Source organism: Actinomadura rugatobispora, from assembly GCF_042656285.1.
In the GTDB taxonomy this organism is placed as follows: domain Bacteria; phylum Actinomycetota; class Actinomycetes; order Streptosporangiales; family Streptosporangiaceae; genus Spirillospora; species Spirillospora rugatobispora.
Genome location: NZ_JBHSON010000011.1, coordinates 109,701 through 166,548, shown reverse-complemented (window position 1 = coordinate 166,548; position 56,848 = coordinate 109,701). Strand labels below are relative to the sequence as shown.

The window sequence follows — 56,848 nt, the reverse complement described above, 5'->3', positions numbered from 1 at the left end:
CAGGTAGGCCAGCGTGGCGTGGAAGCCGATCGGACGGTACAGCTGCGCGCAGGAGCGGAGCGCCGAGACGCGGCGGCGGAGGGGGAGGGCGGGGTCGCGGACCTTGCGGGCATACACGCTGAAACTCATGGCGATCGATGAACCGTCAACTGTCCGAAACGCCAGGAATGTCCGAGCTCATAGGGTGGATCACCTGCGCTGTTAACCCGCTGTCTATGGCACGGCGGGGCAATCTTCGCGGCAATAGAGGGCCGCGTTCATTCTCCGTTCACCTGGATCGGGGTGGCTGGTCACCTCCCGTGCCTAGGTTCGCTTTCGACGGTGACCCCCCTTACCTGGACAAACTACTCCAGCGCCCCGCTCGGGACACCCCTAACCGAACTTAGAGGAGACCTACCGGTGAAGAACGGTTCTCGGCTTGCCGCCCTCGGCGGTGTGGTCGTTGCGGGCGCGCTCGCCCTCAGTGCCTGCGGTAGCGACAGCAACCAGGGCACCAACGCGTCCGCCGTGCCCACCGGCGACATCGACTGCGCCAAGGCCACGGTGAACGCCGCCGGCTCCAGCGCGCAGAAGAACGCCATCGAGGAGTGGACCAAGGTCTACGCGCAGAAGTGCGCCGGCGCCAACCTGAACTACAACCCGAGCGGTTCGGGTGCCGGCATCGAGGCGTTCACCCAGGGCCAGGTGGCCTTCGCGGGCTCGGACTCGGCGCTCAAGCCCGACGAGGCCACCGCCGCCAAGCAGCGCTGCCAGGGCAGCAACGCCGTCAACCTGCCCATGGTCGTCGGCCCGGTCGCCGTGATCTACAACGTGCAGGGCGTCGACGGCCTCCAGCTGTCCCCCGAGACGATCGCGAACATCTTCAACGGCAAGATCAAGAACTGGAACGATCCGGCGATCGCCAAGGAGAACTCGGGCGCCCAGCTGCCCAACACCCCGATCAAGCCGGTCTACCGCTCCGACGAGTCCGGCACGACGGAGAACTTCACCAAGTACCTCAAGGCCACCGCCCCCAGCGCGTGGCCCCACGAGCCCGCCAAGAAGTGGGCCGCCACGGCCGGGCAGGGCGCCGCCAAGTCCGACGGCGTCACCGCCCAGGTGAAGAACGGCGCCGGGACCATCTCCTACGTCGAGATGTCCTACGCCGAGAACAACAAACTGCAGACCGCCAAGGTCAAGAACGGCGCCGGCGAGTACACCCAGCTGACCGCCGACAGCGCCTCCAAGGCCGTCGCGGGCGCCGAGGTCGTCGGCACCGGCAACGACGTCGCCCTGAAGATCGACTACACCACCAAGGAGGCCGGCGCCTACCCGATCGTCCTGGTGACCTACGAGATCGCCTGCGAGAAGGGGCTGCCGGCCGAGCAGGCCCAGTTCGTCAAGTCCTTCCTGACCTACACCGCCAGCGCGGACGGCCAGAAGGTCCTGACCGGCATCGGCTACGCCCCGCTGCCCGCCGCGGTCCTGACCAAGGTCCAGGGCTCCATCAAGGCGCTGTCCTGACGCACGATCCCGACCGCGAAAGCCCCGCCACCGAAGGCATCGGTGGCGGGGCCGACGTGGATTCCGCCGAAGCCGCAGCGATTCGAGGAGGCTCTCCCGTGACCACCGAGACCGGCGTCGAGACGGGCGCCGGCGCCAAACATCGCGCCACCGGCCGGCGCATGAGCACCGGCCGGGCCGGCGACAAGATCTTCGTCTCCGCCGCGCGCGGCTCCGGGATCATCGTCCTGGTGATCATGGCGGCGATCGCGGTGTTCCTCATCTGGAAGGCGATCCCGGCGCTGCGCGACAACGAGGCCAGCTTCCTGACCTCCGAGGCCTGGGACCCCAACGCCCAGCCGCCCCGGTTCGGGATCGCCCAGCTGGCGTTCGGGACCGTGGCCTCCTCGCTGCTGGCCATGCTGATCGCCACCCCCGTCGCGATCGGGATCGCGCTGTTCATCTCCTTCTACTCGCCGCGCCGCCTCGCCGCCGGGCTCGGCTACCTGGTCGACCTGCTGGCCGCCGTGCCCAGCATCGTGTACGGCCTGTGGGGCCTGATCTTCCTCTCCCAGCACATGGAGTCGGTCAGCTCCTTCCTCAACACCGTGCTCGGCTGGATCCCGCTGTTCGGCGGTGAGAGCCCCGGCAAGAACTCGATCTTCACCGCCGGCGTGGTGCTGGCGATCATGATCCTGCCGATCATCTCGTCCATCTCCCGCGAGGTGTTCCTCCAGGTCCCGCAGGCGCACATCGAGGCGTCCCTGGCCCTCGGCGCCACCCGCTGGGAGATGATCCGGATGTCGGTGCTGCCCTACGGCCGCTCCGGCATGATCGGCGCCTCCATGCTCGGCCTCGGCCGCGCCATGGGCGAGACCATCGCGGTCGCCATGGTGCTGACCTTCGTCCCCGGGATCAACTGGCACATCCTCGAGGACGGCGGCGCCACGTTCGCCGCCAACATCGCCAACAGCTTCGCCGAGGCGTCCCGCACCGGCCAGGGCGCGCTCATCGCCTCCGGCCTCGTCCTGTTCGTGATCACCCTGCTCGTCAACATGGCCGCGCGCGCCGTCGTCGCCCGCCGCAAGGAGTTCGTGTGACCGCCGTGTCGAAGGCCCCGTACAAGAAGGGCTCGCAGCTGACCTCGGTCTCCACCGGCCGCAAGGTCAAGGACCGGCTCGTGCAGGTCCTCGTGTACGGCGCGTTCGCGCTGGCCGTCATCCCGCTGCTGTCGGTGCTGTGGACCGTCATCAGCAACGGCCTCGCTCGCCTGGACGGCACGTTCTTCTCGTTCTCCATGAACGGGCTCAGCGGCCGCGACGCCGGCGGCGGCGCCTACCACGCGATCATCGGCACCCTCGAACAGGTCGCCATCACCAGCGTGATCGCCGTCCCGATCGCCGTGCTCACCGCCATCTACCTGGTCGAGTACGGCAACGGCAGCCGGCTGGCCCGCACCATCAGCTTCTTCGTCGACGTCATGACCGGCATCCCGTCCATCGTCGCCGGCCTGTTCGTCCTCGCGCTCTGGCTGCTCACCTTCGGGTTCGAGTTCTCCGGCTTCGCCGGCGCCCTCGCCCTGACCATCCTGATGATCCCCACGGTGGTCCGGGCCACCGAGGAGATGCTCAAGCTGGTGCCGAACGACCTGCGCGAGGCGTCCTACGCGCTGGGCGTCCCCCGCTGGCGGACGGTCTGCTTCGTGGTGCTGCCCACCGCGCTGACCGGCATCATCACCGGCGTCATGCTCGCCGTCGCCCGCGTCATGGGCGAGACCGCGCCGCTGCTGCTGACGATCTTCTTCACCAAGGCGATCAACACCAACCCGTTCGAGGGGCCGCAGGGCTCGCTGCCGACGTTCATCTGGGAGCAGGCCGCCGACCCCAACCAGAACTCCATCGACCGGGCCTGGGCCGGCGCCCTGGTGCTGATCCTGATCATCATGCTGCTGAACCTGGGCGCCCGCCTGATCGCCCGCCTGTACCGCCCCGCCGGCGGCCGCTGACCGACCCTCGACAAGGAGCATTCACCCCATGGCCAAGCGGATCGAAGTCTCCGGACTGCACGCCTACTACGGCGGCGTCCACGCCATCGAGGACATCTCGATGACGATCGAGCCGCGGTCGGTGACGGCGTTCATCGGCCCCTCCGGCTGCGGCAAGTCCACGTTCCTGCGCACCCTGAACCGGATGCACGAGGTCATCCCCGGCGCCCGCGTCGAGGGCAAGGTCATGCTGGACGACGAGGACCTCTACGCCCAGTCCGTCGACCCGGTCGCCGTGCGCCGCGTCGTCGGCATGGTCTTCCAGCGGCCCAACCCGTTCCCCACGATGTCCATCTACGACAACGTGGCCGCGGGCCTGAAGCTGAACGGCGTCCGCAAGAAGTCCCGCCTGGACGAGATCGTCGAGGAGTCCCTCCAGGGCGCCAACCTCTGGAACGAGGTCAAGGACCGCCTCTCCAAGCCCGGGGCCGGCCTGTCCGGCGGCCAGCAGCAGCGCCTCTGCATCGCCCGCGCCATCGCCGTCCAGCCCCAGGTCCTCCTGATGGACGAGCCCTGCTCCGCCCTCGACCCCATCTCCACCCTGGCGATCGAAGACCTCATCGCCAAGCTGAAGAGCCAGTACACCATCGTGATCGTCACCCACAACATGCAGCAGGCCGCCCGCGTCAGCGACCGCACCGCCTTCTTCAACATCGCCGGCACCGGCCAGCCCGGCAAGCTGATCGAGATCGACGACACCAGCAACATCTTCACCAACCCCGAACAGAAGGCCACCGAGGACTACATCACCGGCCGCTTCGGCTGAACGATCTGGGGGCTGTGTTCTCTCGGGAGCCAGCCCCCCAGCAAGGCTCCGCCCCGCACCACTCCGCTCGGGCCTCTGGCTGATTCGGTCCTCGCTTCGCTCGGGCTGCCCTCATTGGGGCTCTCGCCCCAAACCCCAAGGCAGGGGGCTCCGCCCCCCACACCCCCCGACCAGCTCCGGACCGACAAGCAACAGGCAATCCTCGATAAGGCTGATGGCCCGCCCCCGCACATCGGGCCTGACCCGCTTATGGAAGCGCTCGGGCTCTTACGCTCCTCTCGTGGCGGATCAGCGTGCGCGATGTCGCGCCCACCGTTCCCTCACGGTGACGTATTCCGGCACTTCGCCGCTTGGGCGTGGGTTGGCTTGGCTGTGCCGCCTCCACCGTTCGGCTGATACCTGTGCGTACAGGTCGATCGCGGCAGGGTCGGCGAGCCTCCAGGCGGGGACCTGGTCGGCCCACGCCTCGGCCTCCGCCGGGCTGTGCCCGGCATGGATCAGCCACGGGATGACCTGGCCGGCCTCGATCCAGGCGGCCCCGCGAGAAGCGAACGCCCAATCGACCACGTAAGGGCGGCCGGACCTGGTGATCAGGAGGTTGCGCGGGTTGAGGTCGGTGTGTAGGAGTGTGTCTCCGGCGAGCGCCGAGACGTCCTCAGCGAGGCCCTCCCAACGCCGCTCGACGCGCATCTCCACCACGTCCGGGCACGCCAGCATGTGCAGCTCCCGGATGAAGGCGGCGAGCGTGTTCAGATCCGGGGAGCCGGGCGCGTAGTTCGCGTGCCGACCGTCGACGTGCTCGAAGCCGAGCACGAGCCACCCCTCGGTCTCCACCGTCCAGTGGAGCCGGGGGGCGAACTCGCGGACGTGCGGATTGATCGCGGCCTCTCTGCGCAACGCACGGGCCTGACGGCCGGAGATCCTCGCGGCCTTGACGAACGCCAGCCCCGCCGCGCCGTTCACCACGGCGGCCAGCTCGGCGTTGGTTCCGGCCGTGACCGGCCGGACCTCCTGGACGAGACCATTCGGGCGGGCAGCAGCCCGCCCCGGCACCGGACTCCCAGAACTCCATGTCGAGGCGGTAACCGGTGGCCTTCAGGATCGGCACGGTCCGCTCCAGCGCGGCGCCGGACCGGATGTCCTCGTCCATTACCGGGACATGATGCAGGTAGTCGCCCGCGTGGTGCATGCCGAACTCGGTGTAGGGCTTGGTGCGCTTGAGGAAGGCGTGCCAGCCCTCGTCGACCGGCACCGAGGGGACGATCCTGATCCAGGCGCCGGGGTCTGCCTTCGCGGCCTTGACGAGGTCGGCGTGCGCCTTGAGGAACACCAGCGCCTGCCCCATCAGCCGCTCGGCGTAGACGCGGGTGACGTGGTTGTAGCGGATGATGTCCGCCACGAGAAGGTCGAACACCTCGGGCGGGACGAGGTCACGCGGGTCCTTGACAGCGGCCTGCGCGGCCTGATCGGTGTGGTCGGCTGTGATGGTCATGTTCACCTCCGGCGCGCTTTCGACGAACCTGGCACGGCCCCGGCGCGCGCCATCTACCGGAGCCGCAGTCTGTGGTTGCGGCCGATGTCCCTCCGGGGGGCCAAGGAACACCGGCCGCACTGCCCCGGGCGGTGGCGTTTCCCCGCCACCAACCCGGGTTCTGGGCCGTGCGACCGCCCTGAGTGCGTGGGGGTCTCCCGAAGGGGGCGTGGGAGCTGGGGCAGTCGCACGGCGTTGATGCGGGACGGGCCCGGCTGCCGCGCCGTTGAGGCCAGCCCGCCCCGCCGTCTGGGTAGGTGTGCCATGTGCACTTCGGGGACGCGAGGTGGTCGATCAGCCATCCCGGCCGCGTCTACGGACGGGGCGTCAGCATCGCAGTACGTCAGTAGGCAGGCCGAGCAGGCGCGCGATCCGTTGCGCGGTCCGATCGACATAGATGAGGGTGCCGACGGGCTTGTCCTTGTCAGGACCAGAGGCCCAGATGAACAGCTCGTCGCCGTCCTCCCAGCAGACCCGCCAAGGCCCCCGGCGCCGGCAGTCGACGGCGACGAACTCCGAGGGCTTCCTGACGCGGGCCACGCTTACCTGGGGGAATGCTTGGCGGAGTGCGCCGTGCAGGCTGTCGAGCGGTCCGAACTGCGCGTACCGCGTCAGGACGGACGGTTCGTTGAAGCGAGGCATGCTTCGCGCTCCAGGGATCGTCGAGAGTGTCAGCGACGGCCGCAGAGCGGGCCGCGCCGGACGAAGCCATGGCGGCCATAGGTCTGCGGCCCGGGGCCGCGGCGGGCCGACCAGGTCCGTCGATACCGGTCGCCAGAGGACTCGCAGGGTCGTCGGCTCGGCGGTCGTGGGCGAATCGGGGCGTGGTGAGAACGGCCTGCACCCGACGAGCCAGCTCGGCCGGATCGGGCGCCTCCACCAAGTGGTCACGGCCGAAGCCGTCACGGGTGAGTGCCCACCATTGCCCTGTGGAGCGTCCCCACCAGGCCACAACGCCCGGGAAGCAGCGGCGGAACTCGGCGACGATGCGGGAGACCTCCGCCGGCGGCGGAGCCATCGCGCTCACCGCGCGACCTCGCCCAGCGCACGGCGGGCAAGGTTGCCACGGATGATCAGGGCGGCGTCGACGATGTGGTCGGCCTCGGCGATCGGCTCGCCCCACGACGTCCACAGCCAGAGTCGGCCACCGTCCTCCGGCCGCGGACGGCAGGCGACCGTGTCGGCCGCGTTGGCCGAGCAGCACCCGGCGATCTCCGGGTTGACCACCTTCAAGCCGCGCTCGGTCAGCTCGGTCTTGAGGCCCTGGCCGCCCAGGAACGCGGCGAGCCGGGCGAGCGGCTCGGTGATGGATCTACCATCAGCCATAGGTCGGAGTCTCCTTCCGGCCGAGGCCCCGGGCCACCTGGTGCGGTAACACCAGGCCGGGGCCGCTTTGTCTCTGGCCAGGACGTGCGCCTGCATCGACCCACCGCGCCGACGCACGTTCTGTTGGAGCCAGTGAATCCGTGGCGGATGGCGGAGGACTAGGGGGACCATGGGGAGGAGGGGGAGGCTACGCAGCCTCCCCTTGACGGGTCCCGGCGAGAGGTGAATCGCGACATGTCCGCCGACAAGAAGGTCATCAGGAAGGCCATCGGCGCGCGTCTGCGGCGGCTGCGTGAGGAGCCGCAGAGCCTCACCGGCCGTGCGCGTTACTCGCGTGAGAAGTGGGCCATTCTGCTCCGCAACGCCGCAGGCCAGACCGCCGACGACCTGCCGGGTATCCAGAGCCTTGCGGACATGATCAAGCAGTGGGAGCGGGGCGACTCCGTTCCGGGCCCGATCTACCGGCCGCTGTACGCGAAGGTCACAGGCAAGACCGAGGCAGAATTGTTCTACACCGGCCCCGGCATCATTACTCAGCCCGCCCGAGACGACGCAGCCGAGGAAGCGGTCGAACTTGCCGCGTGGCTGGAGCAGTCCAATGTGGGCGATGGTGTCATCGGTTATCTGGAGACCGCGACCCGTCGGCTGACGTTCGATTATCCCCGTCGGCCGCCGCTGGACGTCCTGGGAGAAGCCCGCGGTCTCCAGGCCCGCGTGACGTACATCCTGCGCAACGGCCGCCAGCGCCTCGGTCAGACGCAGACGCTGCTCACTGTGTCGGCTGAGCTGTTCGCCCTGATCAACCTTCTGGCTGGCGACGTCGGGCGCTACGACCTTGCGGACGCCTACGGGTACGCGGCCTGGACGTGCGCTGACGAGGCCGACTCGGATCCGGTCCGTGCGCTGGTGCTGTGTGCGCAGTCCAAGACCGCTAGATGGGAAGGTCGCTATGGTGAGGCGGCCGAGTTCGCTCGTCGCGGATTCGACCTGGCGCCCATAGGAGCCCGTGGGCGGATCCTGCTGGCAGTCTCGGAGGCGACCGCTCTGCAATCCAGTGGCGATATCGGCTCGGCCTATGAGGCTCTACGGCGGGCCCAGGACGCTCGCGATGACCTGAACAACTTGGACGAAACGGCCGACGCCTGGAGTTGCCCGCGCGCCCGGCAGGAGACCTACGCACTCCAGGTGGGCCTCGGTGCCCGCGACCCCGACGCGATGCTCCACTCCGTTCAGGCCGCCGATGACGCATGGGCTGAAGGCGACCCCCGTGTGTACGGAACCTGGGCCCAGGTTCGCATTGGCGCCGCGCTGGCCTACGTCATGAAGGGTGAGCCGGAAGGCGCGGCCAAGGAACTGGCCCCGGTGTTTGACCTCGGCCGGGAGTTCCGTGTCGTCACCATCACCGGCCGCATGACCGAGGTTGCCCAGCGACTCGGTCACAACCGTTACAAGGGCGACCCTCGGGCCAGCTCCTTGCAAGAACGCATCCGCGCCTTCCAAACCGGTTCGCTTGAGCACACGGCCCTCACCACCCCGGAGGTCCCATGAGTCCATATCCGACCCGCATGTCCGACCACTGGTGGTGGCGTCCCGGCGTCCGGCCGGGTCGGCGCCTGCTGGTATGGCACATCCTGCTGCACGACCAGCCCGAGCCCCGCGAACTCGTACGCCAGTACCAGGACAAGCTCGCCGGACTGGACGGCCTGGACTTGATCCCGGAGGAGTGGCTGCACATGACCACGCAGATCATCGGGTTCGCCGACGAGATCAGCGTGGCCGAGGTCGACGCGATGCTCGAAGGGGCCGCGGAACGGCTTGGCGCCCTGGCCCCGATCGAGGTGGAGCTGGGCAAGCTGTGGTTCCACAGCGAGGCGATCATGCTCGGCATCCGGCCACCGCAGGCCCTTGACCCGGTGCGTGAGGCGGTCCGGGGTGCCGCAGCCGCATCGGTGCGCGTGCACCAGCTCGCCGACGAGCCCGACTGGACCCCGCACGTCTCCGTCGCCTACAGCCACGGAGACGGCCCGGCGAAACCCGTCATCGACGCGCTCGCGCTCCAACCCCAGGGCCGCCCCCTGCGGGTCGGTGAAGTTCATCTCGTCGAGCAGGTCCGCGACGGACGGCTCTACCGATGGGATCTCCGAGCAGCCGTTCCGCTGGGCAAGCGGGAGAACCCGGGCGGTCAGTGACCGAACGGTAAAGGGTCGTGAGCCGGTCGGTCCCGGTGTGGGTGGCCTTCAAGTGCTGAGGGCTTGTCTTCGGCTGGTCGTCCCGGGTTTCGGGGGTGTGGGGGGCGGAGCCCCCTGCCTTGGGTCTGGGGCGGGAGCCCCAGAGGGCGCAGCCCGAGCGAAGCGAGGACCGACTTTACCCAGGGACCCGAGCGTGGCGAGATGGCGAGGAACCGATTCACCCAGAGAAGGAGCGTGAACGATTCACCCGGAGACTCCTGTTAGAGCCCCGGCTGCGTCCAGGAGTGGGGCCTAGGACGGGACGGCGGCGGCCTCTTCTTGTTCGCCTGGGCGGTGGTCCGGGACGAAGCGGTAGCCGACGTTGCGGACGGTGCCGATGAGGGACTCGTACTCGGCGCCGAGTTTGGCCCGCAGGCGCCGGACGTGGACGTCGACCGTCCGGGTGCCGCCGAAGTAGTCGTAGCCCCAGACCTCCTGGAGCAGCTGGGCGCGGGTGAAGACGCGGCCGGGGTGCTGGGCCAGGTACTTGAGGAGCTCGAACTCCTTGAAGGTGAGGTCGAGGACGCGACCGCGCAGGCGGGCCGTGTAGGTGGCCTCGTCGATGGTGAGCTCGCCGCTGCGGATCTCGCCGGGGACCTCGTCGGCCTCGGCGACGGCGGCGGCGCGGCCGACGGCCAGGCGGAGGCGGGCCTCGACCTCGGCGGGGCCCGCGGTCTGGAGCAGCACGTCGTCCAGGCCCCATTCGGGGCTGAGGGCGGCGAGGCCGCCCTCAGTGACGATGCCGAGCAGCGGGCAGTCCAGGCCGGTGGTGCGCAGCAGCCGGCACAGGCTCTTGGCCTGGACCAGGTCGCGGCGGGCGTCGACGAGGACGACGTCGGCCGGTGGCGCGTCGATCAGCGCGGACGCCTCGGCGGGCGCGACGCGGACCGAGTGCAGCAGGAGGCCCAGCGCGGGCAGGACCTCATCGGAAGGTTCCAAAGCGTTGGTCAGCAGGAGCAAGCTGCTCAAGTGCCGCCTCCTCGCCAAAAAGACGTAAGGACCCAGGCGGTCCATCCTCGAGCCCGGCCAGGCGTACGGCTCGCGACGTGGTGCCATGCTGGGTCATCGGATGAACTCCACGGCCCCATCGCCCGGATCCCTCTTCGCAGAGCATATCCGAGGCGCGGATCGGGGCAATGGGGGTATGCGCCCGCTGCCGCCGGGTCAGGCAGATGAGACTCTGGGGTTATGGCTCAGGGAACGATCAGATACTGGGCGGCCGCGAAGGCCGCGGCGGGGGTTCACGAGGAGCCGTACGACGCCGTGACCCTGGCCGACGCGCTGGCCCGGGCGGCCCGTGTGGACGGGCGGGACGCCGATTTCGGGCGGGTGATCGGCCGTAGCTCGTTCCTGGTCGACGGCGTCCCGGTCGGGAAGCGGCCACACGAGGCCATCGAGTTGCCGGAGGGCGGTGTGGTGGAGGTGCTGCCGCCGTTCGCGGGTGGCTGATATCACATCTTTTCCGACATTTTTCCTGCCTATCTGGTTCTGTGGAGCGACTCGGCGGCCCCTCCGCTCGGACTAGGGTGTGGCCGTCCCGACGCCCGGAGGAGAGTCATGCGGAAAGTGCTGGTGGTCTTGCTGATCCTCGTGGTCGGGGGTGTCATCGCCGCGGACCGGCTCGGCGTCCGGTTCGCCCAGAACGAGATCGGCCGGCAGGTGGCGGCGCAGTACGACCTGCGGCAGCAGCCCGACGTGAAGATCCACGGCTTTCCCTTCCTCACCCAGGCGATCGGCGGCGAGTACGAGCGGATCGACGTGTCCATCGGCGACTGGAGCCAGTCGGGCATCACCGTCAAGGACGTCAAGGTCGAGATGCGCGGGGTGGGCGCTCCGCTGAGCGACGTCATGGCGGGCAACTCCAACAACGTGACGGTCCGCACCGCGACCGCCTCCGCCGTGGTGCCGTACGAGGTGCTCCAGCAGCGCGCCCCCAAGGAGGTCCGCAAGATCGGGCCCAAGGGCGACGACCTGCAGGTGGACATGGCCGGGGCGATCATGGGCTTCCCGGTGACGGGCAGCGCGGTCGTGTCGGTGAAGGCGACCCGCGGCGGCATCGTGATCACCCCGGTGTCGGCGGGCTCGGGTGCCGGGCAGATCCCGCTCCCGCTGCTCCGTGACCGCCTGGCCTGGACGGTTCCCATCACCAACCTGCCGGTGGGCTCCCGGATCAGCCAGATCCAGCCGACCCCCGAGGGGCTCCGCGTTAGCGCGACCGCCGACAACCTGAAGATGAGCAACCTGCGCGGCGTCTGACCCTCCGCCCTCCTTCTCCCACCTCCGCCTCCCGCCGGGCGCCGGAGCGTCCAGGCATGCCGCTTCCTCACCGCCGCACCTTCCGTGAACCGAAACGGGGGTCCGTTCCGATGAGGGGGTGTGAGCGAGGTGAACGGGCCGGGCGGCCGCGACGACGGCGAGCTGGTGAGAGCCGCCGCCGACGGTGACCGGCACGCCTTCGAGGAGCTGTACCGCCGGTACGCGCCCTTCCTGACGGCGCGGCTGCGCGGGCGGTGCGCCGATCACGCGGTCGTCGACGACATCGTCCAGGAGACCTTCCTGGCCGTGTGGCGCGGCACCGCCTCCTACCGGCACGACGGCGACGTCGCGGGCTGGCTGTGGCGGATCGGCTCGCGGCGCCTGATCGACGCGCTGCGCGGCGACGGGGCGCGCGGGCGCCTGCGCCAGGCGCTGGCACGGATGCGGCACCGGGACGAGCGGTCCGCCGAGGAGCACGTGCTGGCGCGCGTCGAGCACGGCGATCTGGCCGGTTCGCTGGAACGGCTGTCGCCCGAGCTGCGCGCCGTCCTGCAGGCGACCGTGATCGACGGGCTGACCACCAGAGAGGCCGCCGCCCTGCTCGGCGTGCCGCCCGGCACCGTCAAGACGCGGGCGATGCGCGCCCGCCGGCAACTGCGGCAGGAGCTGACATGACCGCACCGACACCGTGGCATGTGCCCGAGGAGGATCTGCGGGCGTACGCGGCCGGGACGCTGGAGCCGCCCCGGCTGTGGTCGGCGGACCGGCACCTGATGGCCTGCGGCGACTGCCGCGCGCAGCTGGGGGCCGCGTTCGACCCGGCGGCGCTCGACACGGGCTGGGCCCGGCTCCAGGACGAGATGGACGTCCCGCGTCCCGGCCCCGTGGAATCGCTGCTGCTCAAGGTCGGGGTGCCCGACCACACGGCGCGGTTGCTGGCGGCGACACCGGTGCTGCGCCGGTCCTGGCTGCTGGCGATGGTCACCGTGCTGGTGCTGTCGGCGCTGGTGGGGCGGACGGCGACGCCGCTGCTGCTGCTGGCGACGGCGCCGCTGCTGCCGCTGGCCGGGGTGGCGCTGTCGTTCGGGCCCGGGCTCGACCCGACGCACGAGATGGCGGTGGTGGCGCCGCTGCACACCTTCCGGCTGCTGATGGTGCGGACGGTGGCGGTGCTGGCGACCACGATCCCGGTGTCGCTGGCGGCGAGCCTGGCGGTGCCGTCGTTCGCGGTGGTCACGGCGGGCTGGCTGCTGCCCGCGCTGGCGCTGACGACGTTCGGGCTGGCGCTGATGCCATGGCTCGGGCCGATCGTCGCGCCCGGCGTGGTCGGGGGCGGCTGGGCGGCGGCGCTGGTGGCCGACCGGCTGCTCGTGGGGGGAGCGCTGTTCCCGTTCACCCCCGCCGGGCGGGTGGTCGCGGCGGTGGCGGTCGTGGCGGCGGCGTCGCTGCTGCTGGCGGTACGCGACCGGTTCGACCACGGCCGGCACCTCGCTCCGAACCCGTCCTTCCGATTCGCGGCCAGGAGGCTGTCGTGACCAGTCCAGATCCGTCGTCCGGTACCGGATCCGCCGTGGAGGCGGCCGGGCTGACCCTCTCCTATCGCGGCACGCGCGCGGTCGACGACGTGTCCCTCGACCTCGGCCGCGGCGTGATCGGGCTGCTCGGGCCGAACGGGGCCGGGAAGACCACGCTGCTGCGGATCCTCGCCACGGCGACACCGCCCGACAAGGGGTCGATGCGGGTGCTGGGGCATGACCCGCGCAGCGTGCGGGGGCGTACCGAGGCCCGGCGGGTGCTGGGCTACCTCCCGCAGAACCCCGGGTTCCACCCCGGTTTCACGGCGTTCGAGTTCGTCGACTACGTGGCGATCCTCAAGGAGATGACCGACCGGCGGGCCCGGCACGCCGAGGTGCGGCGCGTCCTGGACGGCGTCGGCCTGGCCGAGCTGCGCGGCAAGCGGATCCGGGCGCTGTCGGGCGGGATGCGGCAGCGGGTGGCGCTGGCGGCGGCGCTGGTGGGCGATCCGGGGTTCCTGGTGCTGGACGAGCCGACCGTGGGGCTGGACCCCGAGCAGCGGATGCGGTTCCGGGAACTGATCGCCGAGGCGGGCGCGGGACGGACCGTGCTGCTGTCCACGCACCAGACCGAGGACGTCGCGATGCTCTGCGGCCGGGTGATCGTCATGGACCGGGGCCGGATCCGCTTCGACGGAACCCCGGCCGAGCTGGCCGCCCTGGCCGAAGGCCGGGTGTGGTCGAGCACCGAGCGTTCACCGGGAGCCCTGGCCGGCTGGCGCACCGGAACAGGCGAGTTCCGCAACCTCGGCGACCCTCCAGCCCACGCGGCCCTGCTCACCCCGACCCTGGAGGACGGCTACCTCCTGGCCCTGGACGGACAGCCGGTCGCACCATGAACGACGCCTTGGAAGCCCCAGCACCGCACGCCCTCGCAAGGGCGCACGCGGAGCCGTCCCCCAAGGAGGACGCATGACAGTCCTGGAAAGGCCCGTGGAGACAGTGCCGGAGGTATCGCCCGTGCGGGCGACGCTGGCGCTCGCGCGGGTCGAGGCGCGGCTGCTACTGCGCCCGCTGGTGATCCTCGCCGTGCTCGGGCACGTGGTCATGACGCTGTGGCCCGGCGACGGGGAGACCTACCCGGTCCTGCACGAGGTGGACCGGGAGTCGCAGCTCGGACCCCTGCTGATCGGACTCATGGGCCTGCTGACGGTGAACGCGGCCGTCCTGCGCTCCCGCCGGCACGGCACCGAGGCGCACTTCGGCGTGCTGGTGCTGGCGCCCTGGTGGCGGACGGTCGCGCACGCGCTGTCGGTGGTGCCGCTGGCGCTGGTCACCGCGGTGGTCGTGGCCGCGCTGTTCGCCCGTGAGGCGGCGCGGCCGGGCGCGGTGGGGCACGGGTCGTTCGCCGAGCTGGCGACGGGACCCCTGATCGTGCTGTTCCTCGGCGCGGTCGGGGTGATGCTCGGCCGGTTGGCCCGGTCGGCGTTCGCGGGGCCGCTCGCGGTGGTCGTCGTCCTGGCGGCCACGTTCGTGCTGGTGGCCGACGAGGGCGGGCCGCGGTGGCTGGCGCCGCTGGTGGCCGACGAGGGGGAGCGGCCCCTGACCGCCGAGCTGGTGGGCAGACCGGCCGGCTGGCACGCGCTCTACCTGGTGGCCGCCGCGTTCCTCATGGTCATGGTGGCGGTGTGGGCGAGCGGCGGCCGTACGGCGGTGATCCGCGCGGTCGCGGCCGGCGCGCTGGCCGTCACCGTCGCCGCCGCGGTCATGCAGGGCCGCGGTCCGTCCACCGAACTGGCCGCCGCCAGGGAACGAGCCACCCGCGAGCCCGCCGCCGTTCAAGACTGCGTGCGGCACGGCCTCACCACCTACTGCGCCTTCGAGGAGTTCAAGCCCTGGACCGCCGAGTGGCGCAAGGTCGTGGACGGGGTGCGTGCACTGGCCGGACCGGCGGCGACGCGGGAGCTGACCGTGCGCCAGCGGGTGTACGCCGTGAAGGGCCCCTCGGCGATGGGCGAGCTGCCGCCCGCCCCCGACGGCGGCCACGAGGTGACCATCGGCACCGCCTGGGACGGCGAGCGGCGGCTCGAACTGGCCGCCGGCGTCGCCCGAGGCATGGTGGTGCGCTCGGAACGCCTCGGCCGCGTCCACTGCGACGCGCGCGGCGTCCTGATGTTCTGGCTGGCGATCAGAGGAATCCCGGACGGCGAGGCGCAGTACGCGACCGCCCGCAAGAACATGGGCGGTGGCGGCGGCATGATCCTCGCGCCGGTGAACCCGATCACGGTCCGAGACCGCGAGTACGCCGTCGTCCAGGCCCTCCTCAACAGGCCGACCCCCGAGATCGCCAAGCGGATCAACGCATCCTGGGACGAGCTGACCCGTCCAGGCACCTCCACAGACCGCGCGGCCTCGCTGCTGGGCGTGACCGCCCCCGTAGAGACCGCCGACGACCGCCTGTGGGCCTGCTCATGACGTCGAACACCACACCGGCGACCTCGATCAGAGTGCGGTTTCGCGAGTACACGCTCGCCCGCGCCCTGCCGACCAGGCCGTCCGCTGAGCCCGCCTGGCGGGTCGGGGCATTTTGGGACGGCTTAGCCCGTCCGGAGACCCTTATGGATCACGCGGCCTGGCTGCTGGGCGTGACCGCCCCGGCCGAGGCCGCCGACGACCGCCGGTGGGCCTGCTCATAACGTCGAACGCCACGTCGATCACGGCGTCCGACACCACGCCGGACGCCACACCGGCGACCTCGATCAGAGTGCGGTTTCGCGAGTACACGGTCGTCCGCGCCCTGCTGACCAGGCCGTCCGCTGAGCCCGCCTGGCGGGTCGAGGCGTTCTCTGGGACGGGCTGGTCGGTTCGGGGACCTTCACAGACCGCGTGGCCGTGCTGCTGGGTGTGACCGTCCTGGGCGCGATCGCTGACGATCGCATGTGGGTTTGCTCATGACCGCGAGTACTCCGCTGGCCGTGATGACGGACGCGGTGTTGCGCACCATGCGGGGCGTGGCGCCGGGCCGCTTGTGGAGCAGGACGTGGGACACCACGGCGGATGCGGCGAGAGGCGGTATCGGGCAGCGGGTGGGATGGGACGCAGGACGCGGGATTGGTGTGACGACGAATGCCGAGAGGACGGGCGGCACGTGGGCGGGGTGGTGGACGTGATGTCGGGTGCGAGGAGGAGCGGGGGATCGGGGATGGTGGTTCTGCGGGCGCTGGTGCGGCCGGTGGCGCGGTCGATGGTGTGGATGGCGCCGGCGGCAGGGGCCGGGCTCGGGCTCGTGTTGGTGGCGGTGCCGCTCGTCCTGTCGCTTGAGCTCGACGCGGGCACCGTCCTGTACCTGCTGCGGATGGCGGCGCTGTCCGGGGCGCTGGGCATGGCGTTCGTCCTGGACGACCCCGCCCGGCACACCACCGACGTCGTCCCGGTGCAGCGGCCGGTCCGGCAGGGGCTGCGGCTCGTGCTGGCGCTGCCGCCGCTCGCGGCGTGGTGGGCGGTGGTGTGCGCCCTGGCCGCGGCGGGGACGGAGGGCGGCGGACTGCCCGTCGGCGCCGCGACGCTGGAGGCCGCCGCGCTGGTCGCGGCGGCCCTCGCGATCGCGGCGGGGGCCGTGCGGTTCACGTCCGCGGCCTCGCCCGGCCTGGCGGCGGGCGGCGCGGTGCTGGCGATCGCGATCGCCTCCGCCGTGCTCCCGGGCGGCCTCGCCCTCACCGTCCCGCTCGGAGACGACCGCTGGGAGGAGGCCCACCGGCTGTGGGCGGCGGTGCTCACTCTCGGGCTGGCGGCCTGGACGGTCCTCGCTCAGGAGCCTGCCGGGCGCCGCAGTCGGGTGACCAGCTGAAAGAGCCTGGTGTGAACGAGGCCCGGCTGGAGAGATCGGGCGGTCTGGCTGGGAGGGGCCGTTGCGGGGAGGGTGGGGCGGCTTGACAAGATCTGCGGAAATGGCGGGGGCGTGAACCGGACGGGGAGTCCGTACGTGTGAGAGATGTGGGTCCGACCGCGGATGAAGGGTTGCTGCGCGCTCTCTACGACGAGCACGGTGGTCCCCTCCTCGGCTACGTCCTGCGCCTGACCGGTGGCGATCGCCCTCAGGCCGAGGATGTGGTCCAGGAGACGCTGCTGCGCGCCTGGCGGCATCCCGAGGCGCTCGCCGGGCGGCCCGTCCGGCCCTGGCTGTTCACCGTGGCGCGGAACCTGGTGGTGGACGCGCACCGGGCACGCCGGGCCAGGCCGCCCGAGACCGGGATCGACGAGCACCTGATGATGACCGAGGCCGGCTCGGACGACATCGACCGGGCCCTGGAGTCCTGGACGGTCGCCGAGGCGCTGGCCGACCTCAGCCCCCAGCACCGGGCAGTGCTGGTCGAGACCTACTACCAGGGGCGTTCGGTGGCCGAGGCCGCCAAAACGCTCGGCATCCCGCCCGGCACCGTGAAGTCCCGCACGTACTACGCCCTCCGGGCGCTCAAGCTCGCGTTGGAGGAGCGGGGGTTGGCGCCGTGAACGGCTGTGCGGAGGTGCGCACCTCGCTGGGCGTGTACGTCCTCGGCGCGATCGAACCCGCGGAACGCGCCAGGCTGGAGTCCCACCTGGAGTCCTGCCCGGCCTGCCGGGACGAGCTGGCCGGGCTGGCGGGGCTGCCCGCGTTGCTCGGCCGGGTGAACCAGGCGCAGATCACCCAGGTGACGGGGCCACCGCCGGAGTTGCTCGACTCGCTGCTGGCGCGCGCGGCGCGGCGCCGCCGCGGGGTCCGCGGGCTCCTCCGACGCCCGCCCGGCGCGGGCCGGCTGTGGTGGACGCCCGCCGCGCTGGCCGCGTGCGCGCTCGTCCTGATGGGGGCGCTGGCGGGGGGCTTGGTGTCCGGGGTCACGCGGGACGACCGTCCGGTCGCCGGGCGGCCGGGCCCGTCGGCGCCAGCCACGCCCTTGATCTCGCCGAGCCCCGGAGGAGAGCGGCTCAACGCCGCCAACGCGTCCAACCGGGTCAAGGCCGAGCTGGTGCTCTACAAGCGGGGATGGGGGACGAAGGTCGAACTGCATCTGGCGGGTGCGCCGTTCGGCGGGCACTGCCGCTGGTACGCGGTGGCCCGGAACGGGCAGCGGGACGCCCTCGGCAGCTGGTACGTGGCGTACCGGAAGGGCTACGGCGTCTACGAGAGCTCCACCATGTTCCAGCGCGACGAGATCTACTCGTTCGAGGTCGTCACCCTGGACGGCCAGCCCATCCTCACCATCCCCGCCTGACCTTGCGCGAGGTGGTGTGCGTGATGGCGCTGGAGATCGTCGTCATGGGGGCGGATTGCACGCGCCGCTGCCCAGCCGGATGGCGGTGGCGATGTCGGTGAGCGCCGTCGCCGACGTCGGCCAGGCCGAGCAGGTCGGCGACCGCGACCCGGAGCAGCTCCCGGCGGCGCAGCCCGCGGACGACGGCGACGGCGTCCTCGCCTTGCTGCTGCCGCTTGCTGCGAGGGAAGACCTTGCTGGCGTCAGGGGAAGAGACGGTGTACGGGCATGGTTGCACCCTGGCGTGGAAGGCGCACTCGTGGCAATCGCGGTCCTCGTGGCCGCCACCGTGTTCGGTCTTGTTCGGCGGCACCGCGATGGCAGGCTGCGCGTTCAGGGCAAGGCGGCGGAGGGGAGCACCCCGGTGAACGACGACACGGGCATTGGTGGTCGTCCAGAGGCTTTGGGCGGTGACAGGCTCGGGGTGGACGATCTTGGGGTTGAGCTTGGCGAGCGTGCCACGCTGGTGCAGTTCTCCACGGCGTTCTGCGCGCCCTGCCGCGCCACCCGCCGGATCCTCGGTGAGGTCGCCGGGATGGTCGACGGAGTGGCCCATGTGGAGATCGACGCGGAGGCCCGTCTCGAGCTCGTCCGCAGGCTGAACGTGATCCGCACGCCCACCGTGCTGGTGCTGGACGGCGGTGGCCGGATCGTCCGCCGAGCGACCGGCCAGCCACGTAAAGCGGACGTCATCGCGGCCCTCGGCACCCTTGCCTGACCCGGTCAGTCCATGAACTTCGCCGCGCTGACCTGCGTGAAAGGCAATGTAACTGTCTCGAAAGGCGAGACAGATGTGACAGGGCCACGGAAGTCGGCTTACCATCGGACCGTGCGTTACCGGACAGAGCAGCTGCTCACGAAGCGACGCGCGGTCGATTTCTGCCGCGTGTCCGCCTCGCTCTGTCGCCTGGCCTAAGGCATCGAGCCGCTTGGCCCGCTCCAACGGGCCCGCCGTTCCGAGCATTCCGACGATCTAGCTCGTACGCACAGAATCTCTCCGCCAGGAGCACCCCGATGCAGGTTGATCCGCGTGGGCAGCGCTCGGCCGCGGCCATCACGACGGTGGTACTGATCGTGGTCCTGGTGACGGGAAGCTGGGTTCTGCTCGCCGCCCAGGCCGTGGTGTTCGCGATCGCGAGCCTCCTCGGCCTCCGGTACGCACCGTACGGTCTGGTCTACCAAGCGCTGATCCGCCCCCGTCTCGGCCCGCCCCGAGAGCTGGAGCACGAGGGCCCGCCCCGGTTCGCCCAGGGCGTCGGCCTCGGATTCGCGCTGGTCGGCACGGTCGGGTACGCCCTGGAGCTCACCTGGCTCGGTATCGGTGCCACCGCCTTCGCGCTGGGGGCGGCGTTCCTGAACGCGGTGTTCGGGTTCTGCCTCGGCTGCGAGATGTACCTGCTGATCCGCCGCATCACCACGAAGATCCGCTCCGACAGGGAGGTTCCCGCATGAGCCGCTCCGACGTCCTGGTGGACGCCGAATGGGTCGAGTCGAACCTGGACTCGCCCGGCCTCGTTCTCGTCGAGGTCGATGAGGACGTCTCGGCGTACGACAAGGGCCACATCCGTGGCGCCGTGAAGATCGACTGGAAGACCGAGCTGCAGGACCCGGTCCGCCGCGACTTCGTCGACAAGACCGGCTTCGAGCAGCTGCTGTCGGCCAAGGGCATCGCCAACGACGACCTGGTGATCCTCTACGGCGGCAACAACAACTGGTTCGCCGCCTACGCGTACTGGTACTTCAAGCTGTACGGCCACGACAAGGTCCAGCTGCTGGACGGTGGCCGCAAGAAGTGGGAGCTGGACTCCCGCGAGCTGGTCGAGGACGTGCCGCAGCGTCCCGCCACCGAGTACAAGGCCAAGGAGCAGGACCTGGCCATCCGCGCCTTCCGCGACGAGGTCGTCGACGCGATCGGCACCGACAACCTCATCGACGTGCGCTCGCCCGACGAGTTCAGCGGCAAGCTGCTGGCGCCGGCGCACCTGCCGCAGGAGCAGGCGCAGCGGGCCGGCCACGTGCCGACCGCGCGCAGCATCCCGTGGTCGAAGGCGGCCAACGACGACGGCACCTTCAAGTCCGACGACGAGCTCCGCGAGCTCTACACCGAGGCCGGCGTCGACCTGAGCAAGCCGACCATCGCCTACTGCCGCATCGGCGAGCGTTCCTCGCACACCTGGTTCGCCCTGCGCGAGCTGCTGGGCCTGCCGGACGTGAAGAACTACGACGGTTCCTGGACCGAGTACGGCTCGCTGGTCGGCGTGCCGATCGAGCTCGGCGAGCCCAAGTAGGCCGCGTCGTCCGGCTCGGCCAGTCCGAGCACCTGACCCGGGTAATGGGGCCCGGCGATCCCGAGTAACAGATCCCGGTGAATCCGGCCGATCCAGTGAACGATCTTCCGCCCGGCCGGCGGACAGCACTCCCGTGAAAACGGAGATGGAGGAATCATGACCCAGGGCTGCGCAGCGCCCGCGCAGACGGCGCACCTTCCGGCGACCGTCGACCTGGCCAACGAGGCCGTCATCCAGGGCACCGTCACCCGCGACGGCGCACCCGTGTCCAGCGCCTATGCCCGCCTGCTCGACTCGACCGGTGAGTTCACCGCCGAGGTCGTCACCGGTGACGAGGGGGTGTTCCGGTTCTTCGCCGCCGACGGCGACTGGACCGTGCGCGTCCTGGCCGCCGGCGGCGTGAGCGTCGACAGCACCATCAGTGCGAAGACCGGAGAGGTCGCCGCCCTCGAGGTCGCGATCTGACCTGAGCCACGGCTCACCGGCCCCGCCGCCCGCTCCACGCGGACGGCGGGGCCTCGCGCGTTCTGGAGACTCCTTTCCCGGTCCACGACTCGGCGGCCGGCGCTCTTCCCTGGGACGTGGTTCTCCCGTTTGTCCGGGCCGTGATCGCCGGGCGTTCTGGTGCTGTTCGGTCGGTTGCTTCTGGCGGCCGGCTCGGGATGGCTCCGTCAACATCACAATGTGGAGCAAAACTGCTAATCGGACCATCGGGAGGCGGAAGGATCTCCGGCGGGCACACGGCTCGTTAAGCTCGCCCGGAGCGCCGCGGCGGACGCGTGCCCGCGCCACCGGGCGGACCATGGGAGGGAAGACCGGTTTGACGGAGTTCTCGGATGCGGATCTGGACCGGGTGCTGGCCGAGGCCCGCGCGACGCTGGAGTCGATCCGCGTCCGCAGGCCGGACGCGGAGCCCGTGGACGTCCCGGACGGCGCGGGCGCGGAGGCCGAGGGCGCCGGTTCGGGCGCGGACGGCCGGATCAGGGTGACCGCGGCGCCGGGCGGACGGCTCAGCGCGGTGGAACTGGATCCCGAGGCGATGCGTCTGTCCTCCGAAGAGTTCGGCCGGCAGCTGGTGCTGGCGGCGAATGCGGCGCTGGACGACGCGCGCGCCAGGAACGCCGCGCGGCCGGCGAAGCCGGAGGGCGACGAGACCGAGGACGGGACGGGCGACGACGGTGCGGAGCAGGATCCGGGGCTCCGGCAGATGGCGCTCCTCACCCGGGCGATCAACGAGGCGCTCGCGAGGATCGGCTGATCCGGCCGTCCATGATCGCGGTCCGCGACGGTACGGGAACGTATGGTGCCGGTAATGTGCTGTTACTCAGTTCTTGAAGCGGCTCCGAAGTCGGCCCGTTGGGAGGGGTGGCATTGAGGCGAGCACGGTGGGCGGCGCTCACGTCCGCTCTGGGCGTCGGGCTTGTGTGCGCTCCTCCGCTTCCCCTGGCGCAGGCGGCCGGGGCGGCGGCGCCCTGTGCGCAGCCCCGTGAGGCCGGTCAGCCCAGGAACCAGCTTCCCGCCCAGCTGTGGCCGCAGGAGCAGCTCAACTTCACCGAGGCCTGGGAGCTGACGCGGGGACGCGGCGTCAAGGTAGCGGTCATCGACAGCGGCGTCGACGGCACCCATCCGCAGCTGCGCGGCCGGGTCAAGCAGTACGACGTCACCAAGACCGGCAACGAGGACTGCGTCGGCCACGGCACCGAGGTCGCCGGGATCATCGGCGCGGCCGACATGCGCCGGCAGGGCATCCCGTTCCTCGGGGTGGCGCCCGGGATCGAGCTGATCTCGGTCAAGGCGGCGACCGGCGGCCAGCAGAACGATCCCAAGTGGGCGCCCGCGGCCATCCGCCGCGCCGTCGATCTGGGGGCCAAGGTCATCAACATGTCGTCCCAGTCGCCCGACTACGCCGAGCTGCGCGCCGCGGTGCAGTACGCGCTCCAGAAGGACGTGGTCATCGTGGCCGCGGCCGGCAACATCAAGGACCAGAACCAGACCCCGCGCAACGCCTATCCGGCCAGCTACCAGGGTGTGATCGCGGTCGGCGCGCTCAACAAGGACGGTTCGCTGGCCACCTTCTCCAACCAGACGACCCCGGTCACGGTGACCGCGCCGGGCCAGTCGGTCGTCAGCACGTGGCCGCAGGGGACGTACCACATGGCCGACGGCACCAGCCAGGCCGCGCCGTTCGTGGCGGGCACCGCGGCGCTGATCCGCTCGTACCATCCGAGGATGAACCGCGAGCAGGTGAAGCGGCAGATCGAGCTGACCGCCGACGGCTCCCGCGGCCAGGGCACGGGCTCGGGCGTGGTCAATCCGCTGCGCGCGGTGACCACGGTCGCGCGCGGCCAGTCCGCCGCGGCGGCCACCGGCCCGCACAAGGTGAAGATCGACCAGCCGCCGCCGGACGACCGGGTCGGGCGGATCGTCGCGCTGTCCATCGCGGGCGTCACGCTCACCGCGGCCGCGGGGGTGGCCATCGGCTCCGTCGTCATCCCGGCCGGCCGGCGCCGCGGCTGGCGCCCCGGCGCCTGAACCCGGGACCGACCCAGGGGGACAAGCTCCCGGAACGACCACCCGCCGCCCCCGGGGCCGGGCCTGGAGACAAACAAGGAGGGACCTCGTGCCGGATCTCGGATCCAATGACGACTTCGACCCGGAGCTGATGTTCCGCGACGTCCGGTCGCAGTTCGACCAGGTCGCCGACATGCAGCGGCAGATGGCCGAGCTGCAGGGCCACGGGGAGTCCCGCGACGGCCGGGTGAAGGCCGTCTACGACCACGACCGCGGGCTGGCCGACCTCGACCTCGATCCGCGCGCGCTGCGCGGCGGTTCGGACGATCTCAAGGCGGCCATCCTGGAGGCCTCATACGAGGCCAAGCGCGATCTGGAACGCAAGATCAAGGAGCTGGTGGACGAGTCGCTCGGCGCGCAGGACCTCACGCCCGACGACCTCAAGGACATCGTCGAGGATCCCCAGGGCATCACCCAGACGCTGGGCGACATGGGCCGGATCTTCGAGGGCGCCACCAAGGAGGTCGAGAGCATCCTGGAGCAGGTCAGCCGTGCGATGGGCATCGGGGGTGCCGGGTCCGGGGGTCCGGGAGGCGATGCTCCCGCGGGCGGTGCGCCGGGCGGTCCGGCACGTCCGGGGGCGGGCGCCGGTTCCGGTCCCGCGTCCGGCCCGCCCGGTGGTCTTCCCTTCTTCACACCGGGCGAGGGCGGCTTCCCGTTCGGGGGCCCGCGCCCGACGCCTCCGCCCGGTCAGCCGCCTGCTCCCGGTCCTGCTCCCACTCCGCCCAGCCCGCACCCTGCTCCGAGCGCAGCCCCGGGTGGTTCCGGCGGCTACGGGCCTCCGCCGGGTGCACCGCCGCGTCCCGCCGACCCGCCTCGACCTGCGGACCCGCAGCGTCCTGCCGCTCCGCAGGGGCCCGGCCAGCCGAACATTCCCCCGCCACCGCCTCCGGCCTGGGCGCCGGGGGGGCACGTCGAGGGTGGACAGGGCGGCGGCTGGCCGCAGGGCGGTCAGGCACAAGGCGGTTGGACGCCCGGCGGCCATGTCGAAGGCTCCTCGGGCGGCGGCTGGTCGCCCGGTGGGCACGTGGAGGGCGGCTCCGGCGGCGGCTGGTCCCCGGGCGGCCACGTCGAGGGCGGCGGTCCGGTGTCGCGTCCGCAGCAGCCCCAGGAGCGGCAGGACGACGAGGACGACGAGAACGGTCCCCGGGGCCCCCATGGCCCTCGGGGTCCCCAGGGAGGCCGGCCGCCCCGCTGAGACGAACGTGGCGGCGCGCGAGGGTGCCGCTGAGGCGGTGCTGGAACGTTCCGGCACCGCTTCGCGCGTCCGCGGCCCGGAAACGGCGAACCTCCCGGTCTTCACGGCGGCGCCCATGAAGACCGGGAGGTTCGGTTGTGGCCCAGGGAAGGCCCGTGGCTTCCGCCTCGAGGGGCGAGAGGCTCAGACCTCCGGCTGCGGGTCGGTGGGGTGGGTCTTGTTGACGTAGTCGTCGCCGTACTGGCGCGGACCGTAGATGCTGCCCAGGCCGATGGGGCCGCCGGCGCCCTCGAAGCCGCCCAGCCCGACCTCGGGGATGCCCTTGATGCCCGCCAGGATCGCGATCGGGAAGCGCGCGTCGCGCGGCAGCGAGGCGGTGGGGATCGTCCACTTGAAGAGCTGCTGGCCGCCCAGCCGGCCCTTCATCAGCCCGGACATCAACGACTGGTCGATCTTGCCGAGCGAGCCGGCGATCAGGTCGTCGATGGAGTTCCACATGCCCTTGCCGAGGTCGGCCAGCGCCATCCAGTTGCCGCTGGCCACGTTGCCGCCGACGCCGATGAGGCCGGTGAACCCGGCCATCACGGCCGACGCCACCCTCATGATCGTTTCAAAGATCGTGGCGGTGGACTTCAGCACCGCGTAGCACTTGCCGGCGATGATGTTGGCCTTGGCCTGCGCCGCCGCGGCCGAGGCGCCGGCGGTGAAGAACGAGGCCACGTACATCGCGATGACGTACATGGCGAGCGCGAACAGGATCGCGGCGACCACCGCCATCATGACGGTGAAGATCATGAGCATCGCCATGACGCCGTACATGGACATGCTCACCGCGGCCGCGTGCATGCCCGACCACATGCACTGGTTCTCGTACTCCGACAGCTTCTCGCTGTGCGCGTTGCGGTCCTGGCCGGTCCAGGTGTCGCCGTCGATCGACTCCCGCAGTTGAGCACTGAGCTGCATCACCTCGCCCAGTTGCTCGTTGACCTTCCACCAGTCCATCGCCGCGTGCAGGATCTGGTCGGGGTCGCCCTGCCCCTCGTAGATGATCGAGACGGCGGGCCAGGCGTTGGGGATGAGCATGGCCGAGCCCGCGGCCACCATGTAGGCGGTCTGGGCGGTGAGTTTGAAGGCGCTGACGCCGCACATCGGGAGGCTCCCAAGCGGGGGACGGGGGGTGGGTCAGAAGCGGGGGACGGGGGGGTGGGTCAGAAGCGGGGGCGGGACAGGGACGGGACGGGTCAGATGTTGAGCGTGCTCGCCTGTTCGGCCTGGTCGTGGTTCTGCGCCACGGCCCGGAAGCGGTTGCCGAAGTCGTAGAGCTGCCTGACCTTGGTCTGCAGGTCCTCGTCGGCCCACTCGGTCGCGAGATTGTGCGCCATGGCGAGCTCGAACCCGTACATGGTGAACGCCGCCGACGCGGCCTCGCGGGGCGCGCCGTTGAGGGTCTGCCGGGTCTTCTTCAGCAGGTCGCCCACCTCGGTCTCGTACCTCTTGCTGTGATCCCGGATCGAATCGGTCTGGTGCCTGATCTCACCGCCCATGCGGGTACTCCTTCGCGTCGGCGAACGGCTCCGGGCGGCGGCCCCGTTTCTCGCGGCCGCCCGTAACCGGTGCATCGTAGTGGCCCGGAGGCCGTGGCGGGCAGGGTCCCGCGTTCGCGGGCACGTTCCCGGCGGGGACGCGGGAAACACGGAACCTCTGTCGTGGACGTTTGACGTTGACGTTGCCGTACGGGTTCGCGGCTCGGACGGATCGAATCGGAACCGGGGTTCGGAACCGGGGTCAGGACTGCGGGGTCTCCTCGTACAGGGCGGTCTGGATCAGGCGGGTGCCGGTACGGCGGTCGACGTGGTAGCCGCGGCCCACGGCGAGCTTCTCCGGCTTGACGTTGCCGAGCAGCACGCCCTCCTCCTTGCTGCCCGACATCACCAGGCCCGGCGACGCCATCTCCTTGACGCGGGTGATGGTCTGGTCGAACATGCCGCGTCCGGCGCCGCCCATGGCGCGGGCCAGGATGATGTGCAGGCCGATGTCGCGCGACTGCGGCAGCAGCTCCACCAGCGGGCGCAGCGGGTTGTCGGACGTGGCGACCATCTCGTAGTCGTCGATGATGAGGAACAGGTCGGCGCCCGTCCACCACGACCGCGAACGCAGCTGGTCCGGGGTCAGGTCGGCCGGTGGGAGCCGCTCCATCATCGCGCCGCGGATGTCGTTCACCAGGGACGTCGCGGCCGGGGCGGACGCGGCGAAGCCGATCTGGTGCTCGGTGGTGGCCACGTCCAGCAGCGAGCGGCCGTAGTCGATGAAGATGATCCGCGCCTGGTCGGGCGTGTACCGGCTGGTGATGCCGGTCGTGATGTGCCGCAGCAGGTTGGACTTGCCGCACTCGGTGTCGCCCAGGACCATGAAGTGCGGGTCGGAGGAGAAGTCCAGGTAGACCGGCGCCAGCCCGTCCTCGTCGATGCCGATCGGGATCCGCAGGCCCGTCTCGGCCGGGGTGGGCAGCTGCGCGGCCGGCAGCACCTCCGGCAGCATCCGCACCTGCGGGGCCCGCGGGCCCTGCCAGTTCTGCGCGATCGCCTGGCACATCTTCATCACGCCGTCGTTCAGCGACTCGTCGGCGCCGCCGCCGTCGATCCGCGGCACCGCGGTGAGGAAGTGGAACCCGTCCCGGGACAGGCCGCGGCCGGGCCGGTTCTCCGGCACGTTGCCGGCCAGCTTCCGGTCGATCTCCGACTCGTACGGGTCGCCCAGCCGCAGCTCCAGCTTGGTGCCGAGCAGGTCGCGCACGTTGGTGCGGAACTCGGTCCACTTGTTGGTCGCGGCGATGAGGTGGATGCCGTAGCCGAGACCGCGCGCGGCGAGCTGGGTGATGGTGTCGGACAGGGCCTCGTAGTCCTGCCGCAGGGTCAGCCAGTTGTCGACGACCAGGAACACGTCGCCGTAGCCGTCGCCGTGGTACTCGCCCGAGGCCCGCATCCGCCGGTACGTGGCGATGCCGTCGATGCCCCGCTCGGCGAACTCCCGCTCGCGCTGCTCCAGCAGCGAGCTGACCTCGGCGACGGTGCGGCGCACCCGGTCGGCGTCGAGCCGGGTCGCGATCCCGCCGACATGCGGCAGGTCGGCCATCGCGGCCAGCGAGCCGCCACCGAAGTCCAGGCAGTAGAACTGCACCTCGGCGGGCGTGTGCGTGAGCGCCAGCGAGGCCATGAGCGTGCGGATCGCGGTGGACTTGCCGCTCTGCGGGCCGCCCGCGAGGCCGATGTGGCCGGCGCCGCCGGACAGGTCGAGCCAGTACGGGTCGCGCCGCTGGTGGAACGGCTTGTCGACGATGCCCGCCATCGCGTACAGCTTCCCGCGGCCCTCCCACCCGGCGGTGGTCAGGCCGTGCTGCTGCGCCACCGACAGTTGCGGCAGCATCTCGTTCAGCGGCGGCGCGTCGTCCAGCGGCGGCAGCCAGATCTGGTGCGCGGGCCCGCCGTGCCCGGCCAGCTGCCCCACGACCACGTCGAACAGCGACGCCTTGTTCTTGTTCTCCTCCTGCTGGGGCTGCTCCTGCTGCCCCGGCTCCTCGATCACCTGCGGCTGGATGTAGCCGGACATGTACGGCACGACCTGCGCGGCGATCTGGCTGCCGGTGTTGCCGTTCTTGTTCTGGTCGGGCGTCTCGTCGACCGGGCCGGAGACGTAGGCGGCGCGGAACCGCACCATCGGCTCGCTGCCGAACTTCATGTAGCCGTGGCCGGGCGCGGACGGCAGTTCGTAGGCGTCCGGGACGCCCAGCACGACCCGCGACTCCATCGCCGAGAACGTCCGCAGGCCGACCCGGTACGACAGGTGCGTGTCCAGGCCGCGCAGCTTGCCCTCCTCCAGGCGCTGCGAGGCCAGCAGCAGGTGGACGCCCAGCGAACGGCCCAGCCGGCCGATCATCACGAACAGCTCGGCGAAGTCGGGCTTGGCCGACAGCAGCTCGGAGAACTCGTCCAGGACCAGGAACAGCGTCGGCATCGGCGGCAGGTTCGCGCCGTCCAGCCGCGCCTTCTCGTAGTCGCGCAGCGAGGCGTAGTTGCCCATCTGCCGCAGGTACTCCTGGCGCCGCACCATCTCGCCGTGCAGCGCGTCGTACATGCGGTCGACGAGGGGGAGCTCGTCCTCCAGGTTGGTGATGATCGCCGAGACGTGGTGCAGGCCCTCCATGCCCAGGAACGTCGCGCCGCCCTTGAAGTCGACGAGCACGAAGTTCAGGATGTCGGACGAATGCGTCATCGCCAGGCCCAGCACCAGGGTGCGCAGCAGCTCCGACTTGCCGGAACCGGTGGCGCCGATGCACAGGCCGTGCGGGCCCATGCCGCCCTGCGCCGACTCCTTGATGTCGAGCTCGATCGGGCGGCCGTCGGCGTCCAGGCCGATCGGCACCCGGAACCGGTTGCGCTGGGCGCGCGGCCGCCACACCTGCGCCGGGTCGACGGCGTAGGGGTTGTCGACGCCCAGCAGCGAGGTCAGCGTCGTGTTGGCCGACAGCACGTCGTCCTCGACCACGGTGTCCAGGGCGCTGCTGCGGAACGGCGACAGCTGCCGCGACAGGCCCTCGGCCTGCGCGATCGACACGTTGTCGGGCTTGCCGATCGCGGTGGGGACGTCCTTGCCGGTGCGGTCCTTCTTCAGCATATGGACGCGCTCGGGCGAGACGTTCAGGCGCAGCGTGCCCGCCTCGGTGGTGGTGCCGGTGGTCTGCGACAGGTCGATCACGCAGACGCCCTCGATGCCGTCGGCGGCCAGCTGCGAGTCGTAGGAGGCCATCCCGCCGTCCACCACGACCACGTGCAGCGGCAGCTCGCCGGCCGGCCGGCCGGCCACGAACCGGGCCCGGTCCTTGACCTCCTGACCGAGCATGACCTCCAGCTCGGACATGGTCGGCGCGATCAGCCGCACCTGCCCGGCGGCGTCGTGCTCGGTGGGGTGCAGGGCGTGCGGGAGCCACTTCACCCAGTCCCAGTAGAGGAGCTGCTCCTGCGAGGTGCAGACGCTGATCCGCACGTCGTCGGGGGTGTGGAAGGTGGCCAGCTGCATCAGCATGCCCCGGACCATCGCGCGGGTGGCCTCGCCGTCGCCGGACAGGAAGATCCGGGAGAACGAGCGGAGGTTGATCGCCACCGGCAGCGCGGGGACCGTGGAGTGGGTGCGCATGAACCGGCGCAGCGCGCCCGCGCTCATCGGCTCCAGGTCCTCCACCGGCTTGGTCTCCGGCGCGATCAGCTGCACGCCCAGCTTCTGCGGGCCGGCGCCGACCCGGACCTGCCCGAAGTCGCCGTCCTCGGGACGCCGCTCCCACAGCCGGGCGCTCATCGCCAGCGACCACAGCCGGGACGGGTCGGGGTTGTACCACTCCAGCGCCTCGCGCTGCTGCGAGGCGGCCTTGCGGACCTTGGTGCGGACCTGCCCCAGGTAGCGGAGGTAGTCGCGGCGGTCGCCGTTCAGCTTGGACTTGCGTTCCCCGCCCTTCTGCCCGACCTGCTGGAACATCATGCCGAACATCGACAGTCCCATCATCCCGCCCGCGACCATCTGGATCGGGTTGGAATTGGGATTGAGGAACATGAACGCCATGCTTCCCGACCCCGCCGCCATGGGCAGCATCGTCAGGACGTTCCGGAATCCGTCGGTGACGACTTCGGGCAGCTCGGGCGGGGACTCCAGCAGGATCTCGCCCCGCGGCATCTCCGGCGGCCTGCGGCGTTCCTTGCGCCGGACCACGACGGTGCTCACTGGTCAAGCTCCCCTCATCCCTTGACACGCCACTGTCCAAGGGTGGTCATCCTACGGAAGGCGTGGCGGGTCGCGTCATGGCCGTCGCGGTCATGACCGTGCGCTTATGGTCACCCGCGGCCATCACTACCGCAACCACCGCGAGACGCCCACGTTCGACGCCGCATGATCCGTCCCGGTTCCGCCGCGGTTCCGCAGCGGTTCCGCAGCGGTTCCACCGCCGCGGCCTTCAGCCGGTCAGGCCGGGACGCCGCACGGCGAATCTCGCCGATCACCGCCTAGCCGAGATGGTCGCGGCACGGGTGGGGGCGGCCGTACTCCTTCTCCCATTCGGTCACCGGCCCCGAGCCCGGGCCCATCCCCGGGGACAGGAAACGCAGGTAGCCGACGAGGACGTCGTGCGCCTCCTCCAGGGAGTAGTGACCCTCCCAGTCATCGGAGTAGAGGTCGTACAACTGGAGGCCCTGCGGGGTCGCCTTGGCGTCCCAGGAGTTCCCCTGCCAGCCCTGCTCGGCCTTCCGGCCGCTGCGGACGTCCTCGATCCAGGCCAGCCGGTCCAGGCACAGGATCTCGGAGTTCTGCACGTCGCTGGTGAGCATCGAGCCCAGTGCGCTGTAGGCCTCGTCATGCGGCCGGAACGCCGGCGCGTTCCACTGATCCCGATAGAAGGAGAGCTTTTCCGTCATGTCGTTTCCTCGTCAGTCCACCACCGGCCAGGCGGAATCCCAGTTGCGGCTGCTTCTCTTGTACGAGCCTTCCACAAGGATCCCGTTCGCCTCGCCGCGCCAGCGTCTGCCATCGGTACCGGGCACTTCCCGGCCGTTCTGGAACGCATCCCGGATGGTGCGATCCACCTGCTGGGGCGTCCAGTTGTCGGGGAAGAACGAGCTGTCCGCGGGCTTGTCGACCCACTGGCCGTTGGGCCCTTTCATCTGCACGCGGGCGGAATAGGTGCCGTTGGAGCCCGTGCGGACCACCCGCGTGATCCGGCGGTCGGCCCAGTCCTGCCCCATGAAGCGGTGGTGGTAGCCGCTGCCCACCATCTGCCCGCCCCGGCCGCGGCGGACCTCGCCGCGGAAGACGTGATGGTGCCGCCCGCTCGTCTGGACCTTCCTGCGCAGCCAGCGCACCGCCGGCTCGAAGATGCCCGGGTTCCCGCCGCCCCCGCCCGGTGACCCGCCGGGCCGCGGCCGGGGGCGGGCGAGCAGGAACAGGACGAGGACGAGCGCGATCACCCTGCCCAGCGAGGCCCTGCCCGGCGAGGCCCCGCCCCACGAGGACTCACCCATTGAAGATGGCCTGCAGGGTGAGGTTGATCAGCTGGTCGATGATGATCCCGCTTATGATCTTGAAGAGGGGGATCTGGAGCAGCGAGGCCCCGAAGGTCACCGCGGCGGTGGCGATGGCCTGCGCGATCTGGATCGCCAGCATGATCAGCTGGATGATCACATTGATCTTCAGGGCGAGGACGATCGCGCCGCACACCATGAGGGCGGCCCCGATGATCGCGCCGGCGGTGCCCGCGTCCTTGAGCGCCGGCACCGGCGCGTCCTCCTGCGTGAACGCGGTGCGGAAGGCGTCGATGCCCTCGCCCATGTTCCCGGTCCAGATCTGCGCCGCCTGAGTCTCGGCCTCGCCGACCGGGACGCCCAGGTTCCCGGCGAAGCCGACCCAGTCGCCGCCCATCCTGAACAGCGCTTCCTCGTCGGACTCGGGCCAGTCGTACCCGAGCATGCTCAGCAGGCCGGTCAGCTCGCCCGGCAGTGTCATGCCCACCACGTCACCCCAGGATCTGCCGGACGCGGTTGACCTCGACCATGCTGGCCTCTTCCGACTGGAAGTAGTTGGAGGCCATGAGCGTGGCCCCCTCCGCGTGGTCGGTCATGCCGGTGACGTTCCCGGTGACGCACTCGGCGGCCACCTCGAAGATGGCCGCGTAGCAGCCCCCGATCAGCATTCCGATCATGTCGCCGCCCCAGGGCTCCCCGTAGCCGGAGAGCTTCCCCTGCAGCGTCTCCCACTCCGACTGGACCTGGTGCGCGGCGGAGCGGATTCCCGCGCCGCCCCGCTTGATGGTCTGCGGGTCGACGTTCAACTCGTTGCCCATGGGCCGCCTCCTGTCAGCGCTTCTGGATGCCGTTCATCAGGGCCTGCAGAGAGCGGGCGAACGAGCCGAGCTGCTCCAGGCTCTGGTCCTGCACGGCGCGCACCCGCGCCTGCAGGTCCGCGCCGTCGACGGTGTTCAGCCGCTCCGCCGCCCGTGTCCCGGCCTCGTCCAGGGCCGCCTCCGTCGCGTTGATCACATATGTGGCCAACTCGTGAGACGCGCGCCTGAGCGCGTCCGGTTCGAGGTGGATTTCCTGGACGCGCGTCCCGTCGCGGTGGCGGTGACGCGCACAAGGCCGTCCGCGGCGGAGCCGGTGCCGCCCGCCGCGTCCTGCTCCCCGCCGGGGTCGGGGTCCAGGGCCCGTTCGGTGACGTCGCGGGCCTGGGCGAGAAGGTGCTCCAGGCCGGGGAACGCCGCCTCGCCGCCGACGTGGGCGCGGTCCTGGATGCCCGCCAGCGCGTCGTTGATCCCCCGGGACATGATGCTCAGCTGCCGCAGCCCCTCGTTCTGCACCTCGCGCAGGCGCTCCATCATCAGCGCCGCGTCGAGAAGCGCTTCCTCGGGACGTTCGGCGGCGGCCCGCGCGCGCAGGGAGTCGAGCGCGGCGTTGAGCGCCTCGGCGATGGTCCGGGCCAGTTCGTCCGGAGCCTGCCGCATGACCCTCGGGTCCAGTTCCAGCGAGGCGATGCGTCCTCCGGTCACCGCGACCGCGCGCACGCGTCCATCGGCGGACTCGCCTTCACCGCGGAGGCCGGGCTGCTCCTCTCGTCCCGTACCTTCCTCGCCGTGCGTGGAACCGGCGGACGACGCCTCGTCCAGCGCGTCGCGCGCCTCCTGCAGGCGGCGCTCGAACGGGACGCCGTCGTCGTCCGGTAGTTCGGTCATCACATCTCACCCCCGGTCAAGTCGGCCTCGACGGTAGCGACACCTCATTACGGACGAAACCCGTAGGTGTATTGGAGCCGCGCGGTACGCCGAACGTTCCCGGAATGTTCGCCGGAGATCCATGACACCGATGGGGGCGGCGCCGCGTCTGACCCTCCATGAGGCGGCCGCGCGCCCGGCGAGGTGCGGTCACGTGCGTCCTGACCGCGGCGGGCGATCGGGCTCACAAGCTGTCGCGCGAGGTTCGACTCACCGTTTATGTTGTTACGGTTTCCGCCGTGTCGGACTGCCCTGTGCGGCCCGTGTGAACTAGTGAGGGAGATCAGTGGCTACAGTCACCGGGGCGGAGTTGTGCCGGGTCACGGTCGTGGCTCCCAAGCGCCGCATCGATATCTCGCTGCCCGCTCACGTCCCGTTCGCCCAGCTCTTCCCGGCGATCCTGCACTATTCGGGCAACCAGATGGCCGACGCCGGGCTGGCGCACGGCGGCTGGGTCCTGCAGCGCCTCGACGAGGCCCCGTTCGGCGGCGGTACCACGCCGGCCCAGGCGGGACTGCGCGACGGCGAGGTGCTCTACCTGCGCCCGGGGATGTCGCAGCTGCCCGAACTGGCGTTCGACGACGTCGCCGACGTGGTCGCCACCGCCATCAAGGACCGGCGCGACCGCTGGCGCCCGGAGTGGACGCGCACCTACGCGCTCGGTGTCGGCGCCGGAGGCTCGGGCGTCGCCGCGGTGATGCTGGTGCTGTCCGGGCCGTCCTGGATCGTCCCGGCGATCTGCGCGGGCGTCATCGCGCTGCTGCTGGTGATCGCGGCCGTGTCGGTCTCGCGCGCGGCGGGCGACACCCAGGCCGGCACCGTCCTCGGCTTCTCCGCCATTCCCCACGCCTTCCTCGCCGGACTGTTCGGCCCCGCCCGCGACACCGCGCTCGGCGACCTGGGCGCGCTGCACGTGCTGGCGGGCTTCGGCGCCGTGGTGCTGGTCGCGATGATCTGCGCCGCGGCCGTGTCGGACGGCCTGTCGGTCTTCTGGGGGACGGTCGTCGGCGGCCTGCTCGCCGCGATCGGCGCCGGGGTGGCGCTGCTGTTCGAGAACCTCGACCCGGCCGGCATCGCGGCGTTCGTCGTCGTGGTCGCGATGATGCTGACCCCGCTCACCCCGACACTGGCCTTCCGGTTCTCCAAGGTGACGCTGCCGCCCGTCCCGCAGAGCGCGGAGGACCTGCGCCGCGACACCATCATGGTGGACGGCCAGCAGGTGCTCACCCGCACCGCGCAGGCCGACCGCTTCATCACCGGCTTCACCACCGGGCTGGGCATCACCGGGTTCCTCGGGCTCATCCCCTCGGCGTTCGACTCCGGCTGGCTCGGACCCGTCACCGCCGGGGTCATCTCGGTGCTGATGCTGCTGCGCTCCCGGCTCTTCCGCGGCCGCGTCCAGCGGCTGGCGCTGCTGGTGCCGGGCATGGCCGGGATCGGCGTGCTGGCGATCGCGATCGCCTGGGACGGCTCCATGATCATGATGGTGGCCGCGGGCCTGGTCCCGGTGCTGGCGCTGACCGCCGCCGTGGTCGGCGTCGGGCTGTGGCTCCCCGGCCGGCACCCCTCGCCGTTCTGGGGACGGGCCGGCGACCTCCTCGAACTGTTCATGCTGATCGCCCTGGTCCCGCTGGCCGCCGGTGCGTGCGGGCTGTTCTCGTTCATGCGCGGGCTGGCCGGTTAGGAGCTCGTCGTGCAGACACGCAAGGACCTGCTGCAGGCCCACCGCCTGATGACCCAGCGCGCGTCGCTGGCGCTCATCTCCGGTGAGCCCGACAACCCCGAGCTGCCGCTGCGCCGGATGAACATCGGCGCGTTCTCCGGAATCATGATCGCCATTCTGGTGTGCGCGGCGTTCGGCATCTTCGGCATCATCCGCCCGGGCGGCGCCAAGGGCCTCGAGAAGGCCGGCATGCTCCTGGTGGAGAAGGAGACCGGCGCCCGCTACATCTGGTGCGAGGGCAAGCTGTGCCCGGTCGCCAACTACGTCTCCGCGCGGCTGGTGGCCGGCAAGGACGCCAAGAGCCGCCGCACCGTCTCCACCAACTCCCTCAGCAAGTTCGAGCGCGGCCCGCTGATCGGCATCCAGGGCGCGCCCAACACCCTGCCCGACCCCAAGAAGCTGACCAAGGCGCCCTGGTCGGTGTGCGTGCGCGCGGTGAACAGCACCTCCGCCGGCCGCCAGTCGCTGGTCACGCTGGTGGCGGGCCGCAAGGTCGGCGGCACGCAGGTGCGCGACGACCAGGCGGTCGTCGTCCAGGCCGACGGGCAGAGCTGGCTGCTGTGGCGCAACACCCGGCTGCGGATGCCGCAGTACGCGATGGCCACGCTCGGCGCCAGCCCCACCCCGATCGCCGGCAAGTGGCTCGACTCGGTGTCGCAGGGCCCCGACTACGCCGCGCCGCAGATCCCGGGGCTCGGCCAGCGCGTCCAGGGCCCGGCCGGTCAGGGCCAGGTCGGCCAGGTCTTCAGCGTCAACACCTCCTCGGGGTCGGCGGCGTCGTACGTGCTGCTGGCCGACGGGCTGGCGCCGGTCACCCCGATCCAGCGCGACCTGCTCGTCGCCGACCCGCGCACCCGCGCCGCGTACGGCAACCAGCAGGTCCAGCCGATCCAGGTGGACGCGGGCCGGGTCAACTCGATGCCGCAGTCCCGGCAGCAGCTGCGTGACGCCCGCCTGGACGGGAAGGCGCCCGCCATGGCGCCGTACCAGGAGAGCAGCGCGCTGTGCGCGGTGTACGACGACCCGTCCGGCAACTCCGACGCCAAGCTGACCATCGGCGGCTCGCTGCCGGGCCCGCCCGGCGGGCAGCAGCCGGTGGGCGCCGACCAGCTGGTGTTCCCGCCCGGCAGCGCGGCGCTGGCCGGCCGCGTGCCCAGCCCGGGCAAGGCGGCCGAGGTCAACACCTACTACCTGGTGGCCGAGGGCAAGCGTTTCCCGATCAAGGACGCGCAGGCCGCGGAAGGCCTCGGCTACGCGCTTCCCGGCAACGCCTCGAAGGTGCCGGCCGGCGTGCTCGACCTGATCGCGCAGGGCCCGGTGCTGGACCCGGCGGCGGTCTCCACGACCGTTCCGCTGAATGCCCAGTCGGGAAACTGATCCGAAGTTCTTCCGACCAGAGCCGAACCGGATCTGATCACGGCGCGTCCAACCAAAGGACGGATCGGGCATGACAAGTGTGACATCCGTCTCAGACTTGAAAGGGATGGACACCTTGCGATCAAGCCCGTAGTCTGATGCGTACTCTGCGGCGCGCGACCCCCCGCCAAGCTCAGCCACAGGGGTTTTCGTGCTGCTGAACGGGGGCTTACGGCGCGTCGACCCGAGCGCCTCTGCCTTCTTCATCCCCCTCGGGTCGATGTACCCGTTCACTGGAGGTGACGGATGGGGCAGAACTCTGCCGTCAACAGAGCTTCAATGACGCAAGCCGCCGGCGACATCGACGCGTCGGCGAACGTGATCAAGGGCCTGCAGACCCAGCTCGAGTCGCACAAGCAGCAGGTCCGCTCGTCGTGGGAGGGTAACGCCTCCATGGCCTTCGAGACGGTCTTCGCTCGCTTCAACGAGGACTTCAGGAAGGTCCTTGAGGCGCTGAACGGCATGCACGAGAGCCTCGTCCAGACGAAGATCACCTACGAGGCCAAGGAAGAGATGGCCGAGCAGGGCGTGAACAAGGTTCAGGCTCTGCTGAACGGCCGTACCTGAGCGGCGCCTCCGACATGGTGATCGAGGCTGGATAGAGGAGAGAGATGACTGACTTCACCAGAGCGAATTTCGGTGGCCTGACCGAGGGTGAGGCCCAGTTCAGCCTGGCCGCGCGCGCCCTGATGGACGAGCTGAACGACCTCGAGGGCAAGCTGCGCACCAAGCTCAACGAGTGGGAGGGCTCCTCCCAGGAGGCCTACTGGGTCTTCCAGAAGCAGTGGGACGCCGCCGCCAAGGACATGCAGAACGTCGTCTCGCAGCTGGGTCTGGCGATCCGCGACGCGCACGACAACTACCAGCAGGCGGAGCGGACCAACAGCGCCGTCTGGGGCGGCTGAGGCCCGCTTCGGCGAGCGCGCCCAGGATTCTGGGACATAGCGGGCCTTGGTCGCCGACGGCCGGGGCCCGCTCCGCCGGTTTCGGTCGAACCGAGTGAGTTTCTGAGCCGTCTCATCTCCCGGGACGGCAGTGGGAATTGAGAGGTCGGCACTGGCCGACAGGAGGTAATCAGGGATGGCACCACCTCCCGAGAATGGCGGCTACCCCAGGAACCTGCCCCAGGCGGGCAAGGAAATCAAGATGGACCACGACCAGCTGAAGACGATCGCGAATCGTCTTCAGGAGGACCTCGACCGGCTGCGCGACGCGCGCTGGAAAGAGGCCCTCGAGGATTACGGCAATCCTGGTCAGCCGGCCATCGGCGATTACTCCGCGGGCCACGGGCTGCACAACACCACGAAGACGGCCCAGACGGCGATCGGGAGCACCTACGACCAGTTCCTGACCGCCTACCAGAACGTCATCACGGCCCTTCGCGACTCGGAGAAGAACACCCGCAACGCCGACGACCAGTCCCGCGCGGGGGTCAACTCGGTCGGCGGTTCCCGGTTCGCCAGCTGATCGTCATGGGAATGTCACCGAGAGGGGTGAAGTAAGTGGCTCCACCATCAGCGCCCAGCGCGCCCGGGGGCGAGCAGCAGATTCGCCAGGACGTCGGCGGCGCCTCCGACGGCATCGGCGGCTGGAACAGCCTCAAGATCTGGGAAGACCAGTTCGACAAGCTCAAGCAGCTGGTCGACAGCATGAAGCCGGGCACGGTGCGCACGGCCGGCGAGAAGTACACGGGCATGGCCACCGCCATGGGCACCACCGTGGGACTGCTCCACAACCAGTCGTACAAGATCATCGAGGCGTGGGGCGGTGAGGACGCCCGGCTCGCGATGGACCAGATGAACAAGGCGTACCGCGCGGCCCTCGAGATCCAGCAGAAGGGCTCCACGACCGGGAGCGCGCTGACGCAGCACGCGCAGACGCAGACCCAGTGGCAGCAGCAGTACGGCTCGGGCAGCGCGACCGACAGCTGGGTCCGCGAGGTCGCGCGCTGGGGCGCCGGCCCGCTGGTCCCCGCCAGCATGGTCACGAGCTTCCTCGCCAACAACATGGGCGCCGGCGAGGGTATGCACCAGGTGAACGTCGGGACCGAGCAGTCCAACGACCGCTTCCCCGAGGGCATCCGCCAGGACATGCCCAACCCCAACCCGAACGTTCGGGAGAACACTCCCCCCGGTCCTCCGAACACTCCGGGTGGGCCCGGGTCTCCGAAGATGCCCGGTGGCGGCCCTCCGCCAGGTGGTCCCGGCGGCATGCCGCCCGGCGGTCCCGGCGGGCCTGACCTTCCGGGCGGCCCCGGTGGGCCTGACCTTCCGGGCGGCCCGGACGGCCCCGGTGGTCCGGACGGTCCCGGCGGGCCGAACATTCCGGGCGGTCCGAACGGCCCCGGTGGCCCGAACGGTCCCGGCGGTCCGGACTTCCCCGGCGGCGTGGGCAGCGGTTCGGGTGGCCCCGGCAGTGACCTGGCCAGCATGCCCGGCGGCGGCCCCGGTGGCATGCCCGGCGGTGGTCCCGGCGGCGGCCTCGGCGGCGGTGCCCCCGGTGGCATGCCCGGCGGCGCGCCGGTCGGTGGTGCCGGTCTCGGCAGCGCCGGTGGCCCCGGTGCCTTCCCGGGCGCGGGCGCGTTCGGGAAGAACGGCATGGGTGCCGCCGGTGGCCCGATGGGCATGCCGATGGGCGCCGGTGCCGGTGGCGGCGGCAACGACAACGAGCGTGAGCGCTCCACCTGGCTCACCGAGGACGAGGATGTCTGGGGCGGCAACGACGACACCGCTCCTCCAGTGATCGGCTGACGTCGGGCCAGGACGTTGGCGGCGAGATGACAGTGCGGGCAGGCCGGGAATACCCTGGCCTGCCCGCGCCTGTTCCAGGCGGTCTCGGTGTGCGAGGAGTTCTGATGCGGCGGTGGAGTCGGCTTGTGGCCAGATCTGCACTGGCCTTGCTCGTGGTCGGAGCGGTGGCATCCCCGGGCTCGGCGGCGGCCGCGGCCAAGCCGCTCCCGCAGCAGTGGTGGTTCACCAGCTGGGGCGTCGAGGACCGGCTCTGGACGTCGTCGAGAGGCCAGGGTGTCACGGTGGCGGTCATCGACACCGGTGTCCAGGCCAGCCTTCCCGATCTGAACGGTGCCGTCCTGCCCGGCATGGACGCCGAGAGCGGCAGCGGCGACGGCCGCACCGACGTCGACCGGACCGAGTCCAACGGGCACGGCACGGCCATGGCGTCACTGATCGCCGCGCAAGGACGAGGCACGGGGCTGCTCGGCGTCGCGCCGAACGCGAAGATCCTGCCCGTCGTCGCGCAGAGCAAGCCGGCCTATGCCAAGGGCATCCGCTTCGCGGCCGATCGCGGCGCGAAGGTGATCAGCCTCTCCCAGGCCCTGCCCGGAGCGTGCCCTGCGGACCTCCAAGAGGCGGTGACCTACGCCCTCGGCAAGGACGCGGTCGTGGTCGCGGGCGCCGGGAACGACGGCAACGGCTCGAACAGTTCGATGTCCCCCGCCAACTGCGCGGGCGTGGTCGCGGTCGGCGCCGTGGACGCTCAGTTCCGGCCCTGGGTGAAGTCGCAGCGGCAGTCGTACGTGACCGTGGCCGCACCGGGCGTGCAGACGAGCGCCATCCTGCGGGACGGGAAGGTCTCGTTCGGAAGCGGGACCAGTGACGCGACCGCGCTGACGTCGGCGGCCGTGGCGCTGATCCGGGCCAAGTTCCCGAACATGTCGAACCGCGAGGTCGTCCAGCAGGTCATCGGATCGGCGATGGATGTGGGCCCGTCCGGCAGGGACCCCCAGACCGGATTCGGTTTCATCCGGCCGTACCGCGTGTTCAACGGCACCGTTCCCAAGAACGGTGCCAACCCGGTCTTCGAGGCGTACGACCGTCAGGCCAAGAACGCGCAGAAGACCGAGGAGCCTTCGGGGGGTGGCGGGCCTAAGGGCGGGGCGGACATGGCCAGTGTCATCGTCCTGGTCGCGTGGGTCGTCGTCGGTGCCGTCATCGCGCTGGTCATGCTGTTCGTGCTGATGCGGCGGCGGAAGAAGGGGCGGCCCGCGCCGCTCGGTCCGGTGCCGGGGGCGACGCCGAGCTTCGGGGCTCCGTACCCGCAGCAGGGGCAGATGCCGCCGGGGCCCGGTCCGCAGGGGCAGGGGCCTGGCCCGCAGGGGTATCCGCCGCAGGGCTACCCGCAGCAGCCTCCCCAGCAGGGGCCGCCGCAGGGGCCGCCGCAGGGTGGGTACGCTCCGCAGACCCACATGGACATTCCGCAGCAGCCGCGAACCCAGCAGGACATCCCGCAGCAGCCGCGTACGCAGCAGGACATTCCGCAGCAGCCTCCGCCGCGACAGTAGAGCGACACGGAACTCCCCACCGCCGACGTCCGGCGGTGGGGAGTTCCGCTGTACGGGGGCGGGTCAGGCGGTGAACCAGGCGGGGAGGGGTTCACGGGCGTCGAGCCAGGTGCGGGGGACGCAGCCGGCGCCGTGGTGGGCGGCGATGACGCCGCCGGTGATGGCGGCCATGGTGTCCATGTCGCCGCCGACGAGCGTGCTGGTCCGGATGGCGGCCTCGTAGTCGCCGAGCCGGGTCTGGATCGTCCAGAGGGCGAACGGGACGGTGTCGGGGGCGCTGATCCGGGAGCCGTTGCCGACCTCGCCCGCCACCTCGATCGCGGGCCGGTCCAGGAGGCCGGCCGCGCGCCGGACGCCGTCGTGCACGGCGCCCCGCGGTGTGTGCTCCAGGACCGTTTCCAGCAGGTCGGGGACGGTCCGGCCGCGGTGCGCGGTCACGTGCGCGGCGGCCACCGCGATCGCGACGGCCCCGGCGACTCCCTCGGGGTGCGCGTGCGTGATCTCGGCGGACGCGGCGCCCTCGGTGGCGGCCTTCCCGAGGTCGTCGTGGAAGTAGGCGCCGAGCGGCGCGACCCGCATGGCGCCGCCGTTGCCCCACGAGCCGACGCCGTCGAAGAGTTCGGCGTTGATGGCGCGCCAGTCGCCGCCGTGGAAGACGTGGTCGATGAACTGGAGCGCGCCCTTCCCGTAGTCGCGGAACGTCTCGGCGCGTTCGGCGAACGCCTTGGCCAGGGCGTTCTGGTCGACCGTCCCGTGGCGGTCGAGGACGTCGAGCAGGGAGCAGGCCATCTGGGTGTCGTCCGTCCAGGACCAGACCTCCGGTGGGTTCCCCGCCTTCCTGACACGCAGGTGCGGAGGGAACGCCTGGTTTCCGACGGCGTCCCCCACGGAAAGTCCTGTGAGCGCGTCGAGTGCGAGGGCCTTGCGGGCGGATTCGGCCATGCGGGAAGTGTCGTTGAGGTGGCCGGGGGCGGCAAACGACTTACGGCGCGCGAAGGCGGGCGGGTCAGCCGCCGCAGGTCGCGCACGTGGTCAGGTACTGCGCGATCTCGCGGGCGATCGTGGTGGCGTCCTGGAGCGTCCGGGACTGGTCGGGGGCGACCCTTCGGCCGTCCTTGTCGTCCGAGGCGCTGAAGGAGAGGTCGACCAGGGTGTTGCCGGTGCGGAACATCACCAGCACCCTGCCGGACTCGCCCGTGCCGTCGTTCGCGGTGGAGTGGCCGGCGAACGCCTCGGGGCCGACGCCGGGGAGGGGCTGCAACGGGACGCGCTTCTGCTGCAGCGTCCGGTGGCCGGCGAGCTCGCGCTTGGCGGTGTCGGCGCCGCTGGCGACGGTGTCGTCCTGGTAGGCGGTCATCTGGAGCGTCACGTGGCGGCTGGACGCGCCGGACGCCCGCCCCAGCCACCGGCATCCGGCGCGCGGGTCCGTGCCCGCCTGGGTGGACGGGATGGTCTCGGCCGAGGGGACCAGCCGGCCGATCGTCGCGGCCGGCACGACCTCGCAGGGGTTCGCGGGGAAGGACGTGATCAGCGGTTTCTCGGCGGAGCGGCGGATCTCTCCGACCTTCGCCGTCCGCGAGCTGATGTCGGCGACCGCCGCGGCGCCGACGGCGATCGCCGCGACGGCGAAGACGCCGAGCACGATGAGGAAGGTCCTGCGCTGCTTGCGCGACGCCCGCGGAGGCGGCGGAGCGGCCGGCGGGATCGGGGGCAGGGGCGCGGCGGGCGGTGGGGTCGCTTCCTGGGGAGGAAGGAAGTTCGGCTGGGCGGGACGCGCCGGGGGCACGTTCTCGGGGCCCTGTGTCACGGAGCGCTCCTGCGGGGTGACCGTGGGGGTGTCGGCATGAGGTTGGCAACGCTCACCGACGTCCCAGGGACGAAAGGCGAGAGCCCGGTGCCGGTGGCACCGGGCTCTTGGGGAAGGGGCTCAGTTGGCCCAGGTGAGGGTGTTGGCGACGTCGACGCCCAGTTCACCGGCGGTGTTGAAGACGGTGCCGGTGCGGCTGCCCGGGTCGCTGCCGCTGGCCCAGTAGCCCTGCGCGTAGATGACGTACTCGCTGCGCGTCCAGCTGCGGGTCCAGGACGGCGGCGTGCGGGTCAGCGCGGGCAGGCCGCTTCCGGACGGCGGGAGGAGCAGCGTGGGGTTCGCGCCCTCGCTGGTCTCGTCGCTGACCGCGGCGGCCGCGGTGGCGTCGGTGAACTTCAGGATGGAGATGACCGTCACGACCGTGCGCGAGGTGTTGGTGTAGAGCGCGGAGTCCATGTTCTGGACGCACGCGTTGCTGCGTAGGGCGCCCAACAGGTCGGCGTCCGCGCGGCTGATGCAGCTGCCGTTGCGGATGACGCCGGCGCGCGTGAAGGTGTTGCCCTGCGCGGTGGCGATGGTCGGCTTGAGGATGGTGCTCATGTCCGACGTCGTGGCCGGCTGTGAGGCGTTGGACGAGGGTCCGGTGGACGTCGGCACGGCGATGGGGGGATCGGGATCGTCGTCGTCCCGGCTCACCACGAAGAAGACGCCGGCTCCGACGACCACGATCGCCAGCATCGCCCCGACGATGAGGAGGGGGATCAGCACGTTGCCGCCCCCGCCGCTGGGTGGCGGCGGGCTCGGGGGCGGGAAACCGGGCGGGCCGTACGGGGGACCTTGCGGAGGAAATCCCGGTTGGCCGGGCTGATGCTGGCCAGGCCATTCAGGAGGGTTCATCGCAGCTCCAGGCCGATAGTCATGTCAAAGCCGTGTTTAGCACTAAAGATCGGGCAAGACTACCCGGATACCCGGTTCCGGCACACCGGGGATCCCTGTTGTGGCGTGCCCGTACACCCTTGCGCGTCCCGTTGTTCACTGCCGTCTCCGTGATCCGGCCGGGGGTTGACGCTGCGCGGGATCCGCGGAGTCTCGTAGGCTTGCGACGGAGATTGGAGGCAGGTGTCCGACTCGGGTTGGCAGCAGGGCGTGCTGCGTGATCTCGGCGCGTCGCAGCGGGGCCTCGCGGTCCTCGGCCCCCCCTCGGCGTCCTCTGCGGGGGGCACGCTGGGAGCGGAGAGCGCCGCCGCCCCGCCGATGGCGGAACGGTCAGATCCGGTGCCCGCGCCGGAGCCTGCCACCGCGCCTTCGGACGCGGTGCCGCCCGCCCCGCCCCCGCCTCCGCCCTCGTTCGCGGCGCAGCAGCAGCGGGTGGCGCCCGTCGCCGAGCCCGCGCCCGCTCCTCCCGGTCCGCCCGTGGCCGAGTCCGCGCCTCCTCCTCCCGCTCCGCCTGCTCCTCCGATGCCCGTAGCCGCGCCCGTGCAGGAGGCGGCGCCTCCTCCTCCGCCGCCACCGCCGCCGCCCGCTCCGCCCAGCATGCCCGGGCCGCCCGTCCCGCCCACGCCGGTGGCGGACGTCCCCGCGCCCCCGGCACCGCCGCCACCGCCGCCCGCGCTCGACCCGCAGCAGCAGGAGGCCGCGCCCGCCCCGCCCGGGCCCCCGGCCCCGCCGCCGTTCCTGGGGCAGCCGGACGCAGCGCAGCAGCCGCAGCCGGACGCGGCGTCCCAGCAAGGTGCCGAGCAGCAGCCGCCCGCGTTCTCGATGGTGCGTCCCGAGACGGGCGCGTTCGGCGCGTCGCTGGCGTTCGGCGCGCTCGCCGGCGTCGACGACGACGAGCCGTACGACCCCACCGGCGGCATGCAGGGTCCGCCGCAGCAGCAGGCGCAGCACGGCCAGGACCCGGCGGCCGCGGCCGCCGCGGCCGGGCAGCAGGCGGCGCCGCGGCCGCCCGCCGAAGACCTGGTGCGCAAGGTGCAGCACGGCGACCCGCTGGTTCGCCGGATGGGCCGCGGGGTGCGCAAGGCGGTCGGCGGCAGCGCCGGGCAGGACGGCCAGCAGCAAGCGGCGTTCGCCGAGCTCATGCAGCGTTCGGTGCCCAGCTACCGGCAGCTGGCGGTGGCCAGCGTGCGCGGCGGCGCGGGCAAGACGACGATGGCCGCGCTGGTGGCGACCGAGCTGGCCCGCAACCGCACCGACCGGGTGCTGGCCGCCGACGCCGACGCCGAGCTCGGGTCGCTGCCGCTGCGGCTCGGTGTGCACGCGGAACGCTCGCTGTTCGACCTGGCCGGGACGAGCCCGCGCTCGTTCGAGGAGGCCGCGCCGTTCCTGTCGCGGACCGCCGACGGCCTGTGGGTGATGTCCTCGACCCGCGGCGGCCGGATCGCCGGGGAGTTCACCCTCGACACCTTCCAGACCGCGCTGGGGGCGGTGAGCCGGTACGTGTCCGCCGCGGTCGTCGACTGCGGCGCGGGCATCCTGACCGAGCTCAACCGGGGCATCCTCGCGCACGCGCACGGGCTGGTGCTGGTCACTCCCGGCACGGTCGACGGGGCGCTGAGCGCGCGCGGGGCGCTGGAGTGGTTCGCCGCCAACAACCAGCAGGGGCTGCTGTCGCGTACCGTCATCGCGATGGTCTCGCACGCCCCGCAGGTCGGCGCCGACCTCGAGCGCGCCCAGCAGATGCTCACCGCCTGGGGGCTGCCCGTGGTGCACGTGCCCTACGACCGGCACGTCGCCACCGGGAGCGCGCTCGACCTGACCAAGATCGCGGCGGCGACCCGTTCGGCGGTGAACCGGATCGTGCACGAGGTGTTCGCCCGCTCGCTCTCGGCCCCCGGAGCGCCCTGATGAGCATGGACCTGATCGCGCTGGTCCGCCGGCGCCCGGACGTGCACGCGGTCGCCGACGGCCTGGTCGCCATGGGGGAGGCGCTGGAACTGCGCGGCGGCGAGCCCGAGCCGACCCGGCTGTACGACGCGGAGGGCCGGCTGCTGGTGTCCATCGAGGACCCGGTGCAGGTCGTGCTGCAGAGCGAGATAGCGCGGCTGCTGGGGCCGGAGTTCGCGTCCCGGGTCAGCGCGCCGGTGTGGTGGGTGGACGTGCGCGCCGTGGGCGACCTGCCGGACGCGGTGCGGATCGCCCGGAAGTTCACCGAGGCGCTGGTGCACTGGGTGGGCGGTACGAGCTATCCCGACGGGCAGCCTGAGGCGCCCGCGCTGAGCTGGCGCGCGTCCGACCCGTCGGAGCCGGGCGAGGGCGGGCAGGCGGCCGAGGACCCGGCCTTCCCCGGCGGTGTCATCGGGGGCTGACCGGCCGTACCGGGCGTCCGGGACGTGCTCAGGTTCGGGCGGCGGCGGACTGCAGGTGCTGCATGAGCATGCGGTGGCGCTGCCAGCCGTCCGGTGAGCGGCCGTCGCCGAGCGGGAACAGCGTCAGCGGCCGGCTCGTCGGCCCGACCTGCTGGCCGGGGAGTCCGGCGGGGCCGGTGACGGTGCCGGTGACGGCCATGCCGATGGGGGCGGCGGCGCCCGTCCAGCGGGCCTCCACGGTGAGGTCGGCGCGGCCCGGGATGAGCTGGGCGAACAGCGACGCCACCGGCTGCTCGGCGGCCATCGCGCCGATCAGCGAGGGCAGGTGCTGGAGGGGCGGCGGGTCCTCGGGGGCGTAGCCGACGGTGACGGTGGTGACCTCGGAGACGCCGCCGTCGACGGCGGTGAACTCGGCGACGGCCTGGGCCGGGCGCGGGCCGTCGCCGGCGACGATGAGCCGGGCGGTGGCGCGGGCGCGCACGTACTCGGTGAGGCGGTCGGACTGCCAGGGGTGCTGCAGCGGTTCTGCGGGGCCCCAGCCGGCGGGGGCCTTGCCGGTGAGGAGCTGCAGCATCCGCTGCGCGGGGGCGCCGAGGTCGCCGGCGGTGCCGTGCCGGAGCCGGTAGGTGAGGCTGAGCTGGGCGCCGATCGGGGCGGTGGGCCGGGTGGTGAACCCGGGCGCGTAGTCGCGGGCCTCGGGGATGGGGACGAACGTGCCGCCGCTCCACTGGAGGGGGCGTCCGGTGAGGCCCTCGTAGTAGCCGTCGCCGTTGCGGACGACCCACTGGGCCTCGGTGCCGGACGCCGCGGCGCGCATCGGCAGCGACAGCCGCGAGTCGAGCGGGGTGACCAGTTGCAGGGTGCGGCCGGATTCGGCGCACTCGCCGATGGCCTCGGCCGTCCAGGCGGTGAGCGGGACGACGGGGCGGTCCTGCAGCAGGACCATGGCCTGGTCGGTCACTACGTCTACGGTGCTCATCTTCACCCGAGTCTAGTCGGGCCCTGGGGAGAGGCCGGGGGCGTCCGGGGGCGTTCGGGACCGGGACGGGACGAAGTTTCGCGTGACGGCGGTGGTCCATGTCCTGTGTGTGCTGAAATGTTACGGATGCAGCGATCGGCGGCGCCCGACCGCGGGCAGTTCCGGGGCGCCTACTTCAACGGCGACGCGCCGCCGCCACCGGAACCGCCGGTGCGGGGGCGCCGGTGGCGCGTGCTCGGCTGGCTGTCGATCGCCCTGTCCGTGCTGATGGTGCTGGGCAGCCTCGGCGCCTACGGGTTCTGGCGCAGGATCGACGGCCAGATCGCCCGCGAGAACGTCGACGGCAAGCTCGGCGACGACCGTCCGGCCAAGCTCAACAACTCGATGAACATCCTGGTGATGGGGTCCGACAGCCGGGCGGGGGAGAACGCCCGGTACGGCGTCGAGGAGGGGCAGCGGTCGGACACCACGATCCTGCTGCACCTGTCGCCCGGCGGCGAGGGCGCGATCGGGATGAGCTTCCCGCGCGACTCCATGGTGCGGCTCCCCAGCTGCCAGAAGTCCGGCGGCGGCACCGCCCCGGGCCGGCTCGACATGATCAACTCGGCGTACGCGCAGGGCGGCCCGGCCTGCACCTGGAAGACCATCGAGTCGATCACCAACATCCGCATCGACCACTACGTCGAGGTCGACATGGCCGGGTTCAAGCGGGTGGTGGACGCGCTGGACGGCGTCGAGATCTGCGTGCCCAAGCCGGTCAACGACCCCAAGGCCGAGCTGCACCTGCGCAAGGGCCGCCAGGTCGTGCGCGGCGACCAGGCGCTCGGGTACGTCCGCACCCGTACGGGCGGGCTCGGCGACGGCTCGGACCTGTCCCGCATCCAGCGGCAGCAGGCGTTCATGGCCTCGGTCGTCAAGAAGGCCACCGACCGCGGCATGCTCACCGACCCCGGCAAGACCTACGCGTTCCTGTCCGCGGTGGCCAGCTCCATCAAGGCCGACGACCGGCTGACGCTGTCGGCGATGCAGAAGCTGGCCGGCGGGCTGCGCGGGATGAGCGCGGGCAAGGTGCGCTTCGTGACCGTGCCGGTGCAGGCCTACCCGCCCGACCCGAACCGGGTGCAGATCAACCAGGTGCTGGCGGCGCCGCTGTTCGAGGCGATCCGCAAGGACAACACCGTTCCCGAGCCGGCGCCCGTCCCGGCGCAGCAGCGCGGGCCGAACGCGCCCAAGCCGCCGCCCGTGCCGCCCGCGCAGGTGCAGGTCGCGGTCTACAACGCGACGCGCACCGACGGCCTCGGGCAGCGCACCGCCGAGCAGCTCGAGGAGAAGGGCTTCAAGGTCGTCAAGGTGGGGACGCGCAAGCAGGTGTCCGCCGACGCCAAGACGGAGATCCTGTTCGGCCCGGGCGCGCAGCGGCACGCGGCGGCGCTGGCGGCGGCGATGCCCGGCCATCCGCCCAAGCTGTTCCCGTCGGGCAAGCCGGGCCAGGTCTACCTCATCGTCGGCAAGGAAGGCGCGGACATGCCCGGTGCCGCCAAGCCCGTCCCGAAGGTCGCCGGTGAGATTCGCGCCGACCAGGACGTGTGCGCCCGAACGTGAGCCGACCCTGGCTCGGGCGCTTCGTGGCAAGTTACGTCGAAGTGAAAACGTCCGGCTATCCGGACCATCGGTAGGTGTCGGAACAGACCCACCTGTATCTTGGCGGCGCTAAACCAACAAGCCCCCTTATGCGTCCCACAAGGGACGTAACAACTCAATCCGTGTCCGTGCCCCCTGTTCGACCGTGTCACGACCGTGCCCCCCGACCGTGCCTCGACGACCTCGGCCGCCCGCGTGGCGGCCGGTCCCTGAGCTCCCCGACCCCTCGCCGCTTCCGGAGCCGTACCCCGCCCTGGGCTCCGCCGGACCCCTTACGGCCCCCTTCCGGAGAAGGAACCATGCGCCCCGACCCCTTCGCCCTGCTCATGACCGTGTACGGCGGCGACCGGGTGGAGTACGTCCGTGCGGCCTTCCGCAGCGCGGTGGACGACCAGTCGCTGCGGCCGGGGCAGGTCGTCCTCGTCCAGGACGGCCCGGTCGCCCCGGAACTGGAACGCTGCCTGGCCGACCTGGTCGCGGCCAGCCCCGTGCCCGTCACCTTCGTCCAGCTCGTGGACAACCACGGCCTCGGCCCCGCGCTGGACGCCGGGCTCCAGGCCAGCCGGTACGACATCGTGGCCCGGATGGACGCCGACGACGTCGCGATGCCGCACCGGTTCGCGCTCCAGGTGCCGCTCGTGCAGGGGGGCGCCGACCTGGTCGGGGCCGGCCTGCTGGAGTTCGGCCGCGACATCGACGACGTCGTCGGCCGCCGCACCCCGCCCAGCGACCCGCACGACATCGCGCGCTACTCGCGGCTGCACGACCCGTTCAACCATCCGACCGTGGTGTACCGGCGCAGCGCGGTGATCGCCGCGGGCGGCTACGGCGACCTGCCGCTGATGGAGGACTACTGGCTGTTCGTCCGCATGATCGCGAACGGGGCGCGGGTGGTGAACGTGCCCGAGCCGCTGGTCTACTACCGCGTGGGCGACGGCGCGTACGAGCGGCGCGGCGGGCGCGACCTGCTGCGTTCCGAGCTGCGGCTGCAGCGCGAGATGCTCCGCGAGGGGTTCATCTCCCAGCCGCAGTACCTGCGCAACGTGGTGGTGCGGGGCGGGTACCGGCTGGTGCCGACGCTGATCCGGCGTCCGGTGTACCGGTGGATCGTGGCGCCGTACGGTGCGCGCCGCAACCGTTCGCGCGGGCAGGAAGGGGCCGTGCTCGTCGTCACGGAGGGGCCGCCCGGAGCCGAGTCCGTCGCCCCGGCCGGCGCGGCCGGCGTGCCCGTGCCGCGCGAGCCCTACGTCCCGCGCCATGCGAGGGGGAGGAGGCGTGGTGCCGCGCCCCTGTACGGCTCTCAAGACGCCTCTGCGCCCATGAGGGACGCGCCCGGCACGCCCAACCCTGGTGCCACCGCCTGGGAGCGTTAGCGGACCAATGGAGGAGGCCGTGTCCCGTTGCGCGGGGCACGGCCTCCTCTGTATTCGCGTCGTCGCGTCAGGGGACGGGGCGGTCCCACAGGACGGGCTGGTCGCGCGTCGCGTCGGCGGTGCGGCCCACGCCCAGCAGCTTGTCCTTGAACGTGCCCAGGCCGCCGATCGACTGGGCGCCGCCGCCCGCCAGGCCGGTGCCCTCGGGCTTGGACGCCTGCCAGGACGCGCCGTCCGCCGACGTCCACGACACCACGTCGGTGGCGCCCGCCTCGCCGCCGGTGCCCGCCGCCGCGAACCCCTTCGCGGTGGCGGTGAGCGCGGTGACCTGGACGTTGGAGGCGCCCTCGGGGATCGGCGGCTTGGACTCCTTCCACGTCTTGCCGCCGTCGGCGGACACGTAGAACAGCGGGGAGGTGCCCGCGCTGCCCGCCGCCACGACGACGTTGCCCTTGGCCGCGACGTGCGTCAGCGCGCCCTCGGCCACCCCGCCCGGCAACTGGAGCTGCTGCAGCGTCCACGCCTTGCCGTCGGGTGAGGTCCACACGCCTGGACGCGAGGCCGGGCCGTTGCCCACGGCCGGGTCGCGCAGGCCGCCGACCGCGACGAAACCGGACTGGCCGGCGGCGACGCCGCGCATCCACCGGTTGGAGCCGGGCAGCGCCTCCAGGCTGTTGCGGCCGACGCTGCGGCCCCGCTCCCACGTCTTGAGGTCGGCGGAGAACCAGGTGGCCGCGGACAGGCCGTCCTCGCCGACGATGACGTAGCCGGCCGGGCCGGAGGCGGTCGCGTAGGTGGCGAGCGCGGTGTTCCGGGCGGGCTTGAACTGCTCGGCCGAGTCGCCGGCCTGCCAGGTCGCGCCGTCGGCGGAGACGACCACGAGCGGGCGGCGCGGGTTGACCTGGTCGGACCCGACCGCCAGCCAGCCCGCCTTGCCCTGCGCCACGCCCACCAGCTGCTGCGGGCCCGGCCGGGAGAACACGCCCTGCCCGGCCTGGGCGCGGGTCCACGCGGCGCCGTCGGTGGTCGTCCACACCCCGGCGTCGCCGCGCGCGCTGCCGACCGCGACCGCGCGGTCGGAGCCGCCGGCCACGGCCGCGACCGTGTGGTCGGGACGGACCGCGCCGGGCACCTTGGTGATGTCGACCGGGAGCTGGGTGCCGCCGCCGTCGTAGACGCCCAGCAGCGAGTTCAGCTCGCCGCCGCCGTTGTCGGAGCCGACCAGGACGGTCTGCCCGCCGCTCAGCGCCGAGCCGTTCAGGACGCGGCCGGGCCGGCTGGGCAGCGAGCCCGCGTCCTGCCAGGCCGAGCCGTCGGGGGTGCGGGAGATGGCGACGTCGCGGCCGCGCACGACGATGGCCGCGTAGCCCTGGTCGGACGCCAGGATCCGGCTGGTCCGCTGGTAGCCGGAGGACTCCACGCGTCCGGCCTGGGTCCAGGTGGAGCCGTCCTTGGACGCGAACGCCTGCCCGTAGGTCTTGCCGCCGCCCTGGATCTCGCGGATCGCCAGGAAGCCGGTCGCGCCGCCGCCGATCATCAGGCCGCGGGTGCCCTTGGGCACCGGCACCTTCGACTCGGTCCAGCTGCGGCCGCCGTCGTCGGAGCGGAACACCCGGCGCCCCTGCTGGAGCTTCCTGGCACCCGGGTTGGCGGTGTGCAGGCCCTCCAGCAGCAGGACGTCGCCGCTGCCCGCGGCCTCCAGCAGGTTGATGGTGCCGCGCTGGAGCGGGAGGCCGATCCGGCTTCCGGTGCGCGCCTCCCAGCTGGTGCCGTCGGCCGACGTCCAGATGGTGGGCTCGGCGTCGCTGAAGTCGCCCTTCCTGGAGGTGTCGCCGAAGGCGAGGAAGCCAGCGTCGGACGCCACCGCGCGCCGCACGCGCGTGTTGGGGGCGAACGGCTGCCCGGCGCCGTCGGGCTGGCGGGTCCAGGTCTGGCCGTTCTGGCTCGTCCAGACGGCGCCGCCGCCCGGCTTGACGCCGATCGCGACCCAGCCCTTGGCCGAGCCCGCGATCACCCGCGGCAGCTCGCCCTTGGCCAGGCCCTCGGCGCCGCCGCCCTGCACCTCGGCGGGCTTGAACGTGCGGCCGCCGTCGGCGGAGACCAGGAACTGGCCGCGCGGGGAGCGCCCGTCGGACTCGGCGCCGACCGCGACGACCGTGCTGCCGACGGACGCGGCGGAGGTGAGCTGCTGGTCGCGGCCGTCGGTGGCGGCGTTCGGGTCGATCGCGAAGACCGACCCGGCGAGCTTGGCCGCGCCCTCGCCGCCACCATCGCCGTCGCCGCCGAGGGAGGTGACGACGAAGAAGCCGCCCGCGGCGACCAGGGCCGCGGCGGCGACCCCGGCGACACCGATGAGCAGCGGCTTCTTGCCGACCTTCGGGCCCTTGCGCTTGGCCTTGGGCTTGGGTTCGGTGCGCCACGGCTCGTCGATCTGCGGCGGCGGCGCCATGGGCTGCGGCGGCGCCATGGGCTGCGGCTGCGGGACGGGGGCCTGCGGGCCGGGGATCTGCTGCGCGAAGGGGAACGGCTCGGGGGCCGGGGGCGCCTGGTGCGCGGCCTGCTGCGGAGGCTTGGGGGTGTCCGGGATCTCCTGCGCCCACGGGAAGGGCTCCGGCTTCGGCGGTGCCGGCGCCGGGGGAGCGGGGGCGGGCGGGGTGGGCGCGGGCAGCGGAGCCTCGGGGATCTGCTGCGCGTACGGGAACGGCTCCGGCGCGGGCGGGCTCGGCGACGGCGACGGTGACGGGGTCGGCGGAGCGGGCGGGGGCGGCGCCGCGAACGGGGTCTCCGGGATGTGCTGCGCGTACGGGAACGGCTCGGGCGCCGGGGGCGAGTCCGAGGGCGCGGGTGCCGGAGGAGCGGGCGGTGCCGGGGGAGCGGGCGCCTGCTGCGCCTCGGTGCCGGGCTTGGCCGCCGACTCCGCGACCGACTTGGCGTTCGGGATCTGCTGCGTGGCCGGGGCCTCGGACGCGTACGGGAACGTGGAGGTCTTGTCGCTGTCCGGCGACGGCTCCGGCTCGGGCTCGGGGGGTGTGAGAGGCGTCCCGGCGGGCTTGAGCTGCTCGGGCGTGAGCACCTCGGTGCCGGGCTCCTCGGCCCGGGGGGCGGGAGGCAGGCCGGGCGCGGGAAGGCCGGGGCCGGGGAGGCCGCCCTGGGCGCTGAGGTCCTCCAAGCGGACCTCCTCCAGGTGCACCTCCTGCACGGGGGCCTCGTCGCGCGGCGGTTCCTGCGGGGGCAGGGGCGGCGCGGACGGCGCGGGCGCCCCACCCGGCCCCTCGTCGCCGGCCTCGTCGTCGGACCGGCGGCCCGCCGGGGGCATGAACTGCGACAGGTCGGTCACGGTGGTGTCCGCACGCGGGCCCCTGGACGACTCCGAATCCGGGGCCGGCGGAGTCGTGAACGACTGCGGGGGCGGCGGCACCGGCGGCCCCGCGCCCCGGTCGAAGACCTGGGTGCTGCCGTTGGCGTCGAAGTCGGTGATCGTCCGGTCGCTGATGGTGCGGTCGGCCGGCGCGGGCTCGTCCGCGCCGAACGCCGGCAGCGGCGGGGGCTCGGGCAGCAGGTGCGCTCCCGGCGGGAGCTGCCCGCCGTCCAGCCACTGCGGGGGCGGCGGCGCCGCGTGGCCGCCTTCCGGCGCAGGGTTGTCGGGCGACTCGGCCTGGGGCCGGTCGCCGCCCGGCTCGTCGTCCGGAGTCTTCGGTGGGGTCACGCCCGTCTCCCCGTGTTCGGCGAAGTCATGGTCGGTGCGGCGGCCATTGACACCGGGGTGTCGTTCACCGGGGCGTCGAATGCGCCGACTCGGATCATATCGGCGCAGTCGGCGTGAACCCGTCGTACCGGCGTCAGCCCGTCGTCAGGCGGCCGCTCATCCAGCGTAGGAGTTCGGGCGTGAGGCGCTGGAAGGTGCGCAGATTGTGGCCGCCGTTCCGCGGGAAGAGGGTGGAGACGCGGAGCGGGGCCTTGGCCAGCTTGACGAACCGCTGCGCCTGGTCGAACTCGGGTCCCTGCTCGGTCTGCGCCAGCAGCAGCGAGACGGGCGGCGGCGGGCGGTGCTCCAGCCGCCAGATCAGGTCGTTGTCGTCGCGGACCTGCTTGCTGCCGCCGTACAGGTCTCCGGTGGAGCCGTCCTGGATGGCGCGCAGGTACCCGCCCAGCGACGCCCCGGCGGCGAACCGGTCGGAGTGCCGCATGGCGAGCTTGGCCGCGCAGTACCCGCCGGTGGACTGCCCCATGACGCCCCAGCCCCGGGAGTCGGCGGCGACGCGGTAGGTGTCGGTGATGGCCTCGGGGACGTCCTGGGAGAAGAACGACTCGGCCTGCGGGCCGCCGGGCACGTCGGTGCACTCGGTGTCGCGCGGCGGCGCCACCATCGACCGGGTGATGACGTAGATGGTGGGCTGGAGGCGGCCGGTCCTGATGCCGGTGCTGGCGTCCTTCAGCAGCCCCTGCCGTTTGATCATGCCGCGCGGGTCGCCCGGGTACCCGGCCAGCACCAGCGTGACCGGGAACCGGCGCCGCTCGAACTGCCGCTGGAAGTACTGCGGCGGCAGGTAGACGAACGCCTTGGCGCGCAGCCCGGTGCGCAACCCGCGGATGGTGACCTCGTCGAGCTGGCCGTCGCGTTCGGACGAGCGCAGCCCGGAGGTGGCGCCGAGCGGCGAGATGGTGCGCGGCAGCGGGCGTCCCGCGGCGGCGCCGGGACCGCCCTCCCGCACCTTCCCGGGCCCCTCGCCGGCGGTGCCCAGCAGGTCGCCCCAGGTCACGTAGAAGAGGAAGTAGCCGTTCAGACCGGCGGCGAGCGCGAGGACGAGGGCGACCTGGCAGGCCGCCAGCAGCCCGGACCGGGCGAGCACCGGGCCGGGGCCCGGGCCCGAGGCGCGGGGCAGCAGCCACACGGTGAGTCCTGTCACGACGACGGCCAGGACGATGAGCGCCCCGATGAGCCAGCCGCTCGTCAACTGCACACGCAACACCTCTCGTAGGCTCGCCCGCGGCGGTTACGGTGGGCTAGTTTGCCGTAGATCGTCCGTTACGGGGACATGATCAACACAACGAGGGGGCGGTCGGGTGATGCGGCGGCCGCTCCTCGCGCTCCTCACGGGCGCCCTGGTCAGCGTGCTCGTCGCGGTCGTCAGCGCGCTGGCCGCGCCGGACGGTGACGGCTCGGCCGCGCCGCTGCGATCCGGACCGCCCGTGCGGCCTGGATCGCCGGGAACGACCGGTCCGCCCGCGCAGCAGCCGATGAACGCCGCCCGCCCCGAGCTCAGGCCCGCCCTCGACTCCAACTTCCCCGACCCCGAGATCGTGCGGGCCGGGAACCTCTACTACGGCTACGCCACCAACGACGGCGGCAAGAACGTCCCGGTCGCGACCGCGCCGTCCCCCGCCGGGCCCTGGACGCGCACCGGCGGCGACGCGCTCCCCGTACTGCCGCCCTGGGCCGAGCCTGGACGCACCTGGGCGCCCGACGTGTCGGCCCGCGGGGACGGCTCGTACCTCCTCTACTTCACCGCCGGGCGCAAGGGCACGGACGACCAGTGCATCGGCGCCGCCACCGGTCCCTCCCCGGCCGGGCCGTTCACGCCCGACGCGCAGGGGCCGCTGGCCTGCCGCGACGGCAAGGACGTCATCGACCCCGCCGCGTTCACCGACACCGACGGCGCCCGCTACGTCCTCTACAAGCGGGAGGGCGACGGCAAGAAGGCGCCCGGCGGCCTGTTCCTGCAGCGCACCACCCCCGACGGGATGCGCGCCGACGGGGAACCGACCCAGTTGCTGACCAGGAGCGGCGACGAGCCCATCCTCGTCGAGGCCCCGGCCCTGGTGAAACGGGACGGCCGCTACGTGCTGTTCTACGCCGCGGGCGTCTTCTACAGCCCCGACTACCAGACGCGGTACGCCACGGCCTCCGCCATCACCGGCCCGTACACGAAGGCGGCGGGCCCGCTGCTGTCCACGGACGGGTACGGGAAGCAGATCACCGGGCCGGGCGGTGCCGATGTCGTCCACGACGGCACCGACTCCTACCTGGTGTTCCACGGCATCACCAAGTTCTGGGGCGGCGACGCCGTCCAGCGGTCCATGTACGTGGCCCAGCTCGGCTGGGCCGCGAACGCGGCGCCCGTCGTGCGCGGCAGCCCGGTCCGCTACGAGGCCGAGAAGGGGCGCGTGTACGGGGCGCGGGTGCTGCGCGACGTGCCCGGCACGTCGGGCGGCGCCGCCGTCGGCTACATCGACAACGCCCAGTGCCTGGTCGACCTGGACGTGTACGCGCCCGCGGCCGGGGCGTACCTGGTCCGGATCCGGTACGCGAACCGTTCACCGGGCGGCGGCGAGGCGGCCGAGCACGTCCTGACCGTCAACGGCGCCGCCCCGGTCGCGGTCGCCTACCCCCCGGGCGGATCGTCCCCGCAGTGGAAGGACGCCACGGTCGAGGCCGGCCTGCGCGCCGGATGGAACGTCCTGCGCCTCACCTACGGCAGCGGCTTCGCCGAACTCGACCACATCGACGTCTCCTGACCGGCCCTGACGGCCGTCCCGGTGGTCAGGTGCCCTGGTCGGCGGAACGGCAGGACGCGCCCGAGCACGCCTTGAGCGCCGCCAGCAGCCCGGCCAGCTGGTCCCGGCGCGGCACCGCGAGCTGCGCGGCCATGTTGTGCTGCGAGGCCAGATCGGTGCGCAGGTCGTAGTACTCGCGCTCGCCCGCGTCGTACTCGATGTAGAGCTCGTTGGTGGTCCGCACCGCCATGTACGACGGCGGGTTGCCCCAGCCGCGCCCCGGGTAGTCGGGGTCGCGCGGGTCGCTGACCGGCCCGGCGTGCTCGATCAGGATGGAGTTGCGCCACGACCGCACCGGCGCGCCCCGCAGGAACGGCACCAGCGACCGCCCGTCCACCAGCGGCGAGATCGGGACGCCCGCCAGCTCCTCGAACGTCGGCCGCAGATCGGTGTTGGCCGTGAGCTCGTTGACCGCGCGCCCCTTCGGCACGCCCGGCCCGGTCACGATCAGCGGGAC

55 protein-coding genes (2 of these 55 only partly in view) are annotated in these 56,848 nt (G+C 72.0%); 34 read left to right on the top strand and 21 right to left on the bottom strand.

Features of this window, described 5'->3' with window-relative positions; genetic code table 11:
* Positions 1–129 carry the start of a hypothetical protein gene (locus ACFPZN_RS10520; protein WP_378281657.1) on the bottom strand. It extends 489 nt beyond the left edge of the window, so the window shows 129 of its 618 coding nt (coding positions 1–129); the start codon lies at positions 127–129; the stop codon falls past the left edge of the window.
* 270 nt (positions 130–399) lie between these two features.
* Here ACFPZN_RS10520 and pstS point away from each other — a divergent pair, with 270 nt between their 5' ends.
* From pstS to pstB, 4 genes are all read left to right on the top strand, one after another.
* Complete coding sequence (gene pstS, locus ACFPZN_RS10515) at positions 400–1,503, top strand: phosphate ABC transporter substrate-binding protein PstS (RefSeq protein ID WP_378281656.1); 1,104 nt, start codon at positions 400–402, stop codon at positions 1,501–1,503.
* A 98-nt stretch (positions 1,504–1,601) separates the two neighbouring features.
* On the top strand, positions 1,602–2,582 hold the full coding sequence (gene pstC, locus ACFPZN_RS10510; RefSeq protein WP_378281655.1) for a phosphate ABC transporter permease subunit PstC: 981 nt from the start codon (positions 1,602–1,604) through the stop codon (positions 2,580–2,582).
* Complete coding sequence (pstA, locus tag ACFPZN_RS10505) at positions 2,579–3,487, top strand: phosphate ABC transporter permease PstA (RefSeq protein ID WP_378281654.1); 909 nt, start codon at positions 2,579–2,581, stop codon at positions 3,485–3,487. The genes pstC and pstA overlap by 4 nt, the downstream gene beginning before the upstream one ends.
* Positions 3,488–3,515: 28 nt before the next feature.
* On the top strand, positions 3,516–4,292 hold the full coding sequence (gene pstB, locus ACFPZN_RS10500) for a phosphate ABC transporter ATP-binding protein PstB (protein WP_378281653.1): 777 nt from the start codon (positions 3,516–3,518) through the stop codon (positions 4,290–4,292).
* Positions 4,293–4,580: 288 nt separating this feature from the next.
* On the opposite strand, the gene ACFPZN_RS10495 is transcribed toward pstB, so the two are convergent.
* From ACFPZN_RS10495 to ACFPZN_RS10485, 3 genes are all read right to left on the bottom strand, one after another.
* On the bottom strand, positions 4,581–5,345 hold the full coding sequence (locus ACFPZN_RS10495) for a phosphotransferase family protein (protein WP_378281652.1): 765 nt from the start codon (positions 5,343–5,345) through the stop codon (positions 4,581–4,583).
* 805 nt (positions 5,346–6,150) lie between these two features.
* On the bottom strand, positions 6,151–6,465 hold the full coding sequence (locus tag ACFPZN_RS10490; RefSeq protein WP_378281651.1) for a hypothetical protein: 315 nt from the start codon (positions 6,463–6,465) through the stop codon (positions 6,151–6,153).
* Between the two features lie 381 nt (positions 6,466–6,846).
* A complete protein-coding gene (locus ACFPZN_RS10485) occupies positions 6,847–7,149 on the bottom strand; it encodes a hypothetical protein (RefSeq protein ID WP_378281650.1) in 303 nt (100 codons plus the stop codon).
* A gap of 234 nt (positions 7,150–7,383) precedes the next feature.
* Here ACFPZN_RS10485 and ACFPZN_RS10480 point away from each other — a divergent pair, with 234 nt between their 5' ends.
* Positions 7,384–8,697, top strand: coding sequence for an ATP-binding protein (locus ACFPZN_RS10480; RefSeq protein ID WP_378281649.1), 1,314 nt, complete (start codon positions 7,384–7,386; stop codon positions 8,695–8,697).
* Complete coding sequence (locus tag ACFPZN_RS10475; protein WP_378281648.1) at positions 8,694–9,338, top strand: 2'-5' RNA ligase family protein; 645 nt, start codon at positions 8,694–8,696, stop codon at positions 9,336–9,338. The genes ACFPZN_RS10480 and ACFPZN_RS10475 overlap by 4 nt, the downstream gene beginning before the upstream one ends.
* Positions 9,339–9,629: 291 nt before the next feature.
* Here ACFPZN_RS10475 and ACFPZN_RS10470 read toward each other — a convergent pair whose 3' ends face one another.
* Positions 9,630–10,346 (bottom strand): winged helix-turn-helix transcriptional regulator, encoded by a 717-nt coding sequence (locus ACFPZN_RS10470; protein ID WP_378281647.1) that lies wholly within the window; start codon positions 10,344–10,346, stop codon positions 9,630–9,632.
* A 219-nt stretch (positions 10,347–10,565) separates the two neighbouring features.
* Here ACFPZN_RS10470 and ACFPZN_RS10465 point away from each other — a divergent pair, with 219 nt between their 5' ends.
* The 16 genes from ACFPZN_RS10465 to ACFPZN_RS10390 all read left to right on the top strand — a co-directional run bounded on the left by ACFPZN_RS10465 (position 10,566) and on the right by ACFPZN_RS10390 (position 24,492).
* Positions 10,566–10,826, top strand: coding sequence for a MoaD/ThiS family protein (locus ACFPZN_RS10465; protein ID WP_378281646.1), 261 nt, complete (start codon positions 10,566–10,568; stop codon positions 10,824–10,826).
* Positions 10,827–10,934: 108 nt separating this feature from the next.
* Positions 10,935–11,633 (top strand): LmeA family phospholipid-binding protein, encoded by a 699-nt coding sequence (locus ACFPZN_RS10460; RefSeq protein WP_378281645.1) that lies wholly within the window; start codon positions 10,935–10,937, stop codon positions 11,631–11,633.
* A 120-nt stretch (positions 11,634–11,753) separates the two neighbouring features.
* On the top strand, positions 11,754–12,308 hold the full coding sequence (locus ACFPZN_RS10455) for an RNA polymerase sigma factor (protein ID WP_378281644.1): 555 nt from the start codon (positions 11,754–11,756) through the stop codon (positions 12,306–12,308).
* Positions 12,305–13,168, top strand: coding sequence for a zf-HC2 domain-containing protein (locus ACFPZN_RS10450; RefSeq protein WP_378281643.1), 864 nt, complete (start codon positions 12,305–12,307; stop codon positions 13,166–13,168). The genes ACFPZN_RS10455 and ACFPZN_RS10450 overlap by 4 nt, the downstream gene beginning before the upstream one ends.
* Positions 13,165–14,046, top strand: a complete 882-nt coding sequence (locus tag ACFPZN_RS10445; protein WP_378281642.1) for an ABC transporter ATP-binding protein — start codon at positions 13,165–13,167, stop codon at positions 14,044–14,046. Before ACFPZN_RS10450 ends, ACFPZN_RS10445 begins: the two co-directional genes overlap by 4 nt.
* Positions 14,047–14,119: 73 nt before the next feature.
* Positions 14,120–15,622, top strand: coding sequence for a hypothetical protein (locus ACFPZN_RS10440; RefSeq protein WP_378281641.1), 1,503 nt, complete (start codon positions 14,120–14,122; stop codon positions 15,620–15,622).
* Between the two features lie 727 nt (positions 15,623–16,349).
* Positions 16,350–16,994 (top strand): hypothetical protein, encoded by a 645-nt coding sequence (locus tag ACFPZN_RS10435; protein WP_378281640.1) that lies wholly within the window; start codon positions 16,350–16,352, stop codon positions 16,992–16,994.
* Positions 16,995–17,164: 170 nt separating this feature from the next.
* Positions 17,165–17,656 carry a sigma-70 family RNA polymerase sigma factor gene (locus ACFPZN_RS10430; RefSeq protein ID WP_464043958.1) on the top strand — a complete coding sequence of 164 codons (492 nt, stop codon included), beginning with the start codon at positions 17,165–17,167 and terminating at the stop codon, positions 17,654–17,656.
* Complete coding sequence (locus ACFPZN_RS10425; protein ID WP_378281639.1) at positions 17,653–18,396, top strand: zf-HC2 domain-containing protein; 744 nt, start codon at positions 17,653–17,655, stop codon at positions 18,394–18,396. The genes ACFPZN_RS10430 and ACFPZN_RS10425 overlap by 4 nt, the downstream gene beginning before the upstream one ends.
* 55 nt (positions 18,397–18,451) lie before the next feature.
* Positions 18,452–19,153, top strand: coding sequence for a TlpA family protein disulfide reductase (locus tag ACFPZN_RS10420; protein ID WP_378281638.1), 702 nt, complete (start codon positions 18,452–18,454; stop codon positions 19,151–19,153).
* 296 nt (positions 19,154–19,449) lie between these two features.
* Positions 19,450–19,887 carry a DUF4395 domain-containing protein gene (locus ACFPZN_RS10415; RefSeq protein ID WP_378281637.1) on the top strand — a complete coding sequence of 146 codons (438 nt, stop codon included), beginning with the start codon at positions 19,450–19,452 and terminating at the stop codon, positions 19,885–19,887.
* Entirely contained in the window at positions 19,884–20,723 is an 840-nt protein-coding gene (locus ACFPZN_RS10410; RefSeq protein WP_378281636.1) for a sulfurtransferase, read from the top strand. Before ACFPZN_RS10415 ends, ACFPZN_RS10410 begins: the two co-directional genes overlap by 4 nt.
* A 156-nt stretch (positions 20,724–20,879) precedes the next feature.
* Complete coding sequence (locus ACFPZN_RS10405; RefSeq protein WP_378281635.1) at positions 20,880–21,188, top strand: DUF1416 domain-containing protein; 309 nt, start codon at positions 20,880–20,882, stop codon at positions 21,186–21,188.
* Positions 21,189–21,543: 355 nt separating this feature from the next.
* On the top strand, positions 21,544–21,981 hold the full coding sequence (locus ACFPZN_RS10400) for a YbaB/EbfC family DNA-binding protein (RefSeq protein ID WP_378281634.1): 438 nt from the start codon (positions 21,544–21,546) through the stop codon (positions 21,979–21,981).
* A gap of 113 nt (positions 21,982–22,094) precedes the next feature.
* Positions 22,095–23,255 (top strand): S8 family serine peptidase, encoded by a 1,161-nt coding sequence (locus tag ACFPZN_RS10395; RefSeq protein ID WP_378281633.1) that lies wholly within the window; start codon positions 22,095–22,097, stop codon positions 23,253–23,255.
* 88 nt (positions 23,256–23,343) lie between these two features.
* Positions 23,344–24,492 (top strand): YbaB/EbfC family nucleoid-associated protein, encoded by a 1,149-nt coding sequence (locus ACFPZN_RS10390; protein WP_378281632.1) that lies wholly within the window; start codon positions 23,344–23,346, stop codon positions 24,490–24,492.
* A 183-nt stretch (positions 24,493–24,675) separates the two neighbouring features.
* On the opposite strand, the gene ACFPZN_RS10385 is transcribed toward ACFPZN_RS10390, so the two are convergent.
* The 9 genes from ACFPZN_RS10385 to ACFPZN_RS10345 form a co-directional block, all read right to left on the bottom strand.
* The gene (locus tag ACFPZN_RS10385; protein WP_378281631.1) at positions 24,676–25,641 is read right to left on the bottom strand and encodes a hypothetical protein; all 966 of its coding nucleotides are present in this window, start codon (positions 25,639–25,641) and stop codon (positions 24,676–24,678) included.
* Between the two features lie 92 nt (positions 25,642–25,733).
* Complete coding sequence (locus tag ACFPZN_RS10380) at positions 25,734–26,036, bottom strand: hypothetical protein (protein WP_378281630.1); 303 nt, start codon at positions 26,034–26,036, stop codon at positions 25,734–25,736.
* Positions 26,037–26,277: 241 nt separating this feature from the next.
* Positions 26,278–30,261, bottom strand: a complete 3,984-nt coding sequence (eccCa, locus tag ACFPZN_RS10375; RefSeq protein WP_378281629.1) for a type VII secretion protein EccCa — start codon at positions 30,259–30,261, stop codon at positions 26,278–26,280.
* Between the two features lie 278 nt (positions 30,262–30,539).
* Positions 30,540–30,947, bottom strand: coding sequence for a hypothetical protein (locus tag ACFPZN_RS10370; protein WP_378281628.1), 408 nt, complete (start codon positions 30,945–30,947; stop codon positions 30,540–30,542).
* Between the two features lie 12 nt (positions 30,948–30,959).
* Positions 30,960–31,550, bottom strand: coding sequence for an EndoU domain-containing protein (locus ACFPZN_RS10365; RefSeq protein WP_378281627.1), 591 nt, complete (start codon positions 31,548–31,550; stop codon positions 30,960–30,962).
* Complete coding sequence (locus ACFPZN_RS10360) at positions 31,543–32,031, bottom strand: WXG100-like domain-containing protein (protein WP_378281686.1); 489 nt, start codon at positions 32,029–32,031, stop codon at positions 31,543–31,545. The genes ACFPZN_RS10365 and ACFPZN_RS10360 overlap by 8 nt, the downstream gene beginning before the upstream one ends.
* A gap of 10 nt (positions 32,032–32,041) precedes the next feature.
* Positions 32,042–32,368 carry a hypothetical protein gene (locus tag ACFPZN_RS10355; RefSeq protein WP_378281626.1) on the bottom strand — a complete coding sequence of 109 codons (327 nt, stop codon included), beginning with the start codon at positions 32,366–32,368 and terminating at the stop codon, positions 32,042–32,044.
* Positions 32,369–32,381: 13 nt separating this feature from the next.
* A complete protein-coding gene (locus ACFPZN_RS10350) occupies positions 32,382–32,564 on the bottom strand; it encodes a hypothetical protein (protein WP_378281625.1) in 183 nt (60 codons plus the stop codon).
* Complete coding sequence (locus ACFPZN_RS10345; RefSeq protein WP_378281624.1) at positions 32,561–33,253, bottom strand: YbaB/EbfC family nucleoid-associated protein; 693 nt, start codon at positions 33,251–33,253, stop codon at positions 32,561–32,563. The genes ACFPZN_RS10350 and ACFPZN_RS10345 overlap by 4 nt, the downstream gene beginning before the upstream one ends.
* Positions 33,254–33,578: 325 nt before the next feature.
* Between ACFPZN_RS10345 and eccD the strand changes: the two genes are divergently transcribed.
* The 7 genes from eccD (at position 33,579) to ACFPZN_RS10310 (ending at position 40,731) form a co-directional block, all read left to right on the top strand.
* Complete coding sequence (gene eccD, locus ACFPZN_RS10340) at positions 33,579–34,976, top strand: type VII secretion integral membrane protein EccD (RefSeq protein WP_378281623.1); 1,398 nt, start codon at positions 33,579–33,581, stop codon at positions 34,974–34,976.
* A 9-nt stretch (positions 34,977–34,985) separates the two neighbouring features.
* Positions 34,986–36,392, top strand: a complete 1,407-nt coding sequence (gene eccB / locus ACFPZN_RS10335) for a type VII secretion protein EccB (protein WP_378281622.1) — start codon at positions 34,986–34,988, stop codon at positions 36,390–36,392.
* A gap of 285 nt (positions 36,393–36,677) precedes the next feature.
* Positions 36,678–36,998: a WXG100 family type VII secretion target gene (locus tag ACFPZN_RS10330; protein ID WP_378281621.1), complete on the top strand. Its 321-nt coding sequence runs from the start codon at positions 36,678–36,680 to the stop codon at positions 36,996–36,998.
* A gap of 44 nt (positions 36,999–37,042) precedes the next feature.
* Positions 37,043–37,336 (top strand): WXG100 family type VII secretion target, encoded by a 294-nt coding sequence (locus tag ACFPZN_RS10325; RefSeq protein ID WP_378281620.1) that lies wholly within the window; start codon positions 37,043–37,045, stop codon positions 37,334–37,336.
* 241 nt (positions 37,337–37,577) lie between these two features.
* Entirely contained in the window at positions 37,578–37,898 is a 321-nt protein-coding gene (locus ACFPZN_RS10320; protein ID WP_378281619.1) for a hypothetical protein, read from the top strand.
* A gap of 35 nt (positions 37,899–37,933) precedes the next feature.
* Positions 37,934–39,181 carry a hypothetical protein gene (locus ACFPZN_RS10315; protein ID WP_378281618.1) on the top strand — a complete coding sequence of 416 codons (1,248 nt, stop codon included), beginning with the start codon at positions 37,934–37,936 and terminating at the stop codon, positions 39,179–39,181.
* Positions 39,182–39,306: 125 nt separating this feature from the next.
* A complete protein-coding gene (locus ACFPZN_RS10310; RefSeq protein ID WP_378281617.1) occupies positions 39,307–40,731 on the top strand; it encodes a S8 family serine peptidase in 1,425 nt (474 codons plus the stop codon).
* A 63-nt stretch (positions 40,732–40,794) separates the two neighbouring features.
* Here the strand turns inward: ACFPZN_RS10310 and ACFPZN_RS10305 are convergent, their stop codons facing one another.
* The 3 genes from ACFPZN_RS10305 to ACFPZN_RS10295 all read right to left on the bottom strand — a co-directional run bounded on the left by ACFPZN_RS10305 (position 40,795) and on the right by ACFPZN_RS10295 (position 43,306).
* On the bottom strand, positions 40,795–41,673 hold the full coding sequence (locus ACFPZN_RS10305; protein WP_378281616.1) for an ADP-ribosylglycohydrolase family protein: 879 nt from the start codon (positions 41,671–41,673) through the stop codon (positions 40,795–40,797).
* A gap of 64 nt (positions 41,674–41,737) precedes the next feature.
* Positions 41,738–42,538, bottom strand: coding sequence for a hypothetical protein (locus tag ACFPZN_RS10300; protein WP_378281615.1), 801 nt, complete (start codon positions 42,536–42,538; stop codon positions 41,738–41,740).
* 120 nt (positions 42,539–42,658) lie between these two features.
* The gene (locus tag ACFPZN_RS10295; RefSeq protein ID WP_378281614.1) at positions 42,659–43,306 is read right to left on the bottom strand and encodes a hypothetical protein; all 648 of its coding nucleotides are present in this window, start codon (positions 43,304–43,306) and stop codon (positions 42,659–42,661) included.
* Between the two features lie 351 nt (positions 43,307–43,657).
* Between ACFPZN_RS10295 and ACFPZN_RS10290 the strand changes: the two genes are divergently transcribed.
* Positions 43,658–45,382, top strand: coding sequence for a MinD/ParA family protein (locus ACFPZN_RS10290; RefSeq protein WP_378281613.1), 1,725 nt, complete (start codon positions 43,658–43,660; stop codon positions 45,380–45,382).
* Entirely contained in the window at positions 45,382–45,843 is a 462-nt protein-coding gene (locus ACFPZN_RS10285; protein WP_378281612.1) for a hypothetical protein, read from the top strand. The genes ACFPZN_RS10290 and ACFPZN_RS10285 overlap by 1 nt, the downstream gene beginning before the upstream one ends.
* A 28-nt stretch (positions 45,844–45,871) precedes the next feature.
* Here ACFPZN_RS10285 and ACFPZN_RS10280 read toward each other — a convergent pair whose 3' ends face one another.
* Positions 45,872–46,822, bottom strand: a complete 951-nt coding sequence (locus tag ACFPZN_RS10280) for a DUF6177 family protein (protein WP_378281611.1) — start codon at positions 46,820–46,822, stop codon at positions 45,872–45,874.
* A gap of 126 nt (positions 46,823–46,948) precedes the next feature.
* On the opposite strand from ACFPZN_RS10280, the gene ACFPZN_RS10275 reads away from it, so the two are divergent.
* Both ACFPZN_RS10275 and ACFPZN_RS10270 read left to right on the top strand, forming a co-directional pair.
* Positions 46,949–48,424, top strand: coding sequence for an LCP family protein (locus ACFPZN_RS10275; protein ID WP_378281610.1), 1,476 nt, complete (start codon positions 46,949–46,951; stop codon positions 48,422–48,424).
* Positions 48,425–48,762: 338 nt separating this feature from the next.
* The gene (locus tag ACFPZN_RS10270) at positions 48,763–49,836 is read left to right on the top strand and encodes a glycosyltransferase (RefSeq protein ID WP_378281609.1); all 1,074 of its coding nucleotides are present in this window, start codon (positions 48,763–48,765) and stop codon (positions 49,834–49,836) included.
* Between the two features lie 67 nt (positions 49,837–49,903).
* Here ACFPZN_RS10270 and ACFPZN_RS10265 read toward each other — a convergent pair whose 3' ends face one another.
* Both ACFPZN_RS10265 and ACFPZN_RS10260 read right to left on the bottom strand, forming a co-directional pair.
* A complete protein-coding gene (locus ACFPZN_RS10265; protein ID WP_378281608.1) occupies positions 49,904–53,542 on the bottom strand; it encodes a beta propeller repeat protein in 3,639 nt (1,212 codons plus the stop codon).
* A gap of 133 nt (positions 53,543–53,675) precedes the next feature.
* Positions 53,676–54,797, bottom strand: coding sequence for an alpha/beta hydrolase (locus ACFPZN_RS10260; protein ID WP_378281607.1), 1,122 nt, complete (start codon positions 54,795–54,797; stop codon positions 53,676–53,678).
* A gap of 106 nt (positions 54,798–54,903) precedes the next feature.
* Between ACFPZN_RS10260 and ACFPZN_RS10255 the strand changes: the two genes are divergently transcribed.
* On the top strand, positions 54,904–56,352 hold the full coding sequence (locus ACFPZN_RS10255; RefSeq protein WP_378281606.1) for a family 43 glycosylhydrolase: 1,449 nt from the start codon (positions 54,904–54,906) through the stop codon (positions 56,350–56,352).
* 25 nt (positions 56,353–56,377) lie between these two features.
* Here ACFPZN_RS10255 and ACFPZN_RS10250 read toward each other — a convergent pair whose 3' ends face one another.
* Positions 56,378–56,848, bottom strand: partial view of a sulfatase family protein gene (locus ACFPZN_RS10250; RefSeq protein ID WP_378281605.1) — the 3' end only. The gene runs 1,056 nt beyond the window's last position; only the last 471 of its 1,527 coding nucleotides appear in the window; the start codon falls outside the window, past its right edge; the stop codon is at positions 56,378–56,380.

Coding starts and splice junctions, on each gene's coding strand:
- ACFPZN_RS10410 (WP_378281636.1), top strand. CDS start 19,884: ATGAGCCGCTCCGACGTCCTGGTGGACGCCGAATGGGTCGAGTCGAAC.
- ACFPZN_RS10480 (WP_378281649.1), top strand. CDS start 7,384: ATGTCCGCCGACAAGAAGGTCATCAGGAAGGCCATCGGCGCGCGTCTG.
- ACFPZN_RS10405 (WP_378281635.1), top strand. CDS start 20,880: ATGACCCAGGGCTGCGCAGCGCCCGCGCAGACGGCGCACCTTCCGGCG.
- ACFPZN_RS10475 (WP_378281648.1), top strand. CDS start 8,694: ATGAGTCCATATCCGACCCGCATGTCCGACCACTGGTGGTGGCGTCCC.
- ACFPZN_RS10485 (WP_378281650.1), bottom strand. CDS start 7,149: ATGGCTGATGGTAGATCCATCACCGAGCCGCTCGCCCGGCTCGCCGCG.
- ACFPZN_RS10255 (WP_378281606.1), top strand. CDS start 54,904: ATGCGGCGGCCGCTCCTCGCGCTCCTCACGGGCGCCCTGGTCAGCGTG.
- ACFPZN_RS10325 (WP_378281620.1), top strand. CDS start 37,043: ATGACTGACTTCACCAGAGCGAATTTCGGTGGCCTGACCGAGGGTGAG.
- ACFPZN_RS10460 (WP_378281645.1), top strand. CDS start 10,935: ATGCGGAAAGTGCTGGTGGTCTTGCTGATCCTCGTGGTCGGGGGTGTC.
- ACFPZN_RS10360 (WP_378281686.1), bottom strand. CDS start 32,031: ATGACACTGCCGGGCGAGCTGACCGGCCTGCTGAGCATGCTCGGGTAC.
- ACFPZN_RS10280 (WP_378281611.1), bottom strand. CDS start 46,822: ATGAGCACCGTAGACGTAGTGACCGACCAGGCCATGGTCCTGCTGCAG.
- ACFPZN_RS10465 (WP_378281646.1), top strand. CDS start 10,566: ATGGCTCAGGGAACGATCAGATACTGGGCGGCCGCGAAGGCCGCGGCG.
- ACFPZN_RS10370 (WP_378281628.1), bottom strand. CDS start 30,947: ATGACGGAAAAGCTCTCCTTCTATCGGGATCAGTGGAACGCGCCGGCG.
- ACFPZN_RS10275 (WP_378281610.1), top strand. CDS start 46,949: ATGCAGCGATCGGCGGCGCCCGACCGCGGGCAGTTCCGGGGCGCCTAC.
- ACFPZN_RS10330 (WP_378281621.1), top strand. CDS start 36,678: ATGGGGCAGAACTCTGCCGTCAACAGAGCTTCAATGACGCAAGCCGCC.
- ACFPZN_RS10320 (WP_378281619.1), top strand. CDS start 37,578: ATGGACCACGACCAGCTGAAGACGATCGCGAATCGTCTTCAGGAGGAC.
- ACFPZN_RS10355 (WP_378281626.1), bottom strand. CDS start 32,368: ATGGGCAACGAGTTGAACGTCGACCCGCAGACCATCAAGCGGGGCGGC.
- ACFPZN_RS10490 (WP_378281651.1), bottom strand. CDS start 6,465: ATGCCTCGCTTCAACGAACCGTCCGTCCTGACGCGGTACGCGCAGTTC.
- ACFPZN_RS10305 (WP_378281616.1), bottom strand. CDS start 41,673: ATGGCCGAATCCGCCCGCAAGGCCCTCGCACTCGACGCGCTCACAGGA.
- ACFPZN_RS10435 (WP_378281640.1), top strand. CDS start 16,350: ATGGTGGTTCTGCGGGCGCTGGTGCGGCCGGTGGCGCGGTCGATGGTG.
- ACFPZN_RS10380 (WP_378281630.1), bottom strand. CDS start 26,036: ATGGGCGGTGAGATCAGGCACCAGACCGATTCGATCCGGGATCACAGC.
- ACFPZN_RS10285 (WP_378281612.1), top strand. CDS start 45,382: ATGAGCATGGACCTGATCGCGCTGGTCCGCCGGCGCCCGGACGTGCAC.
- ACFPZN_RS10270 (WP_378281609.1), top strand. CDS start 48,763: ATGCGCCCCGACCCCTTCGCCCTGCTCATGACCGTGTACGGCGGCGAC.
- pstB (WP_378281653.1), top strand. CDS start 3,516: ATGGCCAAGCGGATCGAAGTCTCCGGACTGCACGCCTACTACGGCGGC.
- ACFPZN_RS10415 (WP_378281637.1), top strand. CDS start 19,450: ATGCAGGTTGATCCGCGTGGGCAGCGCTCGGCCGCGGCCATCACGACG.
- ACFPZN_RS10450 (WP_378281643.1), top strand. CDS start 12,305: ATGACCGCACCGACACCGTGGCATGTGCCCGAGGAGGATCTGCGGGCG.
- ACFPZN_RS10345 (WP_378281624.1), bottom strand. CDS start 33,253: ATGACCGAACTACCGGACGACGACGGCGTCCCGTTCGAGCGCCGCCTG.
- ACFPZN_RS10440 (WP_378281641.1), top strand. CDS start 14,120: ATGACAGTCCTGGAAAGGCCCGTGGAGACAGTGCCGGAGGTATCGCCC.
- ACFPZN_RS10385 (WP_378281631.1), bottom strand. CDS start 25,641: ATGTGCGGCGTCAGCGCCTTCAAACTCACCGCCCAGACCGCCTACATG.
- ACFPZN_RS10365 (WP_378281627.1), bottom strand. CDS start 31,550: ATGGGTGAGTCCTCGTGGGGCGGGGCCTCGCCGGGCAGGGCCTCGCTG.